The following is a 57,671-nucleotide window of genomic DNA, read 5'->3' on the forward strand; positions in this document are numbered from 1 at the left end:
GTCGACTTCATCTCCGGCCCCAGGATGGTGTCGACGCCGGGGAAGCGGTTGAACGGGAACACCGATTCCTTGACCGCGATGTGCTTGACGGTGGTGCCGAGCCCGTTGGCGCGCGGTGCGTCGGCGAGGCCGAAGTCGGCCAGCCTGGCGCCGGCCATCAGCCGGGCGGCGATCTTGGCGATCGGCACGCCGGTCGCCTTGGCGACGAACGGCACCGTGCGGCTGGCGCGCGGGTTGACCTCCAGCACATAGACGGTCTCGCCCTGCACCGCGAACTGCACGTTCATCAGCCCGACCACGTTCAGCGCCCGGGCCAGGGCCTTGGCCTGCTCGCCGATGTCGTCGACGATGGCGTCGGTCAGCGAATGCGGCGGCAGCGAGCAGGCGCTGTCGCCGGAATGGATGCCGGCCTCCTCGACGTGCTGCATGATGCCGGCGATGTAGACGGCGCCGGTGCCGTCGGCCAGCGCGTCGACGTCGACCTCGATCGCCTCGCGCAGATAGCGGTCGATCAGCACCGGGTCGTCGCCGGAGACCTTGACCGCCTCCACCATGTAGCGGCGCAGCCCTTCCTCGTTGTAGACGATCTCCATCGCCCGGCCGCCCAGCACGTAGGACGGGCGGATCACCACCGGATAGCCGATCGACTGGGCGATGCGCACGGCGCCCTCGATCGCGGTGGCGGTGCCGTTGGCCGGCTGGCGCAACGCCAGCTTCTGCAGCAGCACCTGGAAGCGCTCGCGGTCCTCGGCCAGGTCGATCATGTCCGGCGTGGTGCCCAGGATCGGCACGCCGGCCGCCTCCAGCGCCCGGGCCAGCTTCAACGGCGTCTGGCCGCCGAACTGCACCACGATGCCGAGCAGCTCGCCGGCCTCGCGTTCCTTGGCGACGATCTCGAGCACGTCCTCGGCGGTCAGCGGCTCGAAATACAGCCGGTCGGCGGTGTCGTAGTCGGTCGACACCGTCTCCGGGTTGCAGTTGACCATGATGGTCTCGAAGCCGGCGGCGCGCAGCGCGTAGACGGCATGGACGCAGCAATAGTCGAACTCGATGCCCTGGCCGATCCGGTTCGGTCCGCCGCCGAGGATGATCACCTTGCGGCGGCCGGTCGGCTGCGCCTCGCATTCCGCCGGCACCAGCCCGTTGCCCTCGTAGGTCGAGTACATGTAGGGCGTGTCGGACGGGAACTCGGCCGCGCAGGTGTCGATGCGCTTGTAGACCGGGCGCAGGCCGGCATCGCGCCGGCGCAGCGCGACGGCATCGACGTCGAGGCCGGCCAGGGTGGCGAGCCGGGCGTCGGAGAAACCGGCCCGCTTCAGCCGCATCAGCGCCTGGGTGTCGGCCGGCAGGCCGTGGTCGCGCACCTGGTCCTCCATCCGCACCAGCTCGCGCAGCTGCTCCAGGAACCAGGGGTCGTAGCGGGTCGCCTGGTGGACCTCGTCGATCGACATGCCGATGCGGAAGGCCTGGGCGACGATGCGGATGCGGTCGGGCGTCGGCTTGCCGAGGGCGGCGCGCACCGCGTCGCGCTCGGGCCAGCCGGCGATGTCGATCTCGTCGAGGCCGGTCAGCCCGGTCTCCAGGCTGCGCAGCGCCTTCTGCAGCGCCTCCTGGAAGCAGCGGCCGACCGCCATCGCCTCGCCGACCGACTTCATCGAGGTGGTCAGCGTGGCGTCGGCGTCGCGGAACTTCTCGAAGGTGAAGCGCGGCACCTTGACCACCACATAGTCGATGGTCGGCTCGAACGAGGCCGGCGTGATGCGGGTGATGTCGTTCTTCAGCTCGTCCAGCGTGTAGCCGACGGCGAGCTTGGCGGCGATCTTGGCGATCGGGAAGCCGGTCGCCTTCGAGGCCAGCGCCGACGAGCGGCTGACCCGCGGGTTCATCTCGATCACCACCAGCCGGCCGTCCTTCGGGTTGACCGCGAACTGGACGTTGGAACCGCCGGTCTCCACCCCGATCTCGCGCAGCACCGCGATCGAGGCGTCGCGCATGATCTGGTATTCCTTGTCGGTCAGCGTCAGCGCCGGCGCGACCGTGATGCTGTCGCCGGTGTGGATGCCCATCGGGTCCACATTCTCGATCGAGCAGATGATGATGGCGTTGTCGGCGCGGTCGCGCACGACCTCCATCTCGAACTCCTTCCAGCCCAGCACCGATTCCTCGATCAGCACGGTGTGGACCGGCGAGGCGCGCAGGCCGGCGACGACGATGCGCTCGAACTCCTCGCGGTTGTAGGCGATGCCGCCGCCCATGCCGCCCAGGGTGAAGGACGGGCGGATGATCGCCGGCAGGCCGGTCAGCTCCACCGCCTCCAGCGCCTCGGCGAAGCTCGCCACCATCCGGCTGCGCGGGCTGGCCAGGCCGATCCGGTCCATCGCCTCGCGGAACAGCTGGCGGTCCTCGGCCTTGGCGATGGCGTCGCGGTTGGCGCCGATCAGCTGGACCCCGTATTTGTCCAGCGTGCCGTCGTCGGCCAGCGCCAGCGCGGTGTTCAGCGCGGTCTGGCCGCCCATGGTCGGCAGCAGTGCGTCCGGCTTCTCGCGGGCGATGATGTCGGCGACGATCGCCGGCTCGATCGGCTCGACATAGGTGGCGTCGGCCAGCTCCGGGTCGGTCATGATGGTGGCCGGGTTGGAGTTGACCAGGATGACGCGGTAGCCCTCCTCGCGCAGCGCCTTGCACGCCTGGGTGCCGGAATAGTCGAACTCGCAGGCCTGGCCGATGACGATCGGCCCGGCGCCGATGATCATGATGGACTGGATGTCGGTGCGTTTCGGCATGGCGCTGACTTGGCTGCGATCAGACTACACTGGCGGGCGGGGACGAAGCACGCGGTGTTACAGCGTCGGCGCCGCGGATGCCAGCGTTATAGCGCAAGTACGCGCATCCGGAACGGCGGATGGAGCCGCCGAGTTCCGGCCGCGATCCCGATGGAGGGGCCCGACCCCCCAATGTCGCCGGTGACGGCGCGACCTGTGCGCGCGGCGGACGCCTCAGTCGTAGAAATAGAACATGTTGGCGTCGAGCGGGACGTTGGTCTCGAAGCTGAGCAGGGCGACCAGCGTCTGCGCGCCCTCCGGGTCGGTCACCACCCACTGGCGCAGGTTCAGCGGGTCGGCGTCGAAGGTGAAGGCGACCGAACCCTCGTCCGGATTGCTTGAATCGACCAGGGTCACGGTGATCAGCCCGCCCTCGCGCTTGAAGTCGGTAACGGTGACGTCGCCCTGCAGCCTGAGGTCGTTGCGAGTGAAGAACTCGACCGTGGTGTCGCTGATCAGCGCGCGGCTGGTCTGGTCCAGCTCCTTGTCGTGATAGTGCACCCAGGTGCCGTCGGCGACGATCAGGATCGGCGAGGGCTCGTCATATTCGAACCGCAGCCGTCCGGGCCGCAGAATGAACAGCGTGCCCTGCACGCTGTTGCCGGCCGGGTCGACCTGCAGGAACCGCGCCTCCATCGACCCGATCGAGTTGAGGTAGGTCTCGATCCGCTGGATGTCCTCCTGCTGCGACTGGGCCGCCGCGGGCGCGATCCATGCCGCGAGGCCGAGCGCCGCCGCCGCGCATGCGGCCTTCGCCGCCGAGATCGTCCAGGTCCCAAGTCGCCGTGCCGCACCAGCCATCGTGTCGTGATCTCCAGTCTTCGGGCGCATTGCCGCCACACCCCACAGTTAGGCCACCCTCCGCCCGAGCGCAACATTGGCCGACATTGGGGCGGGATTGCGGCGCCGGCGTTGCGGCAGCGGTTTTACGGTCGCTTAGCGTCCTTGGGTTAGGATGGTGCCGGATGCCGTCACATGACGGCGCACCGACGAGAGATTGGTCATGAGTCCGGCAGCCACAGCGGCCGACGAGGAAAAGCGCCTGGCCCACTTGCGCGGCCTGGACATCCTCGACGCGGAGCCGGCGCCGGCACTCGACCGGATCGTCGCACTTGCCGCGCGGATGTGCGCGGCGCCGATGGCGGCGCTCGCGCTGGTCGATGCCGACCGGGTGTGGCTGAAGGCACGCTTCGGTCTCGGCGTCGACGCGCTGCCGCGCGCGAGTGCCTTCTGCGCCCGGGCCATCGAATCCGACGCCATCCTGCGGGTCGACGACGCCGCGGCCGATCCCCGCTTCCGCGCCGCGCCGCTGGTGGCCGGGGCGCCGGCGGTACGCGCCTATGCCGGTGCGCCGCTGATCGCCGGCGACGGCGTGCGGCTCGGCACGCTGTGCGTGATGCACCCCGCGCCCGCCGGTCTCGACGCCGCGAACGTCCCGCTGCTGGCGGACCTCGCCGCCACCGCGGTCGACCTGATCGCGCAGCGCGGCCGCGTGCGCGAGGCCCTGGCCGAACGCGACCTGCTGCAGGCGACCGTCACCGAGCACGAATTCTCGCGCAGCATGATCGAGGAGCAGGCCGCGACCCTGGTCGAGCTGGCGGAAGACCGCGAGGAGCTGCACCTGTCGAACGTGCGCCAGCGCCGCTTCATCCAGACGCTGCTGGACACCGTGCCGATCCCGATCTTCGCCCGCGACGAACGCTATGTGATCACCCACGCCAACCCGGCCTATGCCGCCATCCATGGCCGGCCGATGAACGACATCGTCGGACGCACGCTCGACGACGTGCTCGGCCGCGAGGCGTTGGATGCGGCGAAGGCGGAAGACCGGCTGATGGCCGACGAGCAGACGGCGAAGCACACATACGAGCGCCGGCTGTCGCTGGGCGAGACCTTCCAGGACCGCGACGTGGTCATCCACAAGGCGCTGATCCGCGCCGAAGACGGGTCGACGCTGGGCGTCGTCGGCGCGATCGTCGACGTGACCGAAGCGAAGGCGCTGCAGGCGCGGCTGGAGCGGCTGGCCGCGACCGACCCGCTGACCGGCGCCGCCAACCGCCGCGCCTTCATGGAAAAGGCCGAAGCCGAGCTGGCGCGCAGCCGCCGCCACGGCAACCCGCTGTCGCTGATCATGATCGACATCGACAAGTTCAAGTCGGTCAACGACGTCTACGGCCATCACGCCGGCGACGCGGTGCTGAAGACGATGGCCGCGGTCTGCATGGGCGCGGTGCGGCAGCCGGTCGACATGTTCGCCCGCCTGGGCGGCGAGGAATTCGTGCTGCTGCTGCCGGAGACGGGTCTGGACGGTGCGGAAGCGCTGGCCGAGCGGCTGCGCGCCATGCTCGAGGCGACCGTGGTCGACCACGAGGGCCGGACCCTGCGCTTCACCGCCAGCTTCGGCGTGGCGTCGGTCGAGCCGGCGGCCGGCCCGCATGCGCTCGACGCCGCGCTGCAGGCGGCCGATGCCTGCCTCTACCTGTCGAAGAAGCAGGGCCGCAACCGGGTCACGGCGCACCGCGAGCCCCGGCTGGCGGCGAGCGCCTGATCGCCGGTCAGCCGAGGCCGAGCAGCGCCGGCAGGCCGGCGAGGTCGCGGAGCTCGGCCACCGGACGGCCGGGCAGGCGTTCGGCCGGCTGGCCGAACCGGTTCACCCAGACCGCGCGGAAGCCGAAATGGGCCGAGCCGGCGACGTCCCACGCATTGGACGACAGGAAGCAGATCTCGGACGCGGCCACGCCCAGTCGGTCGACCGCGAGCTGGTAGACCCGCGGGTCGGGCTTGTAGATGCGCAGGCCGTCGACCGAGAGCGTGGCGGCCAGCATGTCGCCGACGCCGGCATTGGCGACGGCCGAGGCCAGCATCGCCGGCGCGCCGTTCGACAGGATCGCGCAGGCGAGCCCGCCCTTGCGCAGCGCCGCCAGCACGCCGGGCACCTCCGGATAGGCGTCGAGCCGGCTGTAGAGGTCGAGCAGCCGGTCGCGCAGGGCGGGATCGGCGATGCCCAGGCTGTCGAGCGCATAGTCGAGTGCGTCGCCGGTCAGCTGCCAGAAATCGGCATAGGCGCCCATCAGGCTGCGCAGCCAGGTGTATTCGAGCTGCTTCTGCCGCCACAGCTGCGCCAGCGGCTGCGCCTGCGCGCCCAGTGCCGCGCGCTCGCGCGCTGCGGCGGCGGCGACGTCGAACATCGTGCCGTAGGCGTCGAACACACAGGCCCGGATCCCGGCCAGCGCCGGCAATGGCGCTTGTGCTGAAGCGTCGCTGTGGCTAGCCATTGTTCCGGCCCTGCCCCGACCACTGCCGCAGTTGACCCATGACACCGTTCGACATCGCCGCGATCCTCGTCGTGTTGGCCGCCCTGTTCGGTCAGGTCAACTATCACTTCCTCAAGCTGCCGACCACCATCGGTCTGGTGGTGATCGCGCTCGCCGCCTCGCTGATCGTGCTGTTCGGCGACTGGCTGGCCGGCGGCCAGATCGCCGAGCGGGTCGCCGCCATGATCGAGCAGGTCGATTTCTACGACGCGCTGATGAACGGCATGCTGGGCTTCCTGCTGTTCGCCGGCGCGCTGCACGTCGACCTCGACCAGCTCGCCTCGCAGAAATGGGCGATCGCGCTGATGGCCAGCCTGGGCGTGGTGATCTCCGCCGCGATCGTCGGGCTGGGCTTCTGGTGGCTGGCCGGCGTGCCCTTCATCATCGCGCTGGTGTTCGGCGCCATCGTCAGTCCGACCGACCCGGTCGCGGTGCTCGGCCTGCTGAAGACGGTGAAGGTGCCGCGCAGCCTGGAGACCAAGATCGCCGGCGAAAGCCTGTTCAACGACGGCGTCGGCGTCGTGCTGTTCCTGATGCTGACCGCGATCGCCTTCACCGCCGCCGGCCACGGCGCCGACGAGCCGGTGGACGCCTGGGCGGTGGCCGAGCTGTTCCTGGTCGAGGTCGGCGGCGGCGCCGTGCTGGGCGGGGCCGCGGGCTACGGCACCTACCGGCTGCTGCGCCGCGTCGACGAGTACACCCTGGAGCTGACGATGACGCTGGCGCTGGTGATGGGCGTCTATGCGCTGGCCCACGTCATCCACGTGTCCGGCCCGATCGCGGTGGTGATCGCCGGGCTGTTCATCGGCAACGCGGGCATGCGCTTCGGCATGTCCGAGACCACGCGCGAGCACGTGCACAACTTCTGGCACCTGATCGACGAGCTGCTGAACGCGGTGCTGTTCCTGCTGATCGGCCTGGAAGTGTTCGCCATCGACGCCGGCTGGCGCGAGGTGGGCATCGCGGTGGCCTGCATTCCGCTGGTGCTGTTCGCCCGCTTCTGCTCGGTGGCGATCCCGATCCGCGCCCTGGCGCTGGGCGGCAGCGTGTTCGCCAAGGGCTCGATCCGGGTGATGACCTGGGGCGGGCTGCGCGGCGGCATCTCGGTCGCGCTGGTGCTGTCGCTGCCGCCCGGCGAATGGAAGGGGCTGCTGCTGACCGCGACCTACGCGGTGGTCATCTTCTCGATCGTCGTCCAGGGACTGACCATCAAGCGGGTGATCACCCGCGTGGTGCCGAGCCAGGACTACCAGGCCGGCGCGCACTATCACTGACCGCAGCGCGCGGTGCGGGCGGATGCGGCGTCGGCGCCCTTGACTTCGCCTGCGGCCGCGCCGATCCACGCGCGATGAACGCGTCGCCGCCCGAATCGTCCGCGCTGGCGCCTGTCGGACCGCAGGCCGGCTGGCGCTTCCAGGGCGGCTGGGCCTATCTGCTCTATGTGGCGCTGGTCGCGGCGCAATGCGCGCTGGCAGTCGACGCCCGCGCGCTGTGGTTCTCCGACGAGGCGCGCTACGGCGCCGCACTGGTCGAGATGATCGGCAGCGGCGACTGGCTGACGCTGACCCTGAACGGCCTGCCCTATCCCGACAAGCCGCCGGTCTATTTCTGGCTGCTGGCCGGCATCGCCCGGCTCGGCGGCGGCATGGGCAGCTGGGTGTTCTTCATCGGCGCCGCGCTGTCGGGCTTCGCCTATGTCTGCGCCGGCCATTTCCTGGTCCGCCGGGTGGTGCCGGCGCGGCCGGAGCTGGCGCTGGCCACCGGGCTGCTGCTGCTGGGCACGCCCTATGTGGCCACACTGTTCCACTATTCGCGCATGGACCCGCTGTTCGCCGCCGCGATCGTCGCGGCGATGGCATGTCTGCACAGCGGCCTGCGGCGGCCCTCGTTCAGCGGCTGGATCGTCGCCGGCTTCGCGCTGGCCACGCTGGCCAGCTTCATCAAGGGGCCGCTCGGCCACGGCCTGCCGCTGCTGGCGCTGCTGGTCGACGCCGCGACGACGCGGCGGCTGCGCCGCATCCTGGCGGCGGACATGGCGGTCGGCGTGCTGCTGTCGCTGGCCGTCGCCGTGGCCTGGTTCGCCGCGGTGGTGGCGACCAAGGGGTGGGACTTCGTCGACCGCGTGCTCGACGACCAGATCCTGCAGCGCGCGGTCAGCGCCTGGCACCACAAGCATCCGGTCTGGTTCTACCTGCCGCTGATGATCGGCATGTGGCTGCCCTGGACGGCGCTGCCGGCGCTGCGCCCGGTGCGCGCGGCGCTCGCCGCCGGCGCGCGCGCGGCGTGGCGGCGGGCGCTGGATGCGCCGCCGACGGTCTATTTCGGCATCGTCTGGGCAGCGGGCTTCGTGTTCCTCAGCCTGCTCAGCGGCAAGATCCACATCTACCTGCTGCCGACCCTGGCGCCGCTGGCCGCGGCCACGGCCGCGGCACTGATCGGCATGGCCCCGGCGGCGCGCGCCTTCGCCTGGCGCAGCGCCGCGGTGGTCTATGCCGTGGCCGGCGTGGCGGCGCTGGTCGAGGGCATCGCCGGCTTCGCCCCGTTCCCGATCGGCGGCCTGGTCCCGCTGGGCATCGTCATGCTGGCCGGCGCCACCGCGCTGGCCTGGTTCGACGGCAGCGTCAGCGCGTTCCGGCCGCTGTGGATCAATCTCGGCCTGGTCACGATCGTGATGAACATCCTCGGGCTGCTGATCGCGCCGTCGCTCGACGCCGTGCTCAGCCCGCGCGAGCAGGCCCGCCTGATGCGCGACTACGCCGACCGCGGCTATGCCGTCGTCGCCTTCGCCACCTATGACGGCGTCTACACCTACGACTATGGCGGCATCGTCGACGAGATCGACGACCCGGCCGAGCTGGCGCAGCGGATGGCGGCCAACGACCGGCTGGTGGTGGTGATGCGGGAGTCGAGCTATCGCAACCTGGGCGACCAGGTTGCCGGCCTGGCGATCGTGCAGCAGCAGCGCATCGCGGAAAACGTCTATCTGATGCTGGTGCAGGATCGCGCGACGCCGGCCCCTGCGCGTTGACGCGCCGGGCCGCCGGCTCCTATTGTGAATGCCCGGTTCCGGGCGAGCGGAGGCGAGTCGGCACACCCCATGTCACGGTTGGAACAATCGCAGCGCCGGCTGGCCGAGGCGGTGAAACGCCTCGAGGACGCCCTTGCCCGGGATGGCGGCGACGACGTGGCGAAGCGCGAACTGGCGGCGGTGCGCCAGGCCTATGACGACCTGCGCCGGACGGCGGACGATGTCGCCGACCGGCTCGACCTCGCCATCGCCCGGGTCGACCGGCTGCTCGGCGACGTCGATTCCCGCGACGCGGCGGAATAACCGATGGCCAGGATCGAGGTCAGCATCCACGGCAAGCACTATCTGGTGTCGTGCGACGACGGCAAGGAAGGCCACATCGGCAACCTGGCCAAGTACATCGACCAGCAGATGGCGGCCCTGGACGGCGGCCGCAGCGGCGTGTCGGAGACGCATCTGTTCATGCTGACCAGCCTGCAGCTCGCGGACGAACTCGCCGGGCTGTACAACGAGCTGGACGACCTGCGCCGGTCGGGCAGCGGCACCGATGCGCTGTGCGCCCAGATCGACGCCGCGGCGGACCGGATCGATGCGCTGACCAGTGCCCTGAAGAAGTCGGCCTGAGCCGGTTTTCGCCGGCCGTCCGCACATCCCTCTTGCGCAGCGGCGCGAAGCTACCAGATAGTGCTGTCGGGCTGTCCTGCGCGTCAGGCTTTCATTTCCCCGGGGCCAATGCAGTCCTCTAGGGAGCTGTCCCTTCCGCGGTCGTGGCCGCGGTGATACGGCGCCCACCTGTTTTGTACAGGCCTAGAGGGATCAGAACCGCCAACGGCAGGTACGGCCTTTTTCCCCTTCGCGCGTCCGCCGCGCGGCAGACCCACGGCGCGAGGGCGCTTTGGCGGAACCGGAAATCACGGACAATGCCGCTGCGAAGGCGGCCTGGCGCGAGCGGGCCAAGGCGGCCCGCGCGGCCGCCGTGCGGCCCGGCGCCGGCGCAGCGCTGGTGCCGCACGTCCTGGCGCTGGCGCGCGACTGCGGTGCGCGGACCGCGTCGGGCTACTGGCCGATCGGCGACGAGATCGACGTCCGCCCGGCACTGGCCGCGCTGGTCGCGGCGGGCGTGGTCGTGGCGCTGCCGGTGATCGTCGGCCGGGCGCAGCCGCTGGCCTTCCGCGCCTGGCGCGGCGACGCGCCGCTGGTGGCGCGCGCCTGGGGCATCCGCGAGCCCGGCCCGGATGCGGCCGCGGTGCGGCCCGACCTGCTGCTGGTGCCGCTGCTGGCGTTCGATGCGTGCGGCTACCGGCTCGGCTATGGCGGCGGCTATTACGACCGCACGCTGGCGCGGCTGCGCGGCGACGGCGGCGGGCCGGCCTTCGCCTGCGGGGTGGCCTACGCGGCGCAGCGGGTGGACAAGCTGCCCCGCGATCCTTACGACATGGCGCTGGACGCCGTCCTGACCGAGCAGGGCCCGGTCGCGCTGGGCGGCACCGCGGATGCGGAAGGGACGGGTTAGGCCATGCGGCTGTTGTTTCTCGGCGATATCGTCGGCCGGTCGGGCCGCGAGGCGGTGCAGGCCCGGCTGCCGGGGCTGCGCCGCGACCTCGCGCTCGACTTCGTCGTCGCCAATGCCGAGAACGCGGCCGCCGGCTTCGGGCTGACCGGCCAGATCTGCGCCGACCTCCATGCCGCCGGCGTCGACGTGATCACCACCGGCAACCACGTCTGGGACCAGCGCGAGATCATCGAGCACATCGCGCGCGACCATCGGGTGCTGCGGCCGCTGAACTTCCCGGCCGCGACGCCGGGCCGCGGCGCCAGCGTCTACGGCCTGCCCGACGGCCGGCGGGTGCTGGTGATCAACGCGATGGGCCGGCTGTACATGGACCCGCTGGACGACCCGTTCGCCGCGGTTGACCAGGTGCTGGCGCAGCGGCGGCTGGGCCGCGACGCGGATTTCATCCTGGTCGACCTGCATGCCGAGGCGACCAGCGAGAAGATGGCGATGGGCCACCATTGCGACGGCCGCGTCAGCATGGTGGTCGGCACCCACACCCATGTGCCCACCGCCGACCAGCAGGTGCTGCCGGGCGGCACCGCCTTCATGAGCGACGCCGGCATGTGCGGCGACTATGATTCGGTCATCGGCATGAAGAAGGAACCGGCGACGCTGCGGTTCGTGAAGAAGATGCCGGGCGACCGGCTGACGCCGGCGCTGGGCGAGGCGACGCTGTGCGGCGTGGTGGTGGAGACCGATGCGGCTTCGGGCCTGGCGCGCAGCGTCGAGCCCCTGCGCGCGGGCGGCCGGCTGGCGCCGGCCATGCCGGTGCCGGCGCCGCTGCTGGAGCGGTCGGCCGCGGAGTGAGCCGGCGCTGCCCCTTGTCCCCGTTGGCGCAAAAGCGTTATGCACGGGGCGCGGCAGGGAGGGGCCAGTGGACAGGGAGTGCATGATGGGGCGACGAGAGGGCGGCCTGGTCCGGGCGGTCGCGACGGCGGGTGCCGTGGCGATCGTAGCGATCGTGGGCCTTGGGGGCGACGGTGCCCGGGCCGACGAGATCCTGCCGCGGGCGGGGGCGCTGGCGCTGGGCGGCGACTGCGCGCTGACCCTGGACGGCACCCTGTACAGCGACTGCCAGTGCAACCTGGCGATCAACGTCATCGACGGGCAGACCCTGGTGAACGGTCCCAACGTCGCCTGCCGCGGGCAGGGCGGGCGGGCCGGCGGCCTGTCCGGCCTGGTCGGCGTTCCCGGCCGGTCGATCCAGATCCTCTACGACGTCGGCCCGACCTCGGCATCGGGCAACGGCATGTGGGTGACGACCAGTTCCGCCGTTGTCGAGAATGTGGCGACCAACGAGGGCTGGCTGCTGCTGACCATGCGGCTGGCGGGTCCCACCAACTTCGAGAACAGCCGCGGGCGCGGCTGTATCGACGGTGCCACCGCGTCGCGATGCTAGCGGGGGAATAGGCGCTCTTCCGTGCCTCTATTAAGGCACATTCATGCTTTACCGTATATCTCGGTCGCGCGATCATCGCGCCCGGTCGATCTCAAGTCACGCGGCGCCGGTTTCTCGGTCGCCGTGGGCAACGAGTTGCTACGCAATGAGATGCTAAGGTGTCGCACATGAGGTCATTGCTGGTCCGATTCGTCCTTTTCGTCGGCTTTGCGGCCCTGGCCGCCTCGGCCTCGGCCCAGGATGACAGCCGCGGCGCGCTGCGCCCGGGCGAGGAGCGGCGCGTCGCGCTGGTCATCGGCAACGGCGACTACCAGGTCGCCAACCCGCTGCCCAACCCGCCGAACGACGCGCAGGCGATCGCCGACAAGCTGCGCGAGATCGGCTTCGAGGTGTTTCTCGGCCTCGACCTGACCCGCGACGACCTCAATGCGCTGCTGCAGCAATATACCCGCGCGCTCGACGGCGCCGACGTCGGCCTGTTCTTCTACGCCGGCCACGGCCTGCAGGTCGACGGCATCAACTACATCGTCCCGGTCGATGCGGTGCTGGAGCGCGCCGCCGACCTCGATTTCGAGGTGGTCGACTCCAACATCGTGCTGCGCCAGTTCGACCGGCCGAACTTTACCGGCCTGGTCTTCCTGGACGCCTGCCGCGACAACCCGCTGGCGCGCAGCATGAGCACCGGGACGCGCTCGATCGGCCGCGGCCTGGCCGAGGTGACGTCGGCCACCGGCACGCTGATCGCCTATGCGACCCAGCCCGGCAACGTCGCCTATGACGGCGAGGGCGAGCACAGCCCGTTCACCCAGGCGCTGCTCGACCACATCGACACTCCCGACATGGAGATCCGGCTGATGCTGGACTATGTCGGCGAGGAAGTGGCCGAGATGACCAACGGCCAGCAGCAGCCGTGGGTGCATTTCTCGCGGCTGCGCGGCGGCTTCTATTTCGTGCCGAAGGCCGAGACCGATGAGCCCGGGACCGATCTCAACGGCACCGACGTCGCGGTCAACGAGAACGACCCGGCGGTGCTGCTCTACAACTCGGCCCAGACGCTGGAATCGCCCGAGGCGCGGCTGCTGATGCTGGAGCAGTTCATCCGGCTGTACCCGACCCATCCGCTGGCCACGCTCGCCGCCACCGAGGTGCAGGAGCTGCGCACCCGCGCCGCCAACCCGAACCCGGACCGCATCGACCCCAACGGCGGGCAGCCGAACCATCCGCCCGTGGTGGAGGCCGCCCGCACGCTGACCGTCGACGCCGACGCCGGCCTGACCGCGCTCGGCATCGGCACGCCCGAGGACGAGGACGGCGACCAGCTGACCGTGACCGTGATCGAGCTGCCCGAGGCCGGCGCGGTGCAGTCGGTCGGCGTCGCCGTCGCGGTCAACGACGTGCTGACCCCCGGCGAGCTGACCGGCCTGGACTATCTGCCCGACGAGGCCCGCGAAGGCGCGGTCGGCGAGCTGCGCTACCGGGTCGACGACGGCAACGGCGGCCTCACCGAGGGCGTGCTGCGCATCGCCCTGCGCGCGCCGAACCGGCCGCCGGTGGTGCAGGACGCGACCACGGTCTCGATCGACATCGCCGCCGATCCGGTGCCGCTCGGCATCACCGCGCCGATCGACCCCGACAACGACCGCCTGCAGATCCGCGTCACCTGGCTGCCGCGCTATGGCGCGGTGGAGCTGAACGGGCGCCCGATCCAGCGCGACGACGAGCTGACCGCCTACCAGCTGATCGCGCTCAGCTACCGCACCGATCCGGAGCGCACCGGCGACATGGGCTCGTTCGAGTACCAGGTCGACGACGGCCGCGGCGGCCTGGTCCGCGCCGCCATGCGCATCAACGTGCTGCGGCCGAATACGCCGCCGGCGGTGGCCGACGAGCTGTTGGTCGAGGTCGAGGCCGATCCGGCCGGCGTGCCGCTGGGCCTGACCCCGCCGACCGATCCCGACGGCGACGTGCTGACCATCCGCGTCACCTGGCTGCCGCGCTGGGGCAGCCTGATGAGCGGGTCGACGCTGATCGAGCGCGGCGCAGAGATGTCGACCAGCGAGTTCGCGGCGCTGCGCTATATCGCGGCCGCCGGCCACGACGGCGATGCCGGCTCGTTCGAATTCGCGGTCTCCGACGGTCGCGGCGACCCGGTGCGCGGCATGGTCCGGATCAGCGTGATCGCGCCGAACCGGCCGCCCGAGGTCGTGGCGGAGCAGTCGGTCACCGTAGTCGCCGAGAACGGCGCGGCGCAGCTGGTGTTCAAGCTTCCGGCCGACCCCGACGGCGACGCGATCGAGGTGACGGTCACCGAGATTCCCTATCGCGGCCGGCTGGTGTCCGCCGGGCGCACCGTGCGCGTCGGCACCGTGCTCGACGGCAACGCGCTGACGGCGCTGACCTACGAGCCGGCGCCGGGCCACAGCGGCGAGGCGGGGCAATTCGCCTTCACGGTCACCGACGGCAACAGCGCGCCGCAGGCCGGCTTGATCCGCATCTCGGTGGAATCGACCAACCGCGCCCCGGTGGTGGCCGACGCGCAGACGGTGACGGTGCGGTCCGGCGCGGTCACCCCGCTGGGCATTCCGGCGCCGACCGATCCCGACGGCGACACGCTGTCGGTGCGCATCGTCGAGGTGCCGAACGGCGGCTTCCTGCGCTCCGGCTCGTCGGTGGTGCGGCCCGGCCAGTCGATCGGCGTCGACGCGCTGACCCAGATCGCCTTCGAGATGACCGGCAACGAGCTGCGCTCCAACCTGCTCAGCTACGAGGTCAGCGACGGCCGCGGCGGCGTGGCCACCGGCAGCGTGGCGCTGGAGATCGAGGAGGTGCAGGTCATCTCCGCCGGTCCGGATGGCGACCTCGCCGGCGACAGCCTGGTCACCGCCTATGACGGCGGCGTCCTCGACGGCCGGTCGATCGTGTTCGAGGACCGGATCGCCGCCGGCGACGTGGCCGACTACTACCGCGTCAGCGTCGCCGACTGGAGCGAGATCACGGTCGCGATGACCGGCCTGGCGGCCGACCTCGACATTTACCTCTACACCGCCGACGAGCGGAACGTGGCGGCGTCGGAGCTGGTCGGCGAGGTCGACGAGACGCTGGTCGCAAACGTGCCGGCCGGCATCTATTTCGTCGCGGTGCTGCCGTTCGAGGAGGCGCAGAGCGAGTACACGCTGACGGTCAGCGCCGGACCCGGCGCGCCGCCGCCGGCGGACCAGGTCGGCGACAACGCCCAGACGGCCGACCTGCTCGGCACGCCCGGGCAGAGCCCGATCAATGTCGGCGAACAGCTCAACATCGTCGACATCGAGGACTGGTACGGCTTCGACGTCGCCGACTTCGTCGAGGTGTCGGCCGTGCTGAGCGGGCTGTCCGGCGACCTCGACCTGGATCTGATCGACAGCGCCGGCACGGTGCTGGCCAGCAGCGCCGCCGGCGGCTACGAGGACGAGTCCGTCGTCGCGCAGATCGGCCCGGGGCGGTATTTCCTGCGCGTCTATCTGTACAGCGGCCAGTCCGACTACGGCCTGTCGCTGTCGGCGGTGCCCTCGGCCCCGCCGCCGCCCGACGGCGCCGGCAACACGGCCGACGAGGCGTTCCCGCTGGGCACGGTCGACGGCACCGTCAGCTTCGGCGACTGGATCGGCACCGCCGATACCAACGACTACATCGCCTTCAACCTGAACCAGCCGGGCACGTTGACCGTGCGGATGACGGGCCTGGCGGCCGATGCCGACCTCGAGCTGCTCAACCCCGCCGGCGAGCTGGTCGGCTCGTCCAACAATGTCGAGCTGGCCGACGAGGAGATCGTCGTCGACGTCGGCGCCGGGGCCTACTATGCCCGTGTCTATCCCTATCAGGGCCAGACCGACTATCGGCTCGAGATCAGCCTGCGTGCCGGCGGTTCGACCGGACCCAATATCGGCAACGGCCCGGTGGAGACGGTCGAGCAGCTGCGCGTCTGGGAGGACGGCTGGTCGCGCGACGAGAAGCGCCAGGTCCAGCGCGGGCTGCAGATGCTGGGTTACTACACCAGCGCGATCGACGGCCTGTTCGGCAACGGTACCCGCAGCGCGATCCGCGCCTTCCAGCAGGGCATCGGCGAGGCGCCGACCGGATATCTGTCGCGCCAGCAGCGGGTGCGCCTGTCGGTCGATGCCGCCGAGGAGGCGCAGGCGCGCGCCGAGTCCGCCGCCGGCCAGGCCCGCAGTGCCGCCGAGGCGCCCGGCGCCTTCGTCGATCCCTACCAGAGCGGCGACGTTTATCGCGGCGACACCAACCGCGTCGGCTACGGCGTCTACCAGTGGGCAAGCGGCCATCGCTACGAGGGCCAGTGGGACCGCTCGCGGTCGGGCTTCGGCGTGCTGATCCTGCAGGACGGCTGGCGCTATGGCGGCCAGTGGGTCGACTCCTCGTTCGTCGGCTTCGGCGTCGCCATCGGGCCCAACGGCGAACGCATCGTCGGTGAATGGAACATCGCGCCGGAGACGCCCTTCTCCGAGGGCCTGAACGGCTACGGCCAGGTCATCGCGCCCGACGGTTCGGTGCAGACCGGCTACTTCGTCGCCGGCCAGCTGGCCAACTTCAACTAGGCCGGGCGCGGCGTCCGGCCGGCGCCGCGGCTTCTGCGGCGGACACAGGGCCGGACGCCGGCCCGGCCGGCTAGCCACTGCCGGCCGGACGGTGCTATCAGGCGGCGATCCGGTTCCGGCACGAGTCGGGGCCGACGGATGCCTTGGCAGCCCCGTGGGAGCGATCGGATGTTTCGCGCAATCTCTGGCCTGACCGCCGCGGCTATCCCGGCCGTCCTGCTCTGTCTCGCCGCCGGCCCGGCGGCGGCCGACATGCAGGCCGGGCTGGTGGCCGCGGACAACGGCGACTTCGCCACCGCCTATTACGAGTGGAAGCCGCTGGCCGACGAGGGCGACCCCGACGCGCTGTTCAACATCGGCACGCTCTACGAGCGCGGGCTGTTCGTCCGCCAGGACGCGGCCCGCGCCTATCACTTCTATGCCCGCGCGGCGGAGCGCAACCAGCCCAACGCCCTGTTCCGGCTCGGCGTGCTGACCGAGGCCGGCGAGGCGGTGGAGCAGGACTACGCCGCCGCGGCGCGCTACTACGACCTGGCGATCGCGGCCGGCTGGCCGCCGGCGATGGTCAACCTGGGCCGCCTCTATGCCGAGGGCCTGGGGGTGGAGCAGGACCTGGCCAAGGCGGCGGAGTTGTACCGCACCGCCGCCGAGGAGCACGGCCTGGCGACGGCCCAGTTCAATCTCGCCCGCCTGCTGCAGGCCGGCCGCGGCGTCGAGGCCGACCCGGCGGAGGCGGTGCGGCTCTATCGGCTGGCGGTGGCCCAGGGCTTCGTGCCGGCGCTGCACGGACTCGGCCTGATGTACCTGAACGGCGAGGGCATCGAGCAGGACTTCGCCGAGGCGCTGAAGCTGTTCGAGCAGGCCGCCGAACAGGGCGACGAATCGTCGATGTACAACATCGGTTACATGTATTTCGAGGGCCTGGGCGTGGAGCCCGACCTGGAGCGGGCCGCCGCCTGGTACTACCGGGCGACGCAGGCCGGCAGCGCCGCCGCCGCCAGCCATCTCGCCTATCTGTTCGAGACCGGCCAGGGCGTGCCGCAGAACACCGAGCAGGCGCTGACGCTGTACCAGGAGGCGGCCGACGCCGGCGACCCGGTCGCGCAGTATAATCTTGGCCGGATCTACGCCAGCGGCGAGCTGGTCGAGCAGGACCTGCCGCGCGCCTTCGACTACTTCAGCGCCGCCGCCCAGCAGGGCGAGCCGCTGGCGCTCTACAGCCTGGCGCTGATGTACGAGGAAGGCGTGGTCGTCGAGCCGAACGTCGACTATGCGGTGCAGTTGCTGAACCTCGCCGCGGCGCAGGGCCTGCAGGAAGCCATCGACAAGCTGGCGGCACTGGGCCGCTGAGCCCGCCGCTTGTCCGCCCCGCCCGCGCCTGACGCCGCGCCGCGCAGCCTGCCCGCCCTGGTGCGGGCGCTGGCCGGACGCGGCGACGCGACGGCGCTGACCGTCTTTGACCGCGACGGCCGCCGCGACTGGTCGAGCGCGGCGCTGTCCGGCGCCATCGCGGCGGCGAGCGCGCGGCTGGCGGCGGACGGGCTGGCGCCGGGCGAACCGGTGCTGTTGTGCGGCCCGAACGGCGCAAGCTGGGTCGTCGCCTGCCTTGCCATCGCCTGTTCCGGCGGCGTCGTGGTGCCGCTCGACGATCTCAGTTCCGCCGCGACGCTGGCTCGTGTCGCCGCCGACTGCGGCGCGCGCCGCGGCTTCCTGTCCGCGGTGCACCGCGACGCGCTCGCCGCCGCGCCGGATGCGCCGCCGCTCGCGGCGACTTTGCTCGACGCGATGGCGCCGGCGGATGCACAAGCGGCGGCTTCGCTGCCGGCGGCCGAGGCCGATCCAGATGCGGTCGCCGTGCTGCTCTACACCTCCGGCACCACCGGCACGCCGAAGGCGGTGCCGCTGACCCACCGCAACCTGATGAGCAACGTCGCCGCCCTGGTCGCCGAACGGTTGGCCGGCCCGGACGACCGCGTGCTGCTGCCGCTGCCGCTGCACCACGCCTTCCCGTTCACCGTCGGTCTGCTCGGCTCGCTGGCCAACGGCGCGGCGCTGGTGCTGCCCGCCGGCGTCAGCGGCCCGCAGATCATCGAGGCGCTGAAGGGTGCGCGCGCCACCATCATGATCGGCGTGCCGCGGCTGTATGTGGCGCTGCTGGCGGCGATCGACGACCGCATCGCGCGCGCCGGCCGCTGGGCGCGGCTGCTGCTCGGCCTGTCGACGGCGCTGCGCCGCCGCACCGGCCTGCGGCTGGGCCGCGCGCTGTTCGGCCGGGTGCATGCCGGCTTCGGGCCGGACCTGCGGACGCTCGCCTGCGGCGGCGCCCGTCTCGACGCCGCGATCGCCTGGCGGCTGGAGGGCCTGGGCTGGGAGGTGCTGACCGGCTATGGCCTGACCGAGACCGCGCCGATCCTGACCTTCACCCCGCGCGGCCATGGCCGCTTCGACAGCGTCGGCCGTGCAGTGCCGGGCGTGGAGCTGCGGATCGCGGCGGACGGGGGCGGCAGCGACGGCGAGATCCAGGCGCGCGGGCCCAGCGTGTTCGCCGGCTACCGCAACAACCCGGAGGAGACCGCACGCGCCTTCACCGCGGATGGCTGGTTCCGCACCGGCGACATCGGCCGGATCGACCGTGCCGGCTATCTCAGCATCGTCGGCCGGGCGAAGGAGATCATCGTGCTGGCCGGCGGCAAGAACGTGGTGCCGGAGGATGTGGAGGCGGCCTACCAGGCCAGTCCGCTGATCCGCGAGATCGCCATCGTCGAGGAGGACGGCGCGCTGGCCGCGCTGGTCGTGCCCGACGAGGAGGCGCTGCGGCGCCACGGCGCGTCGCAGGCGCAGGTCGTGCTGCGCGACGAGATCGAGAATGTCGGCCTGACGCTGCCGCCCTACCAGCGGCTGGCGCGCTACCGGGTCACCCGGGCGGCGCTGCCGCGCACCCATCTCGGCAAGCTGCGCCGCCACCTGCTGGCCGAAGCCTTCGCCCAGGCCGAGCGGGGCACGGCCGCCGCGGCACAGGCCGAGCTGGCCGAGGCTGATCGCGCGCTGCTGGCCTCGGCGACCGGCGCCGCCATCTGGGCCTGGCTGCGCACGCGACATCCCGACGTCCCGCTCAGTCCGGACACCAGCCCCCAGCTCGACCTCGGCATCGACTCGCTCGCCTGGGTCACGCTGACGCTGGAGCTGCAGGAGCGCTTCGGCATCCGGCTGACCGAGGAGGCGATCGGCCGCATCCTGACCCTGCGCGACCTGCTGGTCGAGGCGGGAAGGGCGCCGACCGAGGCGCCGTCGCCGCAGGCCGCGGCGGGCGAGCCCGAATGGCTGCGCCCGGTCGGCCCGCTGATGGCGGCGCTGGGCGTCGTCGTGCTCGGCCTGACCTGGGTGGCGATGCGGCTGCTGTTCCGGCTGCGGGTGGAGGGGGCGGACAACCTGCCCAAGGGCGGGCCCTATGTGATCGCGCCCAACCACGTCAGCTACATCGACCCGCCGGCGGTCGCCGCCGCGATCCCGTTCGGGCGGCTGAAGCGCACCTATTGGGCCGGCTGGACCGGCAAGATGTTCGCCGGGACGTTCAGCCGGCTGATGAGCCGGGCGACGCGGGTGTTCCCGGTCGATCCCGACCGCGGACCGGCCGGCAGCCTGGAGCACGGCCGCGCGGTGCTGGCCCGCGGGCTGGCGCTGGTCTGGTTCCCGGAGGGGCGCCGGTCGCCGGCGGGCGACATCCGGCGGTTCCTGCCCGGCGTCGGCATGCTGCTGCGCGAGACCGGCGCGCCGGCGGTGCCGGTGCTGATCCTGGGCGCGTTCGAGGCCTGGCCGCGCGACCGGCGCTGGCCGCGCTTTCGCCGGATCACGGTGCGGTTCGGCGCGCCGATCCCGGTCGACCGGCTGCTGGCCGACGGCAGCGGCGCGGACCCGGCCGAGCGGATCGCCGACGCCCTGCGCCACGCCGTGGCCGCGCTGGCCGGGCCGGACGCGACGCGGATGCTGGGGCCGGACCCCGCCGACGGCCGGGACTGAGACCGGAGCGTCCGGCGGCCCGGCGGACGCGGCGGGCGCGCGCCTCTACCTGTCGGAGCCGATCGGCCCGCCCCCGACCGGACGACGATCCGGCCGGCCGGCTGCGGCCGGTTGCGGCGCCCGCCCGCCGCGCAGCGCGACGACGTTGCCGGCGATCACCAGGGCGACGCCGACGCCGGCGAGCCAGGTCCAGCGATAGTCCTCCAGCATGGCGGAGACGGCCAGGGCGATCACCGGGATCAGCACCGTGGCATAGGCGGCGCGGGCCGCGCCGATGCGGCCGAGCAGGGTGAGATAGGCGCCGAAGCCGACGATGTTGCCGAACACGACCAGATAGGCCAGCGCCCACAGATAGGACGGCCGCAGGTCGAGCGCGGGGCCGGAGCCGATGGCGGCCGCGTAAAGCGCGGTCAGCATCGCGCCGTAGGTCATGGCATAGGCGTTCGCCGTCATCACCGGCACGCCGGCGGTCTGGCTGCGCGACGACAGCACGTTGCCCAGCGAGAAACAGAAGGTGGCGGCGAGGGCCAGACCCAGGCCGATCAGGCTGTCGCCGCCGACCGTGCGCAGCTCGGGCAGGAACACCAGCGCCAGGCCGCCCAGGCCCAGCGCGGCCGCGGCCAGGGTGGCGGGACGGATCGGCTGGCGCAGGAACAACGCGCCGTTGATCGCGTTGAACACGGTGGCGGTTGCGAACACCACCGCGAGCAGACCGGAGGCGATGAAATGGGCGGCCCAGTAGAACATCAGGTAGTTGCCGCAGAAGATGAAGGCGGCGAGCAGCGCGAGCGCGGCGTGGCGGCGCCAGGGCAGCCGGGCGGTCGGCCCGCCGGCCCGGCCGGCACGCCACGCGATCCAGGCCAGCAGCAGCAGTCCGGCCGCGCCGAAGCGGTAGACCAGCGACCATTCGGGAGGCACCACCCCGATCTGCAGCTTGACCGCATACCAGGTCAGGCCCCAGGACAGGATGGTGGCCGCGTACAGGACGGCGTTGAGCATGCGGATCTGCGAAGGCTCGGTTCGGGCGCGACCGCCGGCTCCGGGTCGGCGCGCCGTCGGGACGAGGCGGGCACATTGCGCGGCGGCGCCCGGCGGCGCCAGCGCAATATTGTGCCGGTCGACGGTGACAAGGCGCTCCGCAAGCGCCGTCGTCGCGGCCGGCCCTCGCCTTGGTTCGGACACTGCCCTATGCTTGCATCGATGGCGGTGGAACCCGTTCGCGCAAGGCGGCCCGTGGCATGGAGCGTGCGATGACGCAGCAGACAGACGATCTGGCGGCCGAGCTTGCGCTCGGCGTGCTGAGCGGTGCCTCGCTGCGTGCCGCCCGCGTCCGCGCGGCCAGCGACCCGGCATTCGCCGCTGCCGTCGAGTCCTGGCAGCGGCGGCTGGCGGCGCTGGACCGGACGGCGCCCGAGGCCGATCCGCCGGCCGGTCTGCTCGAGGAGATCGAGGCGCGCATCGACGCCGAGGCCGACTGGCGGTCCGCCACCGTCACCGTGCGCGGCGACGAAGGCGCCTGGCAGCCGATGGCGCCCGGTGTCGAATACAAGCGGCTGTGGCGCCACCCCGATGGCGACCGCGAAACGATCATCGTGCGCGTTGCCGCCGGCGCGGTCTATGACGCCCATCACCATAGCGGCCATGAGGAGTGCTATATCGTTGCCGGTGACGTGCGGTTCGGCGACCATCAGCTGCGGGCCGGCGACTTCCACGTGGCGCAGGCCGGAGTCACGCATCCGGCCGCGGCGTCGCAGGGCGGTTGCCTGCTGCTGATCAGCCGGGCCGCCTGATCCTCCGTCTGGGTAGTTCACAGTCTGCGCGTTCCGCGCATGCAGGGTCCGACAAGAGGCCATGACCGAAAGCGCGTATTGCCCTTCCCGCCGGCGGCGCCCCTGGCGCGGCCGGTACGATCACGCACGGGTGCGGTGATGGGGCCATGCGGTGAGGCCGCAGCGGTACTCGAAGCGTCCACGGCCGCGCTGCCGGAGCCGTCGGTCGGCGCGCTGCTGCTCGACGTGGCGGCAGGCAGCCGTCCGGCCTTTCGCGCGCTCTATGCGTCGTGCGGCCGGCGCGTGCACGGGGTCGTGCTGGCGGTGCTGCGCGACCGCGAGCTGGCGCGTGAGGTGACCCAGGACGTGTTCGTCGCCATCTGGCAGCAGGCAGGGCGCTTCGACCCGGCCGCGGGGTCGGCGACGTCGTGGATCGGCACCATCGCCCGCAACCGTGCGATCGACCGCCTGCGGGCGGAACGCTCGCGCGGCTACGGCCGCAGCGACGCCGACCCGCTGGACGACCAGATCGCGGCCAGCGCCGAGCCGGCGGTGTCGGCCGATTCGCTGTCGGTGCGGCGCGCGCTTGCCGCGATGCGCCCGGAATACCGCCGCGCGCTGATGCTGGCCTATTGGCGCGGCTATACCCATGCCGAGCTGGCCCAGGCGATGGGCGTGCCGCTCGGCACCGCGAAGGCCTGGGTGCGCCGCGCCCTGGCCGCCATGCGCGAGACGCTGGCTTAGGGCCTTCCCCCGTCCGACCCCTCCGTCCGGATCCCACTTCCCCGATCCCTTGCGCATGGCCGGTCCGGCGCGCCGTCCCGCGGCACGCCGTTCGCGCGTTCTCGCGGCCGTTCACATGGACGTGAAAATCGGAATTCGCGCATCCGGCTGCATCCGCCGCCCGGCCGCCTGCCGTTGTTCGGGACAAGCGCTGCAGAAGGCGCCTGCCGCGGAACGGCCGGACGACGGCCCCGGCGGCAAGTCCAACCAGGCGGGCCGGTCGCGCCGCTGCGCCGCCGCCGCTACCGATGGAGAACGACCGTGTTCAAGAACTCCCTGCGTGCCGCGATCCTGGCAACCGGCACCTGCGTGCTGGCCTTTCCCGTGCTGGCCAATGTGATGGTCGGCGGCGAGGCGATGTATCCGGACCGGACCATCGTGCAGAACGCCGTCAACTCGAAGGACCACACCACCCTGGTCGCCGCGGTGCAGGCTGCGGGCCTGGTCGACGTGCTGAACGGCGAGGGCCCGTTCACCGTGTTCGCCCCGGTCAACGCCGCCTTCGACGCGTTGCCGGCCGGCACGGTGGAGAACCTGCTGCAGCCCGAGAACAAGGCCATGCTGACCCACGTGCTGACCTATCACGTGGTGCCGATGCGCCTGACCTATCTGGAGCTGCAGAGCATCATCCAGGCCAGCGGCGGCACCGCCGAGCTGACCACGGTGTCGGGCGACACGCTGACCGCCACGATGAACGGGCCGGTCAACATCCTGCTGCGCGACGAGAACGGCGGCGTCGCCAACATCACGATCTATGACGTCATGCAGTCGAACGGCGTCATTCACTCCATCGATCGCGTCCTGCTGCCGAACTGAGGCAGCAGCGGCCCGCTGAGGGGCCGTCGCGAGCGATGGCGGGGCGGGGCCTTTGACCGGGAGGCCCCGCCCCTGTCCCCCGCCGTATTCGACCGGCCGGCCGGACGGAGGCTGCTCCATGTCCACCGAATCCTCGCGCCCGATCCATCCGCTGGCGGTGCGGGCGATGCACTGGATCAACGCGCTCGCCGTCCTGGTCATGGTCGGCTCGGGCCTCGAGATCCACAACGCCTATCCGATCGCGCCGTTCGACTTCCCCGACTGGATGACCATCGGCGGCTGGCTGGGCGGCGCCTTGCTGTGGCACTTCGCGGCAATGTGGCTGTTCGCCGCCAACCTGGTCGCGATGATCGGTTTCGGCCTGCTGTCGGGCCGCTACCGCCGCAAGCTTCTGCCGCTGTCGCCGCGCGGCTTCGTGGCCGACCTGCGGGCGGCGCTGCGCGGCGGCGGCCTGCATGCCGACCCGGCCCGCTACAACGGCGTGCAGCGCGTGCTCTATGCCGGCGTGCTGGCGGCGCTGGTCGTTCTGGTGCTGTCCGGGCTGGCGCTGTGGAAGCCGGTGCAGCTGCACGGCCTGGCCTGGCTGTTCGGCGGGTTCGATTTCGCCCGGATCGTGCATTTCGCTGCGATGGTCGCGGTGGTCGGCTTCGTCCTGGTCCATGTGGCCATGGCGCTGCTGGTGCCGCGAACCCTGCGCCTGATGACGCTGGGCCGGTAACGGAGGACGCGATGGCGACCGAACCGAAACGCCGCCCGCGCGCCGGCGTCGACGCGCGCGACCTGATCGGCGATGCCGCCCGCGGGCTCGATGGCAGCACCCGCCGCCGGTTCCTCGCCCGGGTCACCAGCCTGGGCGCGATGGCGGCGCTGGTCGGCTGCGACGTGATCGACGGGCCGTCGGCCGAGGAGGCGCTGCGCCGCGTGTCGGAATGGAACGACCGGGTTCAGGCCTGGCTGTTCGACCCGGAGCGGATGGCCGAGACCTATCCGGAATCGGCGATCGACGACCCGTTCCCGTTCAACGCCTTCTACGGGCCGGAACAGGCGCCGACGATCGCCGAAGCCGGCTACGAGCTCTATGTCGAAGGCCTGGTCGCCGACAAGTCGCGCTGGCGCCTCGATGCGCTGCGCGCGCTGCCGCAGACCAGCCAGGTGACGCGCCATATCTGCATCGAGGGCTGGAGCGCGGTCGGCAAGTGGTCCGGCACGCCGCTGCGCACCTTCCTGGAGCGGATCGGGGCGGACCTGAGCGCGCGCTATGTCGCCTTCCTGTGCGCCGACCGCTACGAGACCTCGCTGGACATGGCGACCGCGCTGCACCCGCAGACGCTGATGGCGTTCGGCTTCGGCGACGGCGTGCTGCCGCGCCAATACGGCTTTCCGATGAAGATCCGGGTGCCGACCAAGCTGGGCTTCAAGAACCCGAAGCACGTGGTCCAGCTGACCGTGACCAACGACCCGATCGACGGCTTCTGGGAGCGCGAGGGCTATAACTGGTTCTCGGGCCTGTAGCCGATCCGGCCCGTCCGCCCAACGCCTCGGCCGACCGACCCCCAATGGTCGGCCGGGCGGGCGGGCCGGAGCCGCGGCCGGAAGCGAGATGCGGGTCGGCGCCAGTTTCCCCCCGGCACCGACCCGCGGCCGCCTCGTGTCTCGCTGTCGGTTTCGCGCTATTCGGCGATGCGCAGGTTGCTCAGCTCGCCGGCGATCTTGCGGAACGCGACGTGCAGATCCTCGTTGGTCGGCGAGTTGTAGTAGTGGTTGCCGGTGGTCGCGCAGGCCTCGTACATCGCATCGGTGTCCGCGTCGTTTTCCTGGAACAGGATGGTGTACAGGATGATGCCGGTGTCCTTGATGTTCTCGCAGATCTGTGCCGTGCGCTGGTCCATCACGTCCATCGCCACTGTCCAGCTGGTGGTGCCGAGGCGCGCGTTCCAGATGTAGCCGTGGGCGTTGTAGTAGGAGCCGTAGCCGGACCAGTAGTTCTGGCCGTCGGTCAGCAGGACGATGACCTTTTCCATGTTGTCGGTGTTGTAGTCGAGCGGCAGGTTGGCCACGTCGACGGAGCCGGTCCACAGGCCGCGCCACTGCGGCGACACCACGCGCCAGCCCCAGACCAGCCCGACATGGCTGGTGGTGCCGTTCAGCTTCGGCGCCATCGCGTTGATCGCCGCGTGGATCGCGGTCTTCGACTGGATCAGCGGCGTGATCGCGGCCGGGCAGGCCTTGTTCGGGCCGTTGTCGTTCGACCCGCCGATCGGCGGCCAGTTGTTGAAGTTGTACCAGCTCTGGCCGGACTGCCAGTAGTATTGGGGGAACTTCTGGGTCGACGGCGGCGCGTCGGTCAGCCCGTTGGCGCCGTCGCGCTCCTCGACGCAGCCGCGCCAGCCCTGGGTGCTGTACAGCGATGCGTTGTAGTTCGACAGCCAGCCGGTGTGGCTGCTGCCGACGTTGACGGCCGCGACATAGGGCACCACCGCGACATAGAGGTCGTCCAGCGTCTCGTCGTCGCCGTACAGGCTGTCGATCAGCTCGTTGGCGGCGTCCTTCATCGCCTGCATCTTGCCGCCCGAATTCATCGACCAGGTGTTGTCCATGACCAGCACGAGCTCGAGCCCGCGGGTCTCGCGCTGCACCACGCTGCGCGCGCACACGGTCATCTCGTCCTGGCCGACCACGGCCATCAGCGTCGTGTTCATGTTGACGCAGGCCTCGGCGATCAGGCGCGTGCCCTCGTCCTCGCGGGTCAAGGTGTAGTCGACGGTGTCGGCGCCGAGATAGTCGTTGGGGAAGTTGGCGCGGACATAGGCCTCGATGAACTCGTCCTGCTCGTCCTCGTCGAACGAGCGGCCGGCGGCCAGCGTGGCGGCGTCGAGGGCGTCGGTCAGCCGGTGCTTGACCAGCAGCGCGCGTCCGCTGTCGACCGCGACGCCGGTGGCGGCGGCCAGCGGCAGGATCCAGACCGCCAGGGTGGCGGCGACCGCGCCGCGCTGGTCGCGCAGGAAGCGGCGCAGCGGCGTGCAGCACGCGCTCAGCGCGCATCGCAGCCCGGATCGGCGCGCGGCGCGGGGATCGGCGGGAATGTTTTGCTTCGTCATGGCATACCTGCCCTGATGTTCGATGCGACGCCGGACCTGCGACATGCAAGCCGGCGCGCCTGCTCGATCAAACCTGATCTCGGACCGCTAAGTTATGGCTTAACGCCGGTCCACGACCGAGCCCTATCGTTTTGATTTTATTTAGTATTCGTTTAAAAAGCCTTTCAAATGCCACGGGTTCGGCCGCGTTGCGCCGGTGTCGCCGCCGTCGGCGCCGGCCGCAAGTTCCGGGATGCGCGGGCGGCGGCGGAGGCTAATGTCGGCCCGCGGTCGGAACGGGGCGGGGCGGGCGTGGCAGCGGACAATGCGATCAACCGGACGATGGGCGTTGCCGAGTGGGGCGTGCTCGTCGTCCTGTCCGCCATCTGGGGCGGCTCGTTCTTCCTGAACGCGGTGGCGCTGATGGAACTGCCGCCGTTCACCGTGGTGGCGGCGCGGGTCGGCATCGCCGCGCTGGCGCTGCACGTGCTGGTACGGGCGCTCGGCCTGGCCCTGCCGACCGACGGCCGCAGCTGGGCGATGCTGCTGATCATGGGCGCGATCAACAATGCGCTGCCGTTCAGCCTGATCCTGCTCGGCCAGACGAAGATCGCCAGCGGCCTGGCCGCGATCCTCAACGCCAGCACGCCGCTGTGGACCATGCTGATCGCCCACGCCTTCACCCGCGACGAAAGGCTGACCGGCAATCGGCTGGCCGGCGTGGCGATCGGTTTCGCCGGGGTCGCTGTGATGATCGGCCCGTCGCTGCTGGGCGGACTGGGCTCGGAGCTGCTGGCCGAACTGGCGGTGGTCGGCGCGGCGCTGTGCTATGGCTGCGCCGGCGTGTTCGGCCGCCGGTTCCGCGGGCGCCCGCCGCTGGTGGTCGCCACCGGCCAGGTGACCGCGTCGAGCCTGATGCTGCTGCCGCTGGCGGCCGCGGTGGACCGGCCCTGGCTGCTGCCGATGCCGGACGTGCAGTCGTGGGCGGCGCTGGCCGGGCTGGGCCTGGTCTGCACCGCGCTGGCCTATGTGCTGTTCTTCCGGCTGCTGGCATCGGCGGGCGCCACCAACCTGGCGCTGGTCACCCTGCTGGTGCCGGTGTTCGCGATCCTGCTCGGATCGCTGGTGCTGGGCGAGGTGCTGGCCCTGCGCCACGCCGCCGGGATCGGCCTGATCGCCTGCGGGCTCGCCGCGATCGACGGCCGCCCGCTGGCCTGGCTCAGACGCTTCCGCCGAAGCAGGTGACCGCGAAGCGCCAGCCCGCCGCCAGCGCCGCATCGCCGCCCAGCAGCGCGACCCAGAGCGCCAGCCCGAAGCCGAAGACGATCGAACAGGCGAACAGGGCCAGGCCGAGCCACAGCCGGCGCGGGTCGCGAATTCGGCGGGGCGCCGTGTGCGTCATCGCGCGAAAATAGGCGTTTCTCTGCCGGCGTCCAATCGCCAAAGTTTTTTTGAACCTTGTTCAGTTCTCCGGCGACCCAGTGGCAACGCAATCGCATGAACGGAAACTGGACCATGCGCAAGACTATGATTTCCACCGCTGCCGCCCTGTTGACGATCGGGATGGCCGCGCTCAACACCGCCCGGGCCGACGACCCCTGTGCCGGTCACGGCGTTGCCTGTATCGGCGACGACTGCATGGTGTGCTGGGAGAATGCCGACAGCACCGTCGGCTGCGCGGCCGCGACCCTTGCCGAGGTCAACATGACCCTGCCCGGCTGCCTCGACGCCACCCGCGACCCGGGCCTCGCCATTCCGGACAGCCTGCGGCTGCCAGAGCTGGTCGGCACCGGCGGTCGCACGGTGGTGCCGGACCTGCCGCAGCTGCCGACGCCGCAGCGCGACCCGTCGACGCCCAGCTTCTGAGCCGGGCACCGACTCCAGCCATGTCCGGGGTGCGGGCCGAGGCGCGCACCCCGCAGCGAAGGGCGGCGCACCCGGCAACGGCCGGGTCGGACGACGCGGCAATTCTGCCTGCCATGCCGCCGTCCGCGCGCACGCCGAGCCCGTTGCAGCCGGGGACGCTGCAACGGGCGGCCGGTCGGCCCACCGCCCCCCGGTGGGCCGACTTCGGCTTCCCGTCCCGCAGCCGCGCGGCGTAGCCTGCCAGAGGTGCGGCTGCGATTCGGGCGGGGAGGTGGGCGTGAGCGAGACGAAGACGGCCGGCCGGGCGCGGTCGCTGGATCCGGTCAAGCTGGCCATGCGCCTGTGGCTGTTCGGCCTGGTCGTAGTGCTGACCATTGCCTGCGCGGTGCTGGCCGTGGCGCTGCATCCCGGCTTCCTGTGGCCGCTGATCCTGCTGGCCCCGCTGACCCTGCTCGGCATCTGGGACCTGGTCCAGCGCCGCCACGCGCTGTTGCGCAACTATCCCCTGCTGGCCCATGTGCGCTGGCTGTTCGAGGATCTGCGCCCCTATCTGCGGCAGTACATCGTCGAGAGCGACCTGGAGGGGCGGCCGATCCACCGCGATGCCCGCTCGCTGATCTACGAACGGGCCAAGGACGCGCCGGGCGTCCAGCCGTTCGGGACCGAGCTCGACGCCTATTCCGCCGAGTACGAGTGGATCACCCATTCGATCGCGCCGCTGCCGAAGGCGAAGGAGCCGTTCCGCGTCAGCGTCGGCGGGCCGCAGTGCGGCCGCCCCTATTCCGCTTCGGTGCTGAACGTGTCGGCGATGAGCTTCGGCTCGCTCGGTGCGCGGGCGGTGGAGGCGATGAACCTGGGCGCGAAGATGGGCGGTTTCTACCAGGACACCGGCGAGGGCGGCATCTCGCCCTATCACCGCAGGCACGGCGGCGACCTGGTCTGGGAGCTGGGCTCCGGCTATTTCGGCTGCCGCACCGCCGACGGCGGCTTCGACCCGGACAAGTTCGCCGAGCGCGCCGCCGACGACCGGGTCAAGATGGTCGAGATCAAGCTAAGCCAGGGAGCGAAGCCGGGTCATGGCGGCGTGCTGCCTGGCCCGAAGGTGACGCCGGAGATCGCGGCCACCCGCGACGTGCCGGTGTGGACCGAATGCGTCTCGCCGGCCGGGCACAGCGCCTTCTCGACGCCGCTGGAGCTGCTCGACTTCGCGGCGCGGCTGCGCGAGCTGGCCGGCGGCAAGCCGGTCGGCATCAAGCTGTGCATCGGCCATCCCTGGGAGTTCCTGTCGGTGTGCAAGGCGATGGTGAAGTCGGGCACGCTGCTGGATTTCGTCGTCGTCGACGGCGCCGAGGGCGGCACCGGCGCGGCGCCGCAGGAGCTGTCGGACCATGTCGGCGCGCCGCTGCGCGAGGGGCTGATCTTCGTGCACAACGCGCTGGTCGGCAGCGGCCTGCGCGAGCATGTCCGCGTCGCCGCCAGCGGCAAGATCGTCAACGGTTTCGGCATGGCCGCCAACCTGGCCCTTGGCGCCGACTGGTGCAACGCGGCACGGGCCTTCATGTTCGCCACCGGCTGCGTGATGTCGCTGCGCTGCCATACCGGTGGCTGCCCGACCGGCGTGACCACCCACGACGCCGCGCTGCAACGGGCGATCGTGGTGCCGGAGAAGGCCAAGCGCGTCGCCGACTATCACCGCCACACCGTCTCCGCCCTGGCCGAGCTGGTCGCCGCGGCGCGGCTCGACAGCCCGGCCGCGCTGGAGCCGAAGCACATCTACCACCGGGTCAGCCCGGTCGAGGTGAAGACCATGGACCAGATCTACGAGTTCCTGCAGCCCGGCCAGTTGCTGCACGAGCCCGGCGCGACCTCGTTCGCCGCGCACTGGCAGGCCGCGACGGCGGAAAGCTTCAGCCCGGCGGCCTGACCGCCGCGCCCGCTCGGGCAGCTACAGATCATGCGCTTCCGGCCCCGGCCGGCCCGCCCTAGTGCTGCCGCTTCGCGATCCTGTCCTGCGGCGGAGCGGCAACCATGCCCCGATATCCCGATCCTCGGCACGAGCTGCTCGGCCCCGACCTCGACTGGTCGAGGACCGGCGACGGCGTTCCGGGCCATGGCCCGCTGCCGTCTGGCAAGCCCGGCCCGGCCGGCGCAATCGCTCTCGCGTTCGGCTGGACCGGCGGCGGGCCGCTCGACGGCGGCGGCTATAACGACCTGCTCTATGGCGGTGCCCTGATCGTCCAGGTCAACCAGGTCGCGGTCGTCTACACCGTCGTTCTGGACGCGGCGCTGCGGCCGCTGTTCGCTCTGGAAGACCACGACGACGCGGCCGGCGGCATCCTGTTCGCGTAGGCGGAGCGCCTAGCGCAGCGCCTCCAGGATCGAGACGTAGTTGGCGACGGCGGCGCCGCCCATGTTGAAGACGCCGGCCAGCCGCGCGTCGGCCACCTGCATCGCCTCGGCGCGCCCGGTCACCTGCATCGCCGCCATCACGTGCATCGACACGCCGGTGGCGCCGATCGGGTGGCCCTTCGACTTCAGTCCGCCGGAGGGATTGACCGGCAGCTTGCCGTCCTTCTCGGTCCAGCCGCCGAGCGCGGCGCGGTGGCCCTCGCCGGGCCCGACCAGACCCATCGCCTCGTACTGGATCAGCTCGGCGATGGTGAAGCAGTCGTGGGTCTCGACCAGGCTGAGGTCGTCAAGCGCCAGCCCGGCCTGGTCCAGCGCGCGCGACCAGGCCAGCGCGCAGCCCTCGAACCGGGTCATGTCGCGCCGGCTCATCGGCAGGTAGTCGTTGACTTGGCTGCGGGCGCGGAACACCACCGCCTTGTCCATTGCCAGCGCCGTGTCCATGTCGGCCAGCACCACCGCGGCGGCGCCGTCGGAGACCAGGCTGCAGTCGGTCCGCTTCAGCGGCGGGGCGACCATCGGGTTCTTGTCGGAGACGGTGCGGCAGAAGTCGACGCCCAGGTCCTTCTGCAGCTGGGCCAGCGGGTTGGCGCAGCCGTTGCGGTGGTTCTTGGCGGCGATGTGGGCCAGCGCGTCGGTCTGGTCGCCGTATTTCTGGAAGTAGAGCTGGGCGATGCGCGCGAACACGCCGGCAAAGCCACCCTCGAGCTCGGCCTCCTCCTTGCGATAGCAGGCCTGCATCAGGATGCCGCCGACCTTGTCGCCCGGCGTGTCGGTCATCTTCTCCACCCCGATCACCAGCACGATGCGGCCGCGGCCGGCCTCGATCTGGTTCAGCGCCTGGTGGATGGCGGCGCTGCCGGTGGCACAGGCGTTCTCCACCCGGGTGGCCGGCTTGAAGCGCAGCCGGTCGTCGGCCTGCAGCACCAGCGAGCTGCCGAAGTCCTGTGCCGAGAAGCCGCCGTTGTACCAGCCGAGATAGATCGCATCGACGTCGTCCGGGCCGATGCCGGCGTCGGCGATGGCATCGGCGGCGGCGCGCACGATCAGCGATTCCGCGTCCTGGTCGGCCAGCTTGCCGAACTTGGAATGGGCCCAGCCGACGATGCAGGCGGTCATGGCGAATCTCCCGACGGAATGGCGGCCGGTCGCGCGGCCGTGCGGTGGCTCAGAACTATGCGTCGGCCCGGGCCGAGTCCAGCGCGGCGAAGGTATCGGCGTCGCCGGGCTCGACGCCGACCATGTGGCGCTGGTGCCAGAGGGCGTAGAACAGCAGGGTCCAGGCGGCGAAGCCGTGGCGCTTGTCGTCGCTGTCGAACAGCCGGGTCACCGCGTCCGGCCGGCACAGCGCGGCGACGCCGGCCTGGGCCGCGACCAGCGGGCCGAGGCGCTTGCCCTGGCCGCGCAGCCATTGCGCCACCGGCACGGTGAAACCGCGCTTGCGGCCGAAGGCGTCGGCCTCCGGCAGCGCCTTTTCCAGCCAGTGCCGCAGCAGCCACTTGCCGAGCCGGCCGCGCACCTTCAGCCGGTCGGGCAGCGCGAAGGCGAACTGCGCGACCGCCGGGTCCAGCAGCGGCACCCGCCCCTCCACGCCATGGGCCATCAGGCAGCGGTCGACCTTGGTCAGCAGGTCGTTGGGCAGCCAGTCGGTGAAGTCGATCATCTGCGCCACCTGCAGCCGGGTTAGCGCGCCGTGGCTGGCCGCCAGCGTCTCGGCGGCGTCCATGCCGTCGCGCCAGCCGGCCGGCTGGCTGCGCAGCACGTCCAGGCCGTCGAACATGCCCTTCACCCGCATGCCGCGCCCGCCCCAGAACCACGGCCGCACGGCGCTGCGATAGCGGCCGTAGCCGGCGAACAGCTCGTCGCCGCCCTCGCAGCACAGGATCACCTTCAGGTCCTGGCGCGCCCGCGCGGCCAGCAGGTAGGTCGGGATCACCGCGTAGTCCGCCACCGGGTCGTCCATCGCCGCGGCGATGCGCGGCAGATGGCGCCAGACGTCGTCCTCGCCGATCTCGACCTCGACATGCTCGGCCCCGGCCGCCTTGGCGGTGGCACGTGCGCGTGCGCGCTCGTCGTGCACGTCGGCGCCGCGGAAGCCGGCGGTGTAGGCCCGCACCGGCCGATCGTTCAGCCGCGCCATCACCGCCAGCAGCGCGCTGGAATCGATGCCGCCGGACAGGAACATCCCATAGGGCACGTCCGAGCGCTGGTGCAGGTCGACGCTTTCCATCAGCACGCGGTCGAGGCTGGCCAGCGCCGCCGCCTCGTCGATCGGGCGCGGTCCTTCGACCGGCAGCACGCTGCGCCGCCTGCGCTCCAGCACGCGGCCGCCGGCCACCACCACCGTCTCGCCGGGCAGCAGCCGCTTGACGCCGGCGAACGGCGTGTTGGCGCCGGTGGAGAACTGCATCTGCAGCAGCTCGGCACGCGCCAGCGGCTCCTCATTCCGCTCGACCAGGCCGGCGGCGACCAGCGCCTGCGGCTCGGAGGCGAAGGCGAAGTGGTCGCGGTGCTCGGCGTAGTACAGCGGCTTGATGCCGAACGGGTCGCGGCTCAGCACCAGCCGGCCGCTGGGCCGGTCGTGGATGGCCAGCGCGTACATGCCGCGCAGCCGGTCGGCGAAGCCGGTGCCGCCGTCGGCGTAGAGGAACAGCGGCGGCTCGCAGTCGGAGCGGGTGGCGAAGCGGTCCTCGCCCAGCTCGGCGCGCAGCTCGCGGTAGTTGTAGATCTCGCCATTGGCGATCAGCGTGGTGTGGTTGGGGCCGTGCAGCGGCTGGTCGCCGGTCTGCAGGTCGATGATCGCCAGCCGGGTCTGCACCATCGCCACCCGGTCGGCCTGGTAGGTGCCGCGACCGTCCGGCCCGCGGTGGGCCAGCGCGTCGCCCAGCCGGGCCAGGATGGCGTCGTGGGAATGGCCGTCGCTGGTCGGCATCACCCCGGCGATGCCGCACATCAGCTTTCTCCGCCCAGGCGAATCCCGCGCGCGTCGAGCAGGCGGCGGAACAGTTCGACATACTGCGCGACCACCACGTCGGGCGTGTAGGCGGCGCGGTAGACCCGGTGGCCGCCGGCGGCCAGCCGCCTGGCCAGCGCCGGCTGCTCGATCAGGCGGGTCAGCCCGACCGCCATCGCCTCGGCGTCGTCGACCGGGACCAGCAGGCCGGTCTCCTCGTCCTCCAGCAGCGCGCTCGGCCCGACGCTGGCCGCCGCCAGCACCGGCTTCTCGTGCGCCCAGGCCTCCAGCACCACGTTGCCCAGCGGCTCGTGCCGCGACGGGCAGACGAACACGTCGGCGGCGCGGTAGTAGCCGGCGACGTCGTCGCGCCAGCCCGGCAGCCGCACCCGGTCGGCGGCGCCGCACTCGGCCGCCAGCGCCTCCAGCCGCGCCCGCTCCGGGCCCTCGCCCAGGATCCAGCAATAGACGCCCGGCATGGTCGCGACCGCACGGATCAGGATATCGAACGCCTTGTTGGCGTGCAGGCGGCCCATCGCCAGCACCAGCGGCGCCTTCGCCGGAGTGTCCAGGCTGGCCCGCGCGACCGGGGCGCCCGGCTCCACCGTCACGAAGTTCGGCAGGTAGTGCACCCGCGCCGGCTGCCAGCCCTGGCGCAGGATCCAGTCGGCGATGTCGCGGGTGTTGGCGATCAGCGCCTCGCAGTGCTGGTAGTATTTGAGGTCGTAGTAGCCGCCCAGCCGCGCGATGTGCAGGAACGGCGACGAAGGCGAAGCGCGCGGGCACATGTGGCTTGCCCGGCTCATCCAGGTCAGCACGATATGCGGCATGAAGCGCGAGATCTCCGCGCGCAGTCCGCGCCGGGTGGTGAAGTCGAGCCAGCCGCTGAACGGCAGCTCGGTGACCGGGATGCCGGCCGCGCGCAGGGCGGCGACGCGGGCGGCATGCGGCCGGCTGGCGATGTGCTGGGTCACCGAGACCGGCCCGGGGGCATCCTGCAATGCCTTGGCCAGCCTGACGAAGAACGCCTCGGCGCCGCCGTGCTCGGCGCCGGCGATGGCCTGGAACAGGCGGATCACTCGTCCTCCAGCGTGGCCTTGAGATAGCTCAGGATCGGATACAGCGCGGCCATCAGGGCGATCAGGATGCCGTAGCGGCCCTCGCGATAGCCCTTGCGGGCGACATAGCATTTCCAGAAGCGCGAGAAAATCCGGCGCAGGTTGCGGCCCAATGTCCCGACCTCGCCGCTGGCACGCATGTCGCGCGCGGCCAGCGTGGTGTAGCGGTCGAGCCGGTGCAGCATGTCGGAGATGCCGGTGTCGACATGATGGATCATGCGCGCGTTCAGCGTCATCTTGGCGCCGTCGAGGGCAAGCTTGGGGTGGACCCGCTGCGGTCCCCAGCGCTTCGCCCCCCGCGCGAACAGCCGGATGGCGGCGCTGACGCCGATCTGCGCGCCCCAGCCGTAGCGCACAAGCCGGTCGCCGACGTAGTTGTCGTAGGGCACGACGAAATAGCCGTAGGGCGCGCCGGCGATCGCGGTCCGGATCTCGGCGGCCAGTTCCGGCGTGACCCGCTCGTCGGCGTCGACCTCCAGGATCCAGTCGCCGGTGCAGGCATCGATGCCGGTGTTGCGGCGGTCGCCCTCGACCGGCCAGGCGCCGGCGACGATGCGGTCGGTGAAGCGGCGCGCCACCGCCTCCGAACCGTCGGTGCAGCGGTCGAGCACGACCACCAGCTCGTCGGCGAAGGCGAGCCGTTCCAGGCAGGCGGCCAGCTGGTCTTCCTCGTCGTGCGCAACGACCAGGGCCGACAGCCGCGGGGCGGCGACGGCCGGGGGCGTGACCGGGCGGTAGGGGCTATCCATCGGCTGCCGATATGCACGCTCGCGCGGCCGCTGTAAACGCCCGCCGCGCCCGTCGCCGGGCCGGCGCCGGCGACCCGGCGGAACCGTCGACCGAGGGCACATGTAAGTAATATCGTCTAGTACTGTGAGAAAATTGACAGTTCTGTTTCATGGTCCTGTGTGAACATTTTTTGAATTTTGCTTTCACACGAATCATTTCCATTGAATTCGGCCGTTGACTTGCCCACCGTCCCGGCGGATTCAGCCAGGGCCGAATCGGGAGCGGGGGTTGCCGGGCGACAGCAAGCGCAGGAGCGGGCGATGAACGCGCATTCGCCGCGCAGACAATATCGCACCGTCTGGATCTCCGACATCCATCTCGGCAGCCGCGGCTGCCAGGCCGAGCTGCTGCTCGACTTCCTCGCCCATGTCGAGGCCGAGACCTGGTATCTGGTCGGCGACATCATCGACGGCTGGCGGCTGGAACGCAGCTGGTACTGGCCGCCGGCGCACGACCGCGCGGTCAGGTCGTTCCTGCGGCTGGCCGAGCTGGGCCGGCGCGTGGTGCTGGTGCCCGGCAACCACGACGAGGCGCTGCGCCGGTTTGACGGCCGCTTTTTCCAGGGCATCGAGGTGCGCGAGGACGCGGTGCACCGGACCGCGGACGGCCGCCGGCTGCTGGTGCTGCACGGCGACCAGTTCGACGGCGTGGTGCGCTGCCACCGCTGGCTGGCGCTGCTCGGCGACGGCGCCTATGGCGCCGCGCTGGCGCTCAACCGGCATTTCAACGGCCTGCGCCGCCGGCTCGGCTTTCCCTACCGGTCGCTGTCGGCCGTCCTGAAGCTGAAAGTGAAGGAAGCGGTGCAGTACATCGGCCGCTTCGAGGAAGCGGTGGCGGCCGCGGCGCGGCAGCGGCGGGTCGACGGCGTGGTCTGCGGCCATATCCACCATGCCGAGATCCGCACCATCGACGGGGTGCTCTACTGCAACGACGGCGACTGGGTGGAGAGCTGCACCGCGCTGGTCGAACACTTGGACGGCCGGCTCGAAATCCTGGGCTGGGCCGACCTCAGGCCCGACGCCCATTGCGCCGCGCCGGCGCCGCGCGGCCGCTCGCTGCCGCGCGACACCGTGCTGGCCGGTTATGGCATCTCGCTCGAGGAGCCGGAATGCGCATTCTCATCGTCACCGATGCCTGGCTTCCTCAGGTCAATGGCGTCGTCCGCACGCTGAGCCAGCTCGACCGCGAGCTGGCCGGCCTCGGCCACCGTGTCGTGCTGGTCGCACCCGACCGCTTCGCCACGCTGCCGTGCCCGACCTATCCGGAGATCCGGCTGGCGCTGCGGCCGCGCGCCGGCGTGGCGCGGGCCTTTGCCGCATTCGATCCCGAGGCGGTGCACATCGCCACCGAGGGACCGCTCGGCTGGGCCGCGCGGCGCCATTGCCTCGACAACCGGCTGCCGTTCACCACGGCATTCCATACCCGCTTCCCGGACTACCTGCATGCCCGCTTCGGCGTGCCGCGCGCCTGGTCGTTCGCGCTGCTGCGGCGCTTCCATGGCGCGGGCGCCGGCGTGATGGCGGCGACCGCCTCGCTGGCGCGCGAGCTGGCGGGGCGCGGTTTCGGCAACGTCCGGCCGTGGACGCGGGGGGTCGACACGGCGCTGTTCCGACCTCTGGCAGACGACGAGGTTCCGCCGCTGGCGCTGCCGCGCCCGGTGTTCCTGTTCGTCGGCCGGCTGGCGGTGGAGAAGAACCTGGAGGCGTTTCTCGGCGCCGATCTGCCCGGCACCAAGCTGGTGGTGGGCGACGGGCCGCAGCGTGCCGCGCTGGCCGCACGTTTCCCGGAGGCCGTGTTCGCCGGCGCCCAGCACGGCGAGGCGCTGGCGCGGCACTACCGGATGGCCGACGTGTTCGTCTTTCCCAGCCGCACCGACACCTTCGGCCTGGTGATGCTGGAGGCGCTGGCCAGCGGGGTTCCGGTGGCGGCCTACCCGGTGCCGGGCCCGCTCGACGTCATCGGCGACAGCGGTGCCGGCGCGCTCGGCGACGATCTCGCCGCGGCGGCCATGGCGGCGCTGTCGATTCCGCGCGCGGCCTGCCGGGCGCATGCGGCACGGTTCAACTGGCGCGCGTGCGCCCGGCTGTTCGTCGCCAACCTGGCCCCGTTCGGCGGAACAAGCGCGCGGGCGGCGTGAGGGCGCGCGGGCGATGCGCCGGCCGGAACCGGCGCACCGTCACCGCGACCGGTGGTGCCGGTCAGTTGAAGGCGGCCCAGTCCAGGTCGGACTCGATCACCGTGTAGCCGGGGGTATCGGTGTCCCATTCCGGCATCGCCTCGAGCGCGGCTTCCGACGTGTCGAGCAGCACGAAGGCGTCGCGCTCCGGCTCGTAGTCGAACGCGCTCAGGCTGACGGCGCGTTCGCTGTCGCCGATGCCGAGCACGCCGTCGTCCAGCGACACGATCAGGAACAGCTCGCCCTGGCCGTTGTGGGCGATCTCCTCGACGCTGCCGATGTCGTCGCCGGCACGGTCGAGGATGTCCAGCCCGACGATCTCGTCGACGCCGCGGCCGTCGATCAGCGTCCGTGCGTTGCCGAACAGGTCGGCGACCGCGTCCTCCACGTCCTCGGCCATATCCGACAGGTCGACCGCATCCTCGTCGGCGGCCGCATCGTCCCAGCGATAGACCGCCGGATCCGTCGCCACCGCGTCGATCACCGTGTCGGCGGCGACCACGCTGTACAGCCGTGCCCGCGCGCCATAAGGGTCCGCCATCGCCGGCGCGGCGCCGTGGCTGCCCCACAGCACCAGCGCCTCGGCCTCGTCGTTGTAGTCGAAGCGGGTCAACGGAATGGCCTGGTCGCCGACGCCGGCCAGCGTGCTGGCTTCGTCGTAGCCGACGATCAGGAACAGGCCGCCATTGGCGTTGCGCGCCACCATGGCGACATGGCCGATCAGGTCGCCGGCCTCGTTGTAGACCGCCATGTCGGCGATGTCGCCGGCCTCGCGGCCGACCAGGGCCTGCACCGCCGACCCGACATTGTCGGGGTCGACCACGCCGTCGGCGCCCGGATTGCCGACCTCGACCAGCACCTCGGTTTCGGCTGCGGCCTCCGCCTGCGGCATGTCCTCGGCCAGGGCGGCGCCGCCGGCCATGACCAGCGCGCTGGCCGAAGCCAGCATGGCGCTGCGACTGATGAATGTCCTCATCGTGGTTCTCCTCAGCTTTGGTGTTTGCCGGATCGCGGCCGACCCGCGGCACGCGATCCATGCAAGGAGAAACGCACGAGGCGGATTCAGTTCCGCCGCGGCACCGGATTTCGGCTGCGTGCCGTCAGGCCGGATAGACCCGGATGCGCGCCAGGAAGGCGCGGCCGTGCCATTCCATGCCGGTCAGCTGGCGCCGGCCGACGCCTGGCCACGGGTCGCGCACCACCGCGCCGGTGACCTCGCCGTTGCCCTGGGCGTCGCGCCGGTAGAGGATCGAGGTCAGCACCATCGCATGGCCCATGGTGCCGATGATCAGCGGCTTGTTCTCGGCCAGGTCCTGCGCCGCCGTGAACTCGTTTGCGGTATAGGCGTCGGATTCCACCTCGAACGGCCGGCCGCCGTCGTCGCGCCACGGCCGGTTCAGGTTGCCGAGGATCTGCTCCGGCCAGGCCGGCATGTTGACGATGCCACCCCATGTTTCCTCGACGATGCGCTCCTGCGGCACGTGGAAGCCGTGGAAGCGGAACACCATCTCGATGCAGGCCGCCCAGCACCACTGGTTGAGGTGCTGGCTGCCGACCGCGGCCGCCGTGGCCGAGGCGACCTCGCGGCTGATGCCAGCCTCGCACTGCTGCAGCCCGTAGCCGTCGAAGGCGCCGCAGACCTTTTCCGCGGCTGCCGGCGTCGCCAGCGCCACGCCGACCAGCGCCGAGCCGGCGCCGATGCCGCGCAGCACCTGCCGGCGGTGGAGACTCACGTCCGTCATTGGCCAATCCCCCGATTCTGCCATCGCGGTGGCCGGGCGGCCGGCGGGCCGCCCGGGACATCGATCAGGGCATGAAAAAGGGGCCGTTCTGTGGCGACGCGCGTCGGCCTACAGCGCGCGCACTTCGACCCGTTCGGCCGCCGCGACCGCCAGCGGGTTGCGCAGGGCGCGGCCGAAGCAGCCCGCCTCGATCTCGAACACGTCGCCCGGTTCGACCCGGATGCCGTCGGCGAAGCTCAGCGTCGCGGTGCCGAAGCTGTGCACATGCACGTCGCCCGGCCGGCGGAACAGATCGTATTTGAAATGATGCGCCTCCAGGTTGGCGATGGTGTGGGACATGTTGGCCTCGCCGGACAGGAACGGCTTCTCCCATATCACCCGCTCGCCGCGCCGGATGCGCGAGGTGCCCTCGACCGAGGCCGGCAGGTCGCCGACCAGCAACTCCGGTCCGAACGACAGCGTGCGCAGCTTGGAATGGGCCAGCCACAAATAGTTCTGCCGCTCCATCACGTGGTCGGAGAACTCGTTGGCCAGCGCAAAGCCCAGCCGCCACGGCGTGCCGTCGGGACCGATCAGGTAGACGCCGGCCACTTCCGGCTCCTCGCCGCCGTCGTCGGCGAAGGCGGGCGACACCAGCGGCTGCTCCGGCGCGGAGACCAGGCTGCCGTCGCCCTTGTAGAACCACTCCGGCTGCACGCCGACGGTGCCCGGCGCCGGCTTGCCGCCCTCGAGGCCCATGCGGAACATCTTCATCGAGTCCGTCAGCGTCTCGACATCGGCGCCGGTCACCTTCTGGTGCATCGAATCGCGGGTGGCGGCGGAGCCGAGGTGGGTCAGCCCGGTGCCGGTCACCAGCAAGTGGGCGCCGTCGGCGTGGTCGACCGGACAGAGCAGGCGCCGCTCGGCGACGATCGCGTCATAGTCGTCGCCGCCGGCGCTGGCGATGCCGGCGGCCAGGTCGGCCAGCCGGGCACGCTCGGCGATCGCGCGGCCGGCGAGCTGGTAGGTGGTCTCGATGCCGGCAAGGCGCTCGAGCGCGGCACCGTCGCCGGCGATGCGGCCGACGGCGCGCTTGCCGTCGGCGGTGGTGTACTGGATCAGGCGCATGGGGCGTTTCCAATCGGCTTCGGGTTGGTGGCGGCTTCTCGTTGGAGGCCCAGGTCTTACGGCCTGCGCGGCGGGGCCGCAATGGGCGCGCGAACGCGGCCGGCGTCCCGGTTACGAACCGTCGCGCCCTTCCATGAACTGCTCGCGCGCCTGCTCGACCCGGCGGCCGACCACCTCGGCCTGGGCGCCGAAGGCGGAAAGCAGGCTGGCGCCCAGCTGCAGGCTCGATTCCAGCGTTTCCGGCGTGGCATGGCTGGCGCCGATGCCCAGCAGCTGGCGCGCGGCGTCGCGGTCGCTGGCGCGGCAATGCAGCGGCAGGGTCTGCCATTCGCGGCGCACCGCGCGCACGATGGACTCGGTCGCGCGCGGCTCGTCGACCGTGACCACGACGGCGCGCGCCCGGTCGGCGCCGGCCCGGCGCAGCAGGTCGGGGCGGGTGCCGTCGCCGAACATCGCGGCATAGCCGGCCCGGCGCAGCTGGGCGACCCGTCCCGGGTTGCGGTCGACGGCCAGCACCGGGATGTCCTCGGCCTCGAGCATGCGCGCGACCTGGCGGCCGACCCGGCCGAAGCCGATGACGATGACGTGCTCCGACAGGCTTTCGTCGTCGGCCGTCGCGGCATCGGCGGCGGCGCGCCGCGCCTCCAGCCGGGTGGCGAGCAGGCCGGCCGGCGCCGCCAGGAACGGCGTCACCATGATCGACAGCGCCGCCACGATCAGGGCCGCCTGGGCCACCGCCGGTTCGACGACCCCCTGGCTGCCGGCAAGGCTGAGCACGACCAGTGCGAATTCGCCCGCCTGCGACAGCAGCACGCCGGTTTCCATCGCCCGCGGCCAGTCCAGCCCGAACAGGCGGGCCAGACCGGCGACGATCGCCGCCTTGACCAGCATCAGCCCGACCATCGCCAGCGCGATCCAGCCCAGTTGCGGCCAGACCGCGGCCGGCTGGATGGTCATGCCGATCGAGGCGAAGAACAGGCCCAGCAGCAGGCCCTTGAACGGCTCCAGGTCGACCTCGATCTGGTGGCGGTACTCGGTCTCGGCCAGCAACATGCCGGCGAGGAAGGCGCCGAGCGCGGCCGACAGGCCGGCCGCCGCGGTCGCGACCGAGGCGCCGACGGCGATGAACAGCGTGCCGGCCATGAATGCGTCCGGCGCGCGCGAGGCGCCGACCAGCTGTAGCAGCGGCCGGGCGACGAAGCGGCCGGCCGCCACGATCAGGCTGACGATGACCGCGCCGCCGAGCAGCAGCTCGCCGAGCGACAGCCACACCGATTCCGCCTGCGCGCTGTCGCCGACCGCCAGCAGCGACGTTGCCAGCAGCAGCGGCGCCACCGCCAGGTCCTGCAGCAGCAGGATGGCGAAGGCGCGCCGGCCGACGGGGGTGGTGGTGCGCCGCGATTCGGCCAGCAGCTGCATCACCATGGCGGTCGACGACAGCGCCAGCGCGGCGCCCAGGATGACGGCGGCGACGCCGTCGAGTCCGAGCGCGGCCGCCGCGGCCGCGATCACCAGCGCGCACAGCGCCAGCTGCAGCCCACCCAGCCCGAACACCAGACGCCGCAGGGTCCATAGCCGGCGGAACGACAGCTCCAGGCCCAGCGTGAACAGCAGTAGCGACACGCCGACCTCGGCAAAGAGGCGCACCTGCTCGGTTTCGGAGAACACCACGCTGCGCAGCCACGGCTGCGCCGGCACCAGTTGGCCGAGCACGCCCGGCCCGACGGCGACGCCGAACAGCAGGAAGCCGACGATCGGGCTGATCCGCAGCCAGCGACACAGCGCCGGCAGCACGGCGGCCGCGGCCAGAAAGGCCAGCGCCTGGCCCAGATACGGCAGCGACTGGTGGGCCTGATCGGGCGGCACGGTTCCCTCGCTGCCGGAACGGGAGGCGGTCGGTGCCCCGGCGCCCGGGGCGCCGCGCCGCGGCCGGGGTCAGTAGAGCGCGGTGAAGCGCCCCGCGTCCATCACCCCGATCCGGCGGCCGTTCTGCACGTCGACGACCGCGCCGTTCCCGTTCGGGCTGTTGCGGTTCCACTCGCCGCTGACGGTGACCCCGGCCGGCGATTCGCTGACGCCGAGGCCGTTGATCTCGCCGGCCACCCATTCGCCGGCGAAGACGACGCCGCCCGGATATTCGTAGACGCCGAGCCCGCTCGGCACGCGCGCCTGCTCCTCGCCGGCATAGCGGCTGTCGCTCTGGAACAGGTGGACGCCGAGCGTCGGCTCGTTGTTGGCGAACAACCCGGCGAAGCTCTGGCCGTTCGAGGCCTGCAGCACGCCGTAGCCCTCCAGCGTTGTGCCGTTGACCTCGCCGCGATAGACGCCGTCGGCCCACGAGATCTCGATGGCGTCGTCGGTCGCGGCCAGGGCCTGCGCCTTGGTCGCCGCCTCCTCGGCGCTGGCCGCGGTGGCGCGCGCCGTGTCGGCGATCGCTTCCGCCGCCGCCGCCGCCAGCTCGGCACGCTGGCGCAGGGTCATGCCGCCGCTGGCCGGCGGGTCGAGCGACTGCAGGTAGCGGTCGATGGCGCCCTGGGTGCCGGGGCCGTAGATGCCGTCCAGCGTGCCGTCGTAGTAGCCGAGCGCCTGCAGCGCCACCTGGGCGAAGCGCACCTGCGCCCGCGGTGCCTGGGCCGGGTCCCAGAGGGCGCGGCCCTCGGCCGAGGGTGCCGGCGTCACGCTGACCGGCATGCTGAAGGCGACCTCGCCGCCATGGGCGTCCCGGGCGAGCAGGGCGAACGCGCCGGCATCGCCGGAATGGCCGGGCTTCGGCCGGTATTCCAGCGCCGCCAGGGCCTCGGCGGCGAGCTCCTGGCCGACCGCGACCGCGGCGCCGCCGGCCAGGATCTCGCCGAAGCGGGGCAACTGGGTGACCGAGACGGTGACCGCGTCGCCGTCGGGATCAGACGGCGCCGGAACCGAGAACCGGACCGGCGTCGCATCGGCGGCGACGGTCATCGCGGGGATGTCCAGCGCGACCGGCGGACGGTTCTGCCGGGCGGCGATGTGCAGCACGATCTCGGCGACCACGGCCGCCTGCGACGGGTCCGCGATCTGCAGCGACAACAGCTCGTCGACGTCGCCGGTGTCGCCGGGCGTCAGCACGACGCTGTCGAGCTGAGCCGCGGTACGGCGGTCGCCCAGCGCACGGGCGGTGCCGCCGGCGGTCACCGCCACGGTCGACGGCAGCGACACGACCTCGATGGTCAGCGCGTCGCCGTCGGGATCGCTCGGATCGGGCAGGTCGACGGTCACCGGCGCACCGCCGGCGACCAGGTCGACCGGCGGAATCGCAGCAATCTCCGGCGGCCGGTTCTGCGGCGGCGCGGCCGTCCCGTCCTGTCCGCCGGCCTGGCTGCCCGCTTCGGCGCCGCTGGTCATCCGCTGGCTGGCCAGCAGCTGCAGCAGCATCTGGCGCGCCTCGGTGGTGAATGCGCCGGCCGGGTAGTCCTGCAGATACTCCTTCAGCGCATCCAGCCGCTCGGCGTCGGTGGGCTGCAGCAGCACGCGATCCCAGGCCCGGCGCTCCTGTGCATTGACCGCGGGCTCCTGCACCGGGTTCAGCGCCAGCGGCTCCGACAGCGTCTCGCGCACCCACGGCGGCGGCGCGACGCCGCGCCGCTCCGCCATCTCGTCGCGGGCCATGACCAGCGCGTCCTCGAACTGGACACCCGGCCGGTTGGCATAGTCGAACACCTTGGCGGTAAAGTCGCCCAGCGTCGGGTCGGCCGCGACGATGGTCTTGCCCGGCTCGACCGCCAGCGCGAAGGCCGCCGGAATCGTCGTCTCGCGCGGCTCCGCCATCGCGCCGGTCAGGCCGCCGGCATCCGCCTGGGCCAGCGCGACGCCGCCTTCGAGGAAGAACCAGGCGCTGTGCACGCCTGATCGCTCGATACGCTCGATCAGCGGGTCGACGGCGACGCCGGCGGTCAGCAGGTCGGTCGCCGCGGCGATGCGCACATTGGTCGGCACCATGAAATTGCGGCCGTCGAGGTCGAGGATGTGGCCGGCGAAATAGACCACGGCGACGTCGGCGTCGGGCAGCAGGCGCAGGAAACGCTGGCTGGCGGCAAGCATCTCGCCGCGGCTGGCATTGGCGTAGCGCAGCACCTGGAAGCCGGCGCCGGACAGGAACTGGGCGACCACGGCGGCATCGGCGGTCGAACCCGGCGCGGCAGGCAGGTGGTCGTAGCCCTCGTTGCCGATCACCAGCGCCACGCCGACAACGCCGCCGGGGCCGGGCTGCGCCTCGGCGCCGTTGTGCGCGAACGTCGCGACGAGGACCGCGAGAATCAGGCCGAGTGCCGGATGGCGGCGTTTCCGCATGGTCGGTCGCCCTGTCGCTGATCGCTGCCCACTACAGTCCCAGACCCGATGGATGCCGGTGCCTGGCCGCCCATCGCAGCGCTGCCGGTTTAGTGGATTCATGACCCCCGTGCAATAGAGCCCGCCCGCCTCGGCGATGGCCGCGGGACATTCGGATTGACCCTCCGGTCGCCTATGATAGCGTGTCGCCGCCCGTTCCGCCCCACCCCCGCGGCGCCCGGATTTCTGCGCCGGCAGAGGAAGAGTCCCGCATGGCGACAGCCCCCGTGCTCGATCTCGATTCGCTGGTTGCGCCGATCTCCGACGAGGCGCCGACCGGCGAGGACCTGCGCGCCGACGCCTCGCCGACATCGATCTACTACCAGCTGAAGGACGCGCGCTCGTCCGCCCGCGCCGCCGAGCGGCAGAGCGCGGCGGAGGGCGAGAGCGGCAGCGTGCCCGACCAGTGGCGGGTGATCCTGGACAAGGCGCCGGCGGTGCTGGCCGAGCGCAGCAAGGACCTGGAGATCGCCGCCTGGCTGATCGAGGCCCTGGTCCGGTTCCACGGCTTCGCCGGGCTGCGCGACGGCTTCCGGCTGATCACCGCGCTGGTCGGGGCCCATTGGGCCGGCCTCTATCCGGTCGAGGACGAGGACGGGCTGGAAACCAAGATCGCGCCGCTGACCGGCCTGAACGGCGAGGGCGCCGACGGCACGCTGATCATGCCGATCCGCCAGATTCCGTTGACCGAGCCGGGCGATACCGGCCCGCTGGCCTATTGGCACTACCAGCAGGCCGATGCCGTCGGCCGCATCGCCGACGAGGACAAGCGCCAGGCCCGCATCGACGCCGGTGCGATCACGGTCGACCAGTTCAATGCGGCGGTGAACGCGACCTCGCCGGGATTCTATCAGCGGCTGTTCGAGGATGCCGCGGAAGCGACCGCCGCCTTCGCCGAAATGGAGGCGGTGCTGAACGAGCTCTGCGGCGCGGACGGACCGCCGACCGGGGCGATCCGCTCGTCTATGTCCGACGTGATCGACCTGGTGCGGTACGCCGCCCGCGACCGCATGCCGGTGGCGGCGGCGGAGCCGGAAGCGGCGGGCGATGCGGCCCAGGCGCCGGCGGCGGGCGGCGGCGGCGAGGCCGCCGCGGCCGCGCCGCGCGGCGGCAGCGACGTCATCGCCAACCGCGAGGATGCGTTCCGCCTGATCCTGAAGGCGGCGGAGTTCTTCCGGCGCAACGAGCCGCATTCGCCCATCGCCTATACGCTGGAGGACCTGGTCCGCCGCGGGCGCATGTCGCTGCACGAACTGTTGATCGAGCTGCTGCCAGACGGCGACGCCCGCCGCGGGTTCCTGACTGCCGCCGGAATCAAGCCGCGGGCCGACGGCGGCGAGGAGTGACACGGTCGCGGGCCGCGGCGGCCCGGAGTGCGCCTGCGCACAGGCCGATGCCGTGCGGGCTGGCAAAACCGTTGCAATGACGTTAGGATGGGCGCAGCCGCTCGGGCTCCGGCGGTGAAGTGTCGTTCAAAGTCCCTCAATGAACGGACTCTCGGATTCATGCCGCCAACGGTTTTTGGGCGCCGTCGCGCACCGCAGGTGCCGGGCCGGCCACGGAAATGCAATCCGGCGATGTATTTAGAGTCTGTTCAAAAAGGCCAAAATAGTCTTTGCCCGCTGGTCTGCCCCGTGTGGGCGGCGCCGGCAGCCTGCCCCGCCTCGTTTTGCCCGACGACCATCCACACAATGGAGGCATGCTAAGCCATGGCGAGTATCCACGATAAGCTGGAACGGGTGCGCAAGCCCCGTGTCCACATCCGCTACGATGTAGAGACCGAGGGCGCCCAGGTCGAAAAGGAGCTGCCCTTCGTGGTCGGCGTCATGGGCGATTTCTCGGGCGACCCGACCGAGCCGCTGAAGCCGTTGAAGGATCGCAAGTTCATCCAGATCGACCGCGACAACTTCAACGACGTCATGAAGCGCATGACCCCCGGGCTGCAGATGAAGGTCGAGAACACGCTGGCCGGCGACGGCAGCGAGATGGCGGTCGACCTGAAGTTCAACTCGATGGACGACTTCGACCCGGTCAATGTGGTCAACCAGATCGAGCCGCTGCGCAAGCTGCTGGAGACGCGCGACAAGCTGCGCGACCTGATGTCGAAGGTCGACCGCTCGGAAGAGCTGGAAGGTCTGCTTGAGCAGGTGCTGAAGAGCGGCGAGGACCTGAAGGCGCTGGGCGCCCAGCTCGGCGTCGACGAGGAAGGCAAGAAATCCGACGGAGAGGGTGCGTAATGGCTGAAACCCAAGCTGCCGAAGCCCAGGCCGCCGAAGCCGGGGAGGCCAGTCTCCTCGACCAGATGGTCGCGGCGACCAAGCAGACCGAGCCCGACCGGGCCCAGGACCTGCTGAAGACGCTGACCCAGGAAGCCCTGGCCGGCACGGTCACGTTCTCGAAGAACCTGACCCAGACCTTCAACGCCGCGATCGCGGCGATCGACGCCAAGCTGTCGGCCCAGCTCGCCGCGGTGATGCATCACGAGAAGTTCCAGAAGCTGGAAGGCACCTGGCGCGGGCTGCATCACCTGGTGATGAACTCCGAGACCAGCGCCACGCTGAAGATCCGCGTGCTGAACGTGTCGAAGCGCGACCTGTACAAGGACCTCAGCAAGGCGGTCGAGTTCGACCAGAGCCAGACCTTCAAGAAGCTGTACGAGACCGAGTTCGGCTCGCCCGGCGGCGAGCCCTACGGTGCGCTGATCGGCGACTACGAGTTCACCAACCATCCCGAGGACATCGAGCTGCTGACCGGGATGTCGAACATCGCCGCCGCCTCGTTCGCGCCGTTCATCTCGTCGGCCGGTCCGAAGATGTTCGGCTTCGAATCCTACGAGGAGCTCTCCAAGCCGCGCGATATGGAGAAGATCTTCGAATCGATCGAGTACGCCAAGTGGCGCAGCTTCCGCGACAGCGAGGATTCCCGCTTCGTGACGCTGACCATGCCGCGCGTGCTGGCGCGCGCGCCCTACGGTTCGGCGACCAAGCCGGTGGAGGAGTTCGGCTACGAGGAAGGCCGGCTCGACGCCAACGGCAATCCGGTGGCGATGGACCACACGGAGTTCTGCTGGATGAACGCGGCCTATGTGATGGGCGCGCGGCTGACCGACGCCTTCGCCCAGAACGGCTTCTGCACCGCCATCCGCGGCGCCGAAAACGGGGGCAAGGTGGAGAACCTGCCGAGCTATGTTTTCAAGAGCGACGACGGCGACAGCGACCAGAAGTGCCCGACCGAGATCGGCATCACCGACCGCCGCGAGGCGGAGCTGAGCAAGCTCGGCTTCCTGCCGCTGTGCCACTACAAGAACACCGACTATGCCGTGTTCTTCGGGGCGCAGACCAGCCAGAAGCCGAAGAAGTACGACCGGCCCGAGGCGACGGCGAACGCCGCCATTTCGGCCCGCCTGCCGTACATCATGGCGACCGCCCGCTTCGCCCACTACCTGAAGGTGATGGCGCGCGACAAGATCGGCTCGTTCATGGAGGCGGAGGATTGCGCCGCCTGGCTGAACCGCTGGATCAAGAACTACGTCAACGCCAACCCGGACGCGAGCGCCGAGATGCGGGCGAAATACCCGCTGCGCGAGGCGACGGTGCAGGTGAAGGAGGTGCCCGGCGCACCCGGCTCCTACCATGCCGTGGCCTATATGCGGCCGTGGCTGCAGATGGAGGAGCTGACCGCGTCGATGCGAATGGTCGCGCGCATTCCGCAGATGGGCGGCTGAGGCCCACGGCCGTGGCAGCCCGCGCGCACGGCGGCCGATGAATGCTGTAACCGGCCGCCGCGCGGACGCCGCCTTCGGCGCCTATGTGTTCCGCGCATTGGAGAGGGCCCTGGCCAACGGCCGGGGCCCTTTGCGCGAGCGGCTCGTTGGCGCGCTGGAGCTGGCGATCGCCCTGATCGACGAGCTGGTGCAGGACCAGCTCAACGCCGTGCTGCACAACCCCCGCTTCCAGCGCCTGGAGGCGACCTGGCGCGGGGTGCGCTACCTCGCCGGCCAGCTGTTGCCGAAGGACAACGTCAAGATCCGCGTGCTCAACATCCGCTGGCGCGACATCTGCCGCGACATCGAGCGGGCGATCGAGTTCGACCAGGCGGCGCTGTTCCAGCTGATCTACGACCAGGAGTTCGGCATCGCCGGCGGCGAGCCCTACGGCCTGCTGGTGGTCGACCACGAGGTGCAGCACAGCCCGAGCGCCGACCATCCGACCGACGACATCTCGGCCCTGAAAGGCCTGGCGCAGATCGCCGCGGCGGCGTTCGCGCCGTGCATCCTGGGCTGCGCGCCGGCGCTGCTGGAGGTCGACCGCTTCACCGGCATCGGCGCGACCACCGGTTTCACGGGCGTGTTCCGCAAGCCGGTCTACGCGCGCTGGCGCGCGATGCAGGAATCCGAGGACGCCCGCTTCGTCGGGCTGACCCTGCCGCACGTGCTGATGCGCCTGCCCTACACCGATGCCGGTCGCGCGCGCGACCGGTTCCGCTTTCGCGAGGACGTCAGCGACCCCACCGGCGACGCCTATCTGTGGGGCAGCGCCGGCTTCGCCTTCGCCGGCATCGTGATCCGCGCGTTCCAGCGCTATCGCTGGTTCGCCGACATCCGCGGCGCCCGGCGCGATTCGCTCAGCGGCGGCCTGGTCACCGACCTGCCGGTGCACTGCTTCGCCACCGACCGCGACGGCGTCGCCATCCGCATCTCGACCGATGTCGCGCTGACCGAGACCCAGGAGATCGGCCTTAGCGACGCCGGGATCATTCCGCTTATGAAATGCAAGGACACCGACTATTCGGCGTTCTACGGCAACCCGTCGCTGCAGCACTATCGCGAGTACAAGGACGCCGCCGCCAAGGTCAACGCCCGGCTGTCGTCGATGCTGCAGTACGTGCTGTGCGTTTCCCGCTTCGCCCACTACGTCAAGGTGATCGGCCGCGACAAGGTCGGCTCGTTCGCCACCCCGGAGGACTGCCAGGCTCATATCGAGCGCTGGCTGCGCAACTATATCGACGCCAGCCCCGACGCTTCGGACGAGCAGCGCGCCCGCTATCCGCTGCGCTCCGCCAGGGTGTCGGTGGTGGAGCGGCCGGGCCGGCCGGGCGACTATGTCGCCACCGTGCACCTGCAGCCGCACTTCCAGCTCGACCAGCTGATCTCGGCCTTCGAGCTGGTCACCGAGGTCAGCGCGCGGCGGGCGGCATGACCGGCGCCCGCGCGACAGGGCCGGAGGCGTGAAGCCCGATGGCCCGTGACACCGCCCAGCCGCGGCTGCTGCTGTCGGTGCTCGACCGGCTGCTGATCGAGACCGAAATGACCTCGATCCGCGACAGCGAGCGCTATACGGTCGACCATCTGCGCCAGGCGGTCGGCCGCGACCTCGAGCTGCTGCTGAACACCCGCCAGCGCTGCCTGCCGCTGCCCGATGGCATGAGCGAGCTGCCGCGCTCGGTGGTCAACTACGGCATTCCCGATTTCGCCGGCGCCAACCTGGCGCGCGAAGCGGAGAGCCGGCAATTGCGCCGCGACGTGGAGGAGGCGATCCGGCGCTTCGAGCCGCGGCTGCGCGACGTCAAGGTCGAGCTGCTGGAGCCGGGCGAGAGCCTCGACCGTTCGTTGCGCTTGCGTATCGACGCCACGGTCGAGGCGGAGCCGTTTCCCGAGCACGTGGTCTACGACTCCGTGCTGGAGCCGGTCACACGGACCTTTGCGGTGACGAGCGTGCTCGATGTCTGACCGGCTGCTCGACTTCTACAACCGCGAGCTCTCGTTCATCCGGCAGATGGGCGAGTCCTTCGCGCGCCAGCATCCGGGCATCGCCGGCCACCTGCGGATGAGCGGCACCACGGTCGAGGACCCGCACGTCTCGCGGCTGATCGAGGCGTTCGCGCTGCTCAACGCCCGCACCCGGCTGAAGCTCGAGGACGACTTCCCGGAGCTGACCCAGTCGCTGCTCGATCTGCTGTACCCGCACTATCTGGCGCCGATCCCGTCGATGGCGATCGCGCGGCTGCGCGCCGATCCGGCGGCCGAGGGCGTCGCCAGCGTGAAGCGGATGACCGAGGTCGACACCGAGCCGGTCGCCGGCGAGACCTGCCGCTTCCGCACCTGCTTCGACACCGACGTCTGGCCGGTCGAGCTGACCGCGGTGCAGTTCAGCGGCAGCCCGGTGGTGGCGCCGGCAAACCGGCAGGCGCCGAACGCCGAGGGCGCGCTGCGGATCACGCTGCGCTGCATGAACGAGCAGGCGACGTTCAGCGACCTGCAGCCGGACCGGCTGCGCTTCTTCATCAGCGCCCAGCCGCAGATCGCCTATCTGCTCTACGAGCTGATCTTCAACCACACCCAGTCGGTCGCCTTCGCCGACGGGCCGGCGGACACCGAGCCGGTGATCGTCGACAAGTCGGTGATCGAGCCGGTCGGCTTCGGGCCGGACCAGGGCATGCTGCCCTATCCGGCCCGCTCCTTCGCCGGCTACCGACTGCTGACCGAGTTCTTCGCCTTCCCCGAGAAGTTCCTGTTCTTCGACATCGCCGGCTTCGACGCGAAGACGCTGATCGGCGCCGGGCGTACGCTGGAGCTGTTCCTGTATTTCGACCGCAGCGCCACCGAGCTGGAGCGCGGCGTCTCCGCCGATGCCCTCACCCTCGGCTGCACGCCGATCGTCAACCTGTTCCGGCAGCGTGCCGACCCGGTGCGGCTGACCCACAGCCAGAGCGAATACCGCGTGGTGCCGGATGCGCGCCGGCCGCGCGGGACCGAGGTCTATTCGGTGGACAACGTCAGCGGGCGCACCGCCGAGGGCGACGCCGTCGCGTTCGAGCCGTTCTTCGCGCTGCGCCACAGCCATGAGGACAGCGCCGGCAGGCGCTACTGGCATGCCCGCCGCTCGGCCGCGGTCGGCGACATCCCGGGCACGCAGACCCACCTCGCCTTCGTCGACCTCGACTTCAACCCCAATATCGCCCACGACCTCATCGTCTCGATCGAGACCACCTGCCTCAACCGCAACCTGCCCGACGACCTGCCGTTCGGCGGCGGCCACCCGGAGCTGCGCTTCGTCGAGCCCAACGCGGCGGTGGCCGGCATCGTCTGCGTCACCGCGCCGACATCGACGCTGCGGCTGAATTTCGGCGAGGCGGGCTATGTCCGGCTGATGTCGCACCTGGCGCTGAACCACCTCTCGCTGACCGGCGACGAGGCCGCGGCGACGCTGCGCGAGATCCTGACGCTGTACGATTTCCGCGACGCGCCGGAGACACGGGCGGTGATCGGCGGCATCGTCGAGGTGTCGACGCGGCCGACGGCCGCGCGTGCGCCGGGCGCCATCGTCGGCGCCATCTGCCGGGGGCTGGAGGTGAGCGTCACCTTCGACCCGTCGCGCTTCTCCGGCAGCGGCATGTTCCTGATGGCCAGCGTGCTGGAGCGCTTCTTCGCGCTCTATGCCTCGGCCAACTCGTTCACCCAGTTCGTCGCCCGGGTCAGGGGACGCAAGGGCCCGATGAAGAAATGGCCACCGCGCGCCGGTCAGCGACAGATTCTGTAGCCGATCGGCTGCACCACGAACCCGAGCGGTTCGCGCTGTTCCAGGCGGTGCGTCTGCTGGAGCAGGCGGCGCGCGTGGGCGCCGCCGCGCCGCCGTCGGCCGACCGCCCGGTCGGCCAGGACGCGCGGCCGGACAGCGAAGTGGTGCGGTTCCGCGCCGCCACCGGGCTCGCCTTTCCGGCCGGCGAGCTGCAGCGGATCGCCCTGGCGCCGGACCAGGAGCCGGCCGAAGGCGACGAGGCGCTGACGCAGACCGCGATCCGCCGCCGTGTCGGCCCGCAGCAGCCCGAGCTGTCGGTCAACCTGATGGGCCTGACCGGGCCGAGCGGCGTGCTGCCCCAGGGCTATTCCGAGATCCTGGTCCGGGCGCTGCGCGAACGCAGCGGCGCGATGCGCGACTTCTTCGACATGTTCAACCACCGCGCCATCGCGCTGTTCTACCGGGCGTGGGTGAAGTACCGGATGCCGTTCTCGTTCGAGCGGCACGGCGGGCGCGGCGACGACGGCGTCACCCAGTTCCTGGCCGGGCTGGTCGGGCTCGGTCACGGGCGGGCACGGCGCCGGCACGCCGCCGCCGACGAGGCGTTCTTCCACTACGCCGGGCTCTATGCCCACTGGCCGCGTTCGGTCAGCGGGCTGGAGGCGATGCTGACCGACTATCTGGACCGGCCGGTCGTCGCCGACCAGTTCTGCGGCCAGTGGCTGAAGCTGCCGGCGGAGGTGCAGACCCGGCTGGCCGGCCCGGGCAGCCCGGTGGAATCGAACTGCCAGCTCGGCGTTTCCGCGATGGCCGGCAGCCGCGCCTGGGACGTGCAGGGCACCATCCGGCTGCGCATCGGGCCGGTGCGCGGCCGGCTGTTCGAGGACCTGCTGCCCGGCGGCACCGCCTTCGCGCGCCTGCGCGACCTGGTGAGGATGTATCTGGGCCTGGAATATGCCTGCCGCCTGCAGCTGACCGTCGCGCGCGACGAGGCTCCGCCGGCCGCCCTGGACGGCCGCACCCGGCTGGGCCTGAACGGCTGGCTGATCGCCCATGCACCCAAGGCGGACCTCAAAGATGCCGAATTCGCGCTGGTGTGACGGCCGGCACAGCGAAGCGGGGTGAAGGCACGCCATGTCTAGGGACGTTAAGTCGCTGTGAATGAAATCCGGTTCACAAACAACGGTATCGTTCGGGACTGGAACCCGTGTATAAAGCGTCCGCACCGGCTGCCGCTCCCCGCGGCAAGGATGGTGCCGGGTCGCGACGGACGGCGTTTGCAGCGGACGTGTCAGCAGTCGGCCTGCCGAGCCAGGTATCAAAGCGCGAAACAGGCCAGTCGCAACAACATCTGGAACCGCGCCCCTGCGGTGAGCATGGAGTAGACCTATGGCGATCTACATGAAGCTTGGCGACAAGATCAAAGGCAACGTCACGGCGGAAGGGTTCAAGGACCAGATCGAGCTGCACTCGCTGCAGTGGGGCGTGGGACGCGGCATCTCGACCCCGGTCGGATCGTCGGCCAACCGCGAGGCTTCGGCGCCGTCGATCAGCGAGGTGACGGTCTCCAAGGAACTCGACAACGCTTCGGCCCAGCTGTTCACCGAGGCGACCACCGGCAAGGCCGACCAGGGTCTGAAGTGCGAGATCACCATCGTCAAGACCGGCGACAAGCTGGAAGAGATCGCCAAGTTCACGCTGGAGAACACCATGATCAGCGGCTATTCGCTGAGCAGCGGCGGCGACCGGCCCTCGGAATCGCTCAGCCTCAACTTCACCAAGGTCGAGTACAAGGTCACCCCGACGCAGCCGGACGGCAAGGCCGGCGACCCGGTGACCTCCTCGTTCAACCTGGCCACCGGCAAGGCCTGATTCGCGCCAAGGTCCCGGCCGGCCTCGCGTGCGGGGCCGGCCGCCTCTCTCCGGCAGGCGCGACGGGCACGGCAGCCGTGACCCTCGGCCGGCCAAGCCGTGCAGGGGCTCCGGCCATTGGCTGACCAGATCACTCAGGACGAACGCCGCCTTTCCGTCGAATCGCCGCTCGGCGCGGACGTACTGCTGATCTCCGGGTTCAGCGGGACGGAGGGCCTGTCGCAGCTGTTCGATTTCCGGCTCGACCTGCTCTCGGCGACGACCGACATCACGCCCGACAAGCTGCTCGGCAAGTCGGTGACCGTGAAGATCGACCGCCCCGGCGGCGACCCGCGCTATTTCAACGGCGTCGTCCGCCGGTTCGCGCCCGGCGCGATGGGCGCGCGCGGCCTGCGCAGCTATGTCGCCGACATCGTGCCGACGCTGTGGCTGCTGACCCAGACGGCCGACCACAAGATCTTCCAGGAGAAGACCGCCAAGGACATCATCGAGGATGTGCTGAAAGGCCACGACGTGACCAACTACCGGTTCGGCGTGATCAAGGAGAGCCATCCGACCCGCGAATACTGCGTCCAGTACGGCGAGACCGCCTTCGCCTTCGTCCAGCGGCTGATGGAGGAGGAAGGCATCTTCTTCTTCATCGAGCACAAGCAGGGCGAGCACACCATCGTCATCGCCGACGACAAGGCCGCCTATGTCGACTGCGCCGACGCGCAGGTCGAGCTGACCGGCGACGCCATGCTCAGCAACGCCGTCAGCCAGTGGCAGCCCAACTACCGCTTCCAGACCGGCAAGTGGACCCAGCGCGACTTCGACTTCGAGCAGCCCGGCACGGTCAAGGACCTGCAGACCGAACAGGCCACCGGCATCTCGATCTCGGCCTTCTCCAGCTACGAGCGCTTCCAGTATCCGGGGCTCTACGTCAAGAAGACCGACGGCACGCTGCTGACCCGCCTGCAGATGGAGACCGTCGAGGCAGGGTATCACGTGGTCGACGGCGCCAGCGACCTGGCCAGCTTCGTGCCCGGCGCGAAGATCAAGGTGAAGAACGATCCCGACGGCGCCGACAGCAGCTATGTGCTGACGGCGGTCAGCCACACCGCCAGCGGCGGCTCGCTGCAGGCCGGCGGCGGCGGTGGCGAGAGCTATGCCAACGGCTTCAGCTGCATTCCGGCGGACGTCGTGTTCCGCCCGCCGCGGCTGACCCCGAAGCCGATGGTGCACGGCCCGCAGACCGCCATCGTCGTCGGCCAGTCGGGGCAGGAGATCTTCTGCGACAAGTACGGCCGCATCAAGGTGCAGTTCCACTGGGACCGCTACGGCAAGTCCGACGAGAACAGCTCGTGCTGGATCCGCGTCGCCCAGGCCTGGGCCGGCGCCAAGTGGGGCACCATCTTCACCCCGCGCGTCGGCATGGAGGTGGTGGTCGAGTTCCTGGACGGCGACCCGGACCGGCCGCTGGTCACCGGCTGCGTCTACAACGGCGACAACGGCGTGCCCTACACGCTGGCCGACAACAAGACGCAGTCGGGCGTGCTGACCCGCAGCTCCACCGGCGGCGCGGCCGCGAACGCCAACGAGCTGCGGTTCGAGGACAAGAAGGGCTCGGAGGAGGTCTTCTTCCACGCCGAGAAGGACTTCAAGCGCGAGGTCGAGAACGACGACACGCTGACCGTCGACCACGACCGCAAGAAGACGATCAAGAACGACGAGACCATCGAGGTGCAGGGCAACCGCACCGACACGGTGAAGAAGGACGAGACAGTCACCATCGAGGGCAACCGCACCAAGACGGTCAAGAAGGACGACACGCTGACCGTGGACGCCGACCGCAGCGCGACCGTCAAGGGCAAGGACACGACGACCGTCACCGGCGACACCACGGTCACCGTCAGCAGCGGCAACTTCTCGCTGCAGGCGTCGGCCGGCCAGGTAACGATCGAGGCGGCGCAGTCGATCGAGTTGAAGGTGGGCGGGAACAGCGTCAAGATCGACCCGTCCGGCGTGACGATCAACGGCACCATGGTCAAGGCCTCCGGCTCGGCCTCCGTCACCGTCGAGGGCTCCATGACCAAGGTCGCCGGCAGCGGCATGCTGCAGCTGCAGGGCGGCCTGGTGAAGGTAAACTGACCGCGATGCACGTCGACATCGGCCCGCTGAAGAAGATCGTCGCGCCGTCGGCCGACCCGTTGCTGGCGCCGGCGCATCTGGGGGCAGAGGCACAGGCGCTGGCCAGGCCGGGCATGACCGTGCGCGACCTGCTGGCCGCCCTGGCCGAGGCCGACCTGCTGACCGATGCGCTGCGGCTGCTGGCCTATGCGCTGCCGCGGCGCGAAGCGGTGTGGTGGGCGTGCCAATGCGCCCGCCAGGCCCAGCCGGCCCAGCCGCTGGCGCCGGACATGGAGATCATCCAGGCCAGCGAGGCCTGGGTCTATCGGCCGCACGACAAGAGCCGGCGCGCGGCGATGGACCTGGCGATGCAGACGGAATTCGACCGCGCCGCCCACTGGACAGCGGCGGCGGCGTTCTGGAGCGGCGGCAGCATCGCCCCGCCGGAGGCGCCGCCGGTCGAGCCGGCGGAGACGCTG

The 57,671-nt window shown here is 71.0% G+C and carries 47 protein-coding genes and 1 other RNA gene (2 of these 48 cut by a window edge); 33 read left to right on the plus strand and 15 right to left on the minus strand.

Annotated elements, in window-relative coordinates:
* Window positions 1–2,783: the 5' portion of a carbamoyl-phosphate synthase large subunit gene (gene carB / locus R3F55_02940; GenBank protein ID MEZ5666388.1), read on the minus strand. 499 nt of this gene lie to the left of the window's left edge; the window shows 2,783 of its 3,282 coding nt (coding positions 1–2,783); it begins with the start codon at window positions 2,781–2,783; the stop codon falls past the left edge of the window.
* A 213-nt stretch (window positions 2,784–2,996) separates the two neighbouring features.
* Window positions 2,997–3,623, minus strand: coding sequence for an outer membrane lipoprotein carrier protein LolA (locus R3F55_02945; protein MEZ5666389.1), 627 nt, complete (start codon window positions 3,621–3,623; stop codon window positions 2,997–2,999).
* Between the two features lie 202 nt (window positions 3,624–3,825).
* Here R3F55_02945 and R3F55_02950 point away from each other — a divergent pair, with 202 nt between their 5' ends.
* A complete protein-coding gene (locus R3F55_02950; GenBank protein MEZ5666390.1) occupies window positions 3,826–5,370 on the plus strand; it encodes a diguanylate cyclase in 1,545 nt (514 codons plus the stop codon).
* A gap of 7 nt (window positions 5,371–5,377) precedes the next feature.
* Here the strand turns inward: R3F55_02950 and R3F55_02955 are convergent, their stop codons facing one another.
* Window positions 5,378–6,097, minus strand: a complete 720-nt coding sequence (locus R3F55_02955; protein MEZ5666391.1) for a haloacid dehalogenase type II — start codon at window positions 6,095–6,097, stop codon at window positions 5,378–5,380.
* Window positions 6,098–6,135: 38 nt separating this feature from the next.
* Between R3F55_02955 and R3F55_02960 the strand changes: the two genes are divergently transcribed.
* The 11 genes from R3F55_02960 (at window position 6,136) to R3F55_03010 (ending at window position 20,727) form a co-directional block, all read left to right on the plus strand.
* The gene (locus R3F55_02960; protein MEZ5666392.1) at window positions 6,136–7,410 is read left to right on the plus strand and encodes a sodium:proton antiporter; all 1,275 of its coding nucleotides are present in this window, start codon (window positions 6,136–6,138) and stop codon (window positions 7,408–7,410) included.
* A gap of 74 nt (window positions 7,411–7,484) precedes the next feature.
* On the plus strand, window positions 7,485–9,164 hold the full coding sequence (locus tag R3F55_02965; protein ID MEZ5666393.1) for a glycosyltransferase family 39 protein: 1,680 nt from the start codon (window positions 7,485–7,487) through the stop codon (window positions 9,162–9,164).
* Window positions 9,165–9,233: 69 nt separating this feature from the next.
* Window positions 9,234–9,467: a hypothetical protein gene (locus tag R3F55_02970; protein MEZ5666394.1), complete on the plus strand. Its 234-nt coding sequence runs from the start codon at window positions 9,234–9,236 to the stop codon at window positions 9,465–9,467.
* Between the two features lie 3 nt (window positions 9,468–9,470).
* Window positions 9,471–9,788 (plus strand): cell division protein ZapA, encoded by a 318-nt coding sequence (locus R3F55_02975; protein MEZ5666395.1) that lies wholly within the window; start codon window positions 9,471–9,473, stop codon window positions 9,786–9,788.
* A gap of 65 nt (window positions 9,789–9,853) precedes the next feature.
* Window positions 9,854–10,012, plus strand: a non-coding RNA gene (gene ssrS / locus R3F55_02980) — 6S RNA.
* Between the two features lie 47 nt (window positions 10,013–10,059).
* Window positions 10,060–10,677 carry a 5-formyltetrahydrofolate cyclo-ligase gene (locus tag R3F55_02985; protein MEZ5666396.1) on the plus strand — a complete coding sequence of 206 codons (618 nt, stop codon included), beginning with the start codon at window positions 10,060–10,062 and terminating at the stop codon, window positions 10,675–10,677.
* A gap of 3 nt (window positions 10,678–10,680) precedes the next feature.
* Complete coding sequence (locus R3F55_02990) at window positions 10,681–11,526, plus strand: TIGR00282 family metallophosphoesterase (protein MEZ5666397.1); 846 nt, start codon at window positions 10,681–10,683, stop codon at window positions 11,524–11,526.
* A gap of 85 nt (window positions 11,527–11,611) precedes the next feature.
* The gene (locus tag R3F55_02995) at window positions 11,612–12,118 is read left to right on the plus strand and encodes a hypothetical protein (protein MEZ5666398.1); all 507 of its coding nucleotides are present in this window, start codon (window positions 11,612–11,614) and stop codon (window positions 12,116–12,118) included.
* A gap of 167 nt (window positions 12,119–12,285) precedes the next feature.
* The gene (locus R3F55_03000; GenBank protein MEZ5666399.1) at window positions 12,286–16,710 is read left to right on the plus strand and encodes an Ig-like domain-containing protein; all 4,425 of its coding nucleotides are present in this window, start codon (window positions 12,286–12,288) and stop codon (window positions 16,708–16,710) included.
* A 168-nt stretch (window positions 16,711–16,878) separates the two neighbouring features.
* Complete coding sequence (locus R3F55_03005; protein ID MEZ5666400.1) at window positions 16,879–18,060, plus strand: SEL1-like repeat protein; 1,182 nt, start codon at window positions 16,879–16,881, stop codon at window positions 18,058–18,060.
* Window positions 18,061–18,069: 9 nt separating this feature from the next.
* A complete protein-coding gene (locus R3F55_03010) occupies window positions 18,070–20,727 on the plus strand; it encodes an AMP-binding protein (GenBank protein ID MEZ5666401.1) in 2,658 nt (885 codons plus the stop codon).
* Between the two features lie 45 nt (window positions 20,728–20,772).
* On the opposite strand, the gene R3F55_03015 is transcribed toward R3F55_03010, so the two are convergent.
* Complete coding sequence (locus R3F55_03015; protein ID MEZ5666402.1) at window positions 20,773–21,726, minus strand: DMT family transporter; 954 nt, start codon at window positions 21,724–21,726, stop codon at window positions 20,773–20,775.
* 251 nt (window positions 21,727–21,977) lie between these two features.
* Between R3F55_03015 and R3F55_03020 the strand changes: the two genes are divergently transcribed.
* The 5 genes from R3F55_03020 (at window position 21,978) to R3F55_03040 (ending at window position 25,607) form a co-directional block, all read left to right on the plus strand.
* The gene (locus R3F55_03020; protein MEZ5666403.1) at window positions 21,978–22,517 is read left to right on the plus strand and encodes a cupin domain-containing protein; all 540 of its coding nucleotides are present in this window, start codon (window positions 21,978–21,980) and stop codon (window positions 22,515–22,517) included.
* 138 nt (window positions 22,518–22,655) lie between these two features.
* On the plus strand, window positions 22,656–23,240 hold the full coding sequence (locus R3F55_03025) for a sigma-70 family RNA polymerase sigma factor (GenBank protein ID MEZ5666404.1): 585 nt from the start codon (window positions 22,656–22,658) through the stop codon (window positions 23,238–23,240).
* A 327-nt stretch (window positions 23,241–23,567) separates the two neighbouring features.
* Window positions 23,568–24,095 (plus strand): fasciclin domain-containing protein, encoded by a 528-nt coding sequence (locus R3F55_03030; GenBank protein ID MEZ5666405.1) that lies wholly within the window; start codon window positions 23,568–23,570, stop codon window positions 24,093–24,095.
* 118 nt (window positions 24,096–24,213) lie between these two features.
* Window positions 24,214–24,813 carry a cytochrome b/b6 domain-containing protein gene (locus R3F55_03035; GenBank protein ID MEZ5666406.1) on the plus strand — a complete coding sequence of 200 codons (600 nt, stop codon included), beginning with the start codon at window positions 24,214–24,216 and terminating at the stop codon, window positions 24,811–24,813.
* Between the two features lie 11 nt (window positions 24,814–24,824).
* Window positions 24,825–25,607: a molybdopterin-dependent oxidoreductase gene (locus R3F55_03040; GenBank protein MEZ5666407.1), complete on the plus strand. Its 783-nt coding sequence runs from the start codon at window positions 24,825–24,827 to the stop codon at window positions 25,605–25,607.
* Between the two features lie 158 nt (window positions 25,608–25,765).
* On the opposite strand, the gene R3F55_03045 is transcribed toward R3F55_03040, so the two are convergent.
* Window positions 25,766–27,193: a pilus assembly protein TadG-related protein gene (locus R3F55_03045; protein ID MEZ5666408.1), complete on the minus strand. Its 1,428-nt coding sequence runs from the start codon at window positions 27,191–27,193 to the stop codon at window positions 25,766–25,768.
* Between the two features lie 291 nt (window positions 27,194–27,484).
* Between R3F55_03045 and R3F55_03050 the strand changes: the two genes are divergently transcribed.
* Window positions 27,485–28,417: a DMT family transporter gene (locus R3F55_03050; GenBank protein ID MEZ5666409.1), complete on the plus strand. Its 933-nt coding sequence runs from the start codon at window positions 27,485–27,487 to the stop codon at window positions 28,415–28,417.
* Here the strand turns inward: R3F55_03050 and R3F55_03055 are convergent.
* Complete coding sequence (locus tag R3F55_03055) at window positions 28,392–28,574, minus strand: hypothetical protein (protein MEZ5666410.1); 183 nt, start codon at window positions 28,572–28,574, stop codon at window positions 28,392–28,394. The two genes, R3F55_03050 and R3F55_03055, sit on opposite strands and share 26 nt — an antisense overlap.
* A 113-nt stretch (window positions 28,575–28,687) precedes the next feature.
* On the opposite strand from R3F55_03055, the gene R3F55_03060 reads away from it, so the two are divergent.
* The 3 genes from R3F55_03060 to R3F55_03070 all read left to right on the plus strand — a co-directional run bounded on the left by R3F55_03060 (window position 28,688) and on the right by R3F55_03070 (window position 31,387).
* Window positions 28,688–29,038, plus strand: a complete 351-nt coding sequence (locus R3F55_03060; GenBank protein MEZ5666411.1) for a hypothetical protein — start codon at window positions 28,688–28,690, stop codon at window positions 29,036–29,038.
* Window positions 29,039–29,372: 334 nt separating this feature from the next.
* Window positions 29,373–30,962, plus strand: coding sequence for an FMN-binding glutamate synthase family protein (locus tag R3F55_03065; GenBank protein MEZ5666412.1), 1,590 nt, complete (start codon window positions 29,373–29,375; stop codon window positions 30,960–30,962).
* A gap of 104 nt (window positions 30,963–31,066) precedes the next feature.
* Entirely contained in the window at window positions 31,067–31,387 is a 321-nt protein-coding gene (locus R3F55_03070) for a hypothetical protein (protein ID MEZ5666413.1), read from the plus strand.
* Window positions 31,388–31,396: 9 nt separating this feature from the next.
* On the opposite strand, the gene R3F55_03075 is transcribed toward R3F55_03070, so the two are convergent.
* The 4 genes from R3F55_03075 to R3F55_03090 are packed head-to-tail and all read right to left on the minus strand — an operon-like array spanning window position 31,397 to window position 36,264.
* Window positions 31,397–32,563 (minus strand): acetyl-CoA acetyltransferase, encoded by a 1,167-nt coding sequence (locus tag R3F55_03075; protein MEZ5666414.1) that lies wholly within the window; start codon window positions 32,561–32,563, stop codon window positions 31,397–31,399.
* A 55-nt stretch (window positions 32,564–32,618) separates the two neighbouring features.
* On the minus strand, window positions 32,619–34,397 hold the full coding sequence (gene asnB, locus R3F55_03080; GenBank protein MEZ5666415.1) for an asparagine synthase (glutamine-hydrolyzing): 1,779 nt from the start codon (window positions 34,395–34,397) through the stop codon (window positions 32,619–32,621).
* On the minus strand, window positions 34,397–35,476 hold the full coding sequence (locus R3F55_03085) for a glycosyltransferase (GenBank protein MEZ5666416.1): 1,080 nt from the start codon (window positions 35,474–35,476) through the stop codon (window positions 34,397–34,399). The genes asnB and R3F55_03085 overlap by 1 nt, the downstream gene beginning before the upstream one ends.
* Window positions 35,473–36,264 (minus strand): glycosyltransferase family 2 protein, encoded by a 792-nt coding sequence (locus tag R3F55_03090; protein ID MEZ5666417.1) that lies wholly within the window; start codon window positions 36,262–36,264, stop codon window positions 35,473–35,475. The genes R3F55_03085 and R3F55_03090 overlap by 4 nt, the downstream gene beginning before the upstream one ends.
* Window positions 36,265–36,564: 300 nt before the next feature.
* On the opposite strand from R3F55_03090, the gene R3F55_03095 reads away from it, so the two are divergent.
* Window positions 36,565–37,476, plus strand: coding sequence for a UDP-2,3-diacylglucosamine diphosphatase (locus R3F55_03095; protein ID MEZ5666418.1), 912 nt, complete (start codon window positions 36,565–36,567; stop codon window positions 37,474–37,476).
* Entirely contained in the window at window positions 37,413–38,441 is a 1,029-nt protein-coding gene (locus R3F55_03100) for a glycosyltransferase family 1 protein (protein ID MEZ5666419.1), read from the plus strand. Before R3F55_03095 ends, R3F55_03100 begins: the two co-directional genes overlap by 64 nt.
* A 61-nt stretch (window positions 38,442–38,502) precedes the next feature.
* On the opposite strand, the gene R3F55_03105 is transcribed toward R3F55_03100, so the two are convergent.
* The 5 genes from R3F55_03105 to R3F55_03125 form a co-directional block, all read right to left on the minus strand.
* The gene (locus tag R3F55_03105) at window positions 38,503–39,456 is read right to left on the minus strand and encodes a hypothetical protein (GenBank protein ID MEZ5666420.1); all 954 of its coding nucleotides are present in this window, start codon (window positions 39,454–39,456) and stop codon (window positions 38,503–38,505) included.
* A gap of 124 nt (window positions 39,457–39,580) precedes the next feature.
* Window positions 39,581–40,222 (minus strand): papain-like cysteine protease family protein, encoded by a 642-nt coding sequence (locus R3F55_03110; protein MEZ5666421.1) that lies wholly within the window; start codon window positions 40,220–40,222, stop codon window positions 39,581–39,583.
* Between the two features lie 108 nt (window positions 40,223–40,330).
* Window positions 40,331–41,329 carry an AraD1 family protein gene (araD1, locus tag R3F55_03115; GenBank protein ID MEZ5666422.1) on the minus strand — a complete coding sequence of 333 codons (999 nt, stop codon included), beginning with the start codon at window positions 41,327–41,329 and terminating at the stop codon, window positions 40,331–40,333.
* A gap of 111 nt (window positions 41,330–41,440) precedes the next feature.
* On the minus strand, window positions 41,441–43,195 hold the full coding sequence (locus tag R3F55_03120) for a cation:proton antiporter (protein MEZ5666423.1): 1,755 nt from the start codon (window positions 43,193–43,195) through the stop codon (window positions 41,441–41,443).
* A gap of 69 nt (window positions 43,196–43,264) precedes the next feature.
* Window positions 43,265–45,655: a caspase family protein gene (locus R3F55_03125; protein ID MEZ5666424.1), complete on the minus strand. Its 2,391-nt coding sequence runs from the start codon at window positions 45,653–45,655 to the stop codon at window positions 43,265–43,267.
* A 251-nt stretch (window positions 45,656–45,906) separates the two neighbouring features.
* Between R3F55_03125 and tssA the strand changes: the two genes are divergently transcribed.
* The 10 genes from tssA to R3F55_03175 form a co-directional block, all read left to right on the plus strand.
* On the plus strand, window positions 45,907–47,040 hold the full coding sequence (gene tssA / locus R3F55_03130) for a type VI secretion system protein TssA (GenBank protein ID MEZ5666425.1): 1,134 nt from the start codon (window positions 45,907–45,909) through the stop codon (window positions 47,038–47,040).
* A gap of 363 nt (window positions 47,041–47,403) precedes the next feature.
* Entirely contained in the window at window positions 47,404–47,931 is a 528-nt protein-coding gene (gene tssB / locus R3F55_03135) for a type VI secretion system contractile sheath small subunit (protein MEZ5666426.1), read from the plus strand.
* Window positions 47,931–49,418 carry a type VI secretion system contractile sheath large subunit gene (gene tssC, locus R3F55_03140; protein MEZ5666427.1) on the plus strand — a complete coding sequence of 496 codons (1,488 nt, stop codon included), beginning with the start codon at window positions 47,931–47,933 and terminating at the stop codon, window positions 49,416–49,418. The genes tssB and tssC (R3F55_03140) overlap by 1 nt, the downstream gene beginning before the upstream one ends.
* A gap of 37 nt (window positions 49,419–49,455) precedes the next feature.
* Window positions 49,456–50,892, plus strand: a complete 1,437-nt coding sequence (gene tssC, locus R3F55_03145; protein ID MEZ5666428.1) for a type VI secretion system contractile sheath large subunit — start codon at window positions 49,456–49,458, stop codon at window positions 50,890–50,892.
* A 38-nt stretch (window positions 50,893–50,930) separates the two neighbouring features.
* On the plus strand, window positions 50,931–51,422 hold the full coding sequence (gene tssE / locus R3F55_03150; GenBank protein ID MEZ5666429.1) for a type VI secretion system baseplate subunit TssE: 492 nt from the start codon (window positions 50,931–50,933) through the stop codon (window positions 51,420–51,422).
* Complete coding sequence (tssF, locus tag R3F55_03155; GenBank protein MEZ5666430.1) at window positions 51,415–53,232, plus strand: type VI secretion system baseplate subunit TssF; 1,818 nt, start codon at window positions 51,415–51,417, stop codon at window positions 53,230–53,232. The genes tssE and tssF overlap by 8 nt, the downstream gene beginning before the upstream one ends.
* Window positions 53,196–54,311, plus strand: a complete 1,116-nt coding sequence (tssG, locus tag R3F55_03160) for a type VI secretion system baseplate subunit TssG (protein ID MEZ5666431.1) — start codon at window positions 53,196–53,198, stop codon at window positions 54,309–54,311. Before tssF ends, tssG begins: the two co-directional genes overlap by 37 nt.
* A 289-nt stretch (window positions 54,312–54,600) precedes the next feature.
* Entirely contained in the window at window positions 54,601–55,083 is a 483-nt protein-coding gene (locus tag R3F55_03165) for a type VI secretion system tube protein Hcp (protein MEZ5666432.1), read from the plus strand.
* 117 nt (window positions 55,084–55,200) lie between these two features.
* Window positions 55,201–57,213, plus strand: coding sequence for a type VI secretion system tip protein TssI/VgrG (gene tssI, locus R3F55_03170; GenBank protein ID MEZ5666433.1), 2,013 nt, complete (start codon window positions 55,201–55,203; stop codon window positions 57,211–57,213).
* Window positions 57,214–57,218: 5 nt separating this feature from the next.
* On the plus strand, window positions 57,219–57,671 hold the 5' portion of the coding sequence (locus tag R3F55_03175) for a hypothetical protein (protein MEZ5666434.1). Its footprint extends 144 nt past the window's final position; only the first 453 of its 597 coding nucleotides appear in the window; its start codon is at window positions 57,219–57,221; its stop codon lies off the right edge, out of view.

This window comes from Alphaproteobacteria bacterium (assembly GCA_041396705.1).
Taxonomy (GTDB): domain Bacteria; phylum Pseudomonadota; class Alphaproteobacteria; order CALKHQ01; family CALKHQ01; genus CALKHQ01.

Bases quoted from the DNA above. Each gene is read 5' to 3' on its own strand.
- araD1 (MEZ5666422.1), bottom strand. From the start codon at position 41,329: ATGCGCCTGATCCAGTACACCACCGCCGACGGCAAGCGCGCCGTCGGC.
- R3F55_02950 (MEZ5666390.1), top strand. From the start codon at position 3,826: ATGAGTCCGGCAGCCACAGCGGCCGACGAGGAAAAGCGCCTGGCCCAC.
- tssF (MEZ5666430.1), top strand. From the start codon at position 51,415: ATGTCTGACCGGCTGCTCGACTTCTACAACCGCGAGCTCTCGTTCATC.
- R3F55_03015 (MEZ5666402.1), bottom strand. From the start codon at position 21,726: ATGCTCAACGCCGTCCTGTACGCGGCCACCATCCTGTCCTGGGGCCTG.
- R3F55_03045 (MEZ5666408.1), bottom strand. From the start codon at position 27,193: ATGACGAAGCAAAACATTCCCGCCGATCCCCGCGCCGCGCGCCGATCC.
- tssA (MEZ5666425.1), top strand. From the start codon at position 45,907: ATGGCGACAGCCCCCGTGCTCGATCTCGATTCGCTGGTTGCGCCGATC.
- R3F55_02960 (MEZ5666392.1), top strand. From the start codon at position 6,136: ATGACACCGTTCGACATCGCCGCGATCCTCGTCGTGTTGGCCGCCCTG.
- R3F55_03020 (MEZ5666403.1), top strand. From the start codon at position 21,978: ATGACGCAGCAGACAGACGATCTGGCGGCCGAGCTTGCGCTCGGCGTG.
- R3F55_03110 (MEZ5666421.1), bottom strand. From the start codon at position 40,222: ATGACGGACGTGAGTCTCCACCGCCGGCAGGTGCTGCGCGGCATCGGC.
- tssB (MEZ5666426.1), top strand. From the start codon at position 47,404: ATGGCGAGTATCCACGATAAGCTGGAACGGGTGCGCAAGCCCCGTGTC.
- R3F55_02975 (MEZ5666395.1), top strand. From the start codon at position 9,471: ATGGCCAGGATCGAGGTCAGCATCCACGGCAAGCACTATCTGGTGTCG.
- R3F55_03100 (MEZ5666419.1), top strand. From the start codon at position 37,413: ATGCGCATTCTCATCGTCACCGATGCCTGGCTTCCTCAGGTCAATGGC.
- R3F55_03075 (MEZ5666414.1), bottom strand. From the start codon at position 32,563: ATGACCGCCTGCATCGTCGGCTGGGCCCATTCCAAGTTCGGCAAGCTG.
- R3F55_03105 (MEZ5666420.1), bottom strand. From the start codon at position 39,456: ATGAGGACATTCATCAGTCGCAGCGCCATGCTGGCTTCGGCCAGCGCG.
- tssC (MEZ5666427.1), top strand. From the start codon at position 47,931: ATGGCTGAAACCCAAGCTGCCGAAGCCCAGGCCGCCGAAGCCGGGGAG.
- R3F55_03095 (MEZ5666418.1), top strand. From the start codon at position 36,565: ATGAACGCGCATTCGCCGCGCAGACAATATCGCACCGTCTGGATCTCC.
- tssG (MEZ5666431.1), top strand. From the start codon at position 53,196: ATGGCCACCGCGCGCCGGTCAGCGACAGATTCTGTAGCCGATCGGCTG.
- R3F55_02970 (MEZ5666394.1), top strand. From the start codon at position 9,234: ATGTCACGGTTGGAACAATCGCAGCGCCGGCTGGCCGAGGCGGTGAAA.
- R3F55_03060 (MEZ5666411.1), top strand. From the start codon at position 28,688: ATGCGCAAGACTATGATTTCCACCGCTGCCGCCCTGTTGACGATCGGG.
- asnB (MEZ5666415.1), bottom strand. From the start codon at position 34,397: ATGTGCGGCATCGCCGGGGTGATGCCGACCAGCGACGGCCATTCCCAC.
- R3F55_03040 (MEZ5666407.1), top strand. From the start codon at position 24,825: ATGGCGACCGAACCGAAACGCCGCCCGCGCGCCGGCGTCGACGCGCGC.
- R3F55_02995 (MEZ5666398.1), top strand. From the start codon at position 11,612: ATGGGGCGACGAGAGGGCGGCCTGGTCCGGGCGGTCGCGACGGCGGGT.
- R3F55_03055 (MEZ5666410.1), bottom strand. From the start codon at position 28,574: ATGACGCACACGGCGCCCCGCCGAATTCGCGACCCGCGCCGGCTGTGG.
- R3F55_02955 (MEZ5666391.1), bottom strand. From the start codon at position 6,097: ATGGCTAGCCACAGCGACGCTTCAGCACAAGCGCCATTGCCGGCGCTG.
- R3F55_03065 (MEZ5666412.1), top strand. From the start codon at position 29,373: ATGCGCCTGTGGCTGTTCGGCCTGGTCGTAGTGCTGACCATTGCCTGC.
- R3F55_03025 (MEZ5666404.1), top strand. From the start codon at position 22,656: ATGGGGCCATGCGGTGAGGCCGCAGCGGTACTCGAAGCGTCCACGGCC.
- R3F55_03005 (MEZ5666400.1), top strand. From the start codon at position 16,879: ATGTTTCGCGCAATCTCTGGCCTGACCGCCGCGGCTATCCCGGCCGTC.
- R3F55_03070 (MEZ5666413.1), top strand. From the start codon at position 31,067: ATGCCCCGATATCCCGATCCTCGGCACGAGCTGCTCGGCCCCGACCTC.
- R3F55_03000 (MEZ5666399.1), top strand. From the start codon at position 12,286: ATGAGGTCATTGCTGGTCCGATTCGTCCTTTTCGTCGGCTTTGCGGCC.
- tssE (MEZ5666429.1), top strand. From the start codon at position 50,931: ATGGCCCGTGACACCGCCCAGCCGCGGCTGCTGCTGTCGGTGCTCGAC.
- R3F55_03035 (MEZ5666406.1), top strand. From the start codon at position 24,214: ATGTCCACCGAATCCTCGCGCCCGATCCATCCGCTGGCGGTGCGGGCG.
- R3F55_02945 (MEZ5666389.1), bottom strand. From the start codon at position 3,623: ATGGCTGGTGCGGCACGGCGACTTGGGACCTGGACGATCTCGGCGGCG.
- R3F55_02990 (MEZ5666397.1), top strand. From the start codon at position 10,681: ATGCGGCTGTTGTTTCTCGGCGATATCGTCGGCCGGTCGGGCCGCGAG.
- R3F55_03165 (MEZ5666432.1), top strand. From the start codon at position 54,601: ATGGCGATCTACATGAAGCTTGGCGACAAGATCAAAGGCAACGTCACG.
- R3F55_03125 (MEZ5666424.1), bottom strand. From the start codon at position 45,655: ATGCGGAAACGCCGCCATCCGGCACTCGGCCTGATTCTCGCGGTCCTC.
- tssC (MEZ5666428.1), top strand. From the start codon at position 49,456: ATGAATGCTGTAACCGGCCGCCGCGCGGACGCCGCCTTCGGCGCCTAT.
- R3F55_02965 (MEZ5666393.1), top strand. From the start codon at position 7,485: ATGAACGCGTCGCCGCCCGAATCGTCCGCGCTGGCGCCTGTCGGACCG.
- R3F55_03090 (MEZ5666417.1), bottom strand. From the start codon at position 36,264: ATGGATAGCCCCTACCGCCCGGTCACGCCCCCGGCCGTCGCCGCCCCG.